The sequence below is a fragment of the Mucilaginibacter sp. genome (genome assembly GCF_028288185.1).
Classification (GTDB): Bacteria; Bacteroidota; Bacteroidia; order Sphingobacteriales; family Sphingobacteriaceae; genus Mucilaginibacter.
Genome location: NZ_JAQBOF010000013.1, coordinates 57,672 through 115,342, shown reverse-complemented (window position 1 = coordinate 115,342; position 57,671 = coordinate 57,672). Strand labels below are relative to the sequence as shown.

56 protein-coding genes (2 of these 56 cut by a window edge) are annotated in these 57,671 nt (G+C 39.8%); 35 read left to right on the top strand and 21 right to left on the bottom strand.

The features are described from left to right. A protein-coding gene (locus tag JWQ34_RS06745; protein WP_299355767.1) for a DUF2723 domain-containing protein crosses the window boundary here: on the top strand, positions 1-2,348 show its 3' portion. It extends 682 nt beyond the left edge of the window; 2,348 of the gene's 3,030 nt are visible here — the last part of the coding sequence; its start codon lies beyond the left edge, outside the window; its stop codon occupies positions 2,346-2,348. Between the two features lie 95 nt (positions 2,349-2,443). Here the strand turns inward: JWQ34_RS06745 and JWQ34_RS06740 are convergent, their stop codons facing one another. From JWQ34_RS06740 to kaiC, 4 genes are read right to left on the bottom strand one after another with little or no spacing between them, the layout of a single operon-like run. Next, entirely contained in the window at positions 2,444-4,099 is a 1,656-nt protein-coding gene (locus JWQ34_RS06740; RefSeq protein WP_299355765.1) for an ATP-binding protein, read from the bottom strand. A gap of 8 nt (positions 4,100-4,107) precedes the next feature. Beyond that, positions 4,108-4,413, bottom strand: a complete 306-nt coding sequence (locus tag JWQ34_RS06735; protein ID WP_299355763.1) for a circadian clock KaiB family protein — start codon at positions 4,411-4,413, stop codon at positions 4,108-4,110. A gap of 10 nt (positions 4,414-4,423) precedes the next feature. Next, complete coding sequence (locus JWQ34_RS06730) at positions 4,424-4,735, bottom strand: circadian clock KaiB family protein (RefSeq protein ID WP_299355761.1); 312 nt, start codon at positions 4,733-4,735, stop codon at positions 4,424-4,426. Then, positions 4,710-6,449 carry a circadian clock protein KaiC gene (gene kaiC, locus JWQ34_RS06725; RefSeq protein ID WP_299355759.1) on the bottom strand — a complete coding sequence of 580 codons (1,740 nt, stop codon included), beginning with the start codon at positions 6,447-6,449 and terminating at the stop codon, positions 4,710-4,712. The genes JWQ34_RS06730 and kaiC overlap by 26 nt, the downstream gene beginning before the upstream one ends. 387 nt (positions 6,450-6,836) lie before the next feature. On the opposite strand from kaiC, the gene JWQ34_RS06720 reads away from it, so the two are divergent. After that, on the top strand, positions 6,837-8,003 hold the full coding sequence (locus JWQ34_RS06720; RefSeq protein WP_299355757.1) for a Gfo/Idh/MocA family oxidoreductase: 1,167 nt from the start codon (positions 6,837-6,839) through the stop codon (positions 8,001-8,003). A gap of 52 nt (positions 8,004-8,055) precedes the next feature. On the opposite strand, the gene JWQ34_RS06715 is transcribed toward JWQ34_RS06720, so the two are convergent. Continuing rightward, entirely contained in the window at positions 8,056-8,622 is a 567-nt protein-coding gene (locus tag JWQ34_RS06715; protein ID WP_299355755.1) for an isochorismatase family protein, read from the bottom strand. Between the two features lie 129 nt (positions 8,623-8,751). Between JWQ34_RS06715 and trxA the strand changes: the two genes are divergently transcribed. Then, entirely contained in the window at positions 8,752-9,048 is a 297-nt protein-coding gene (trxA, locus tag JWQ34_RS06710; RefSeq protein ID WP_299355753.1) for a thioredoxin, read from the top strand. Positions 9,049-9,206: 158 nt separating this feature from the next. Then, positions 9,207-9,458 carry a hypothetical protein gene (locus JWQ34_RS06705; protein WP_299355751.1) on the top strand — a complete coding sequence of 84 codons (252 nt, stop codon included), beginning with the start codon at positions 9,207-9,209 and terminating at the stop codon, positions 9,456-9,458. Between the two features lie 3 nt (positions 9,459-9,461). On the opposite strand, the gene JWQ34_RS06700 is transcribed toward JWQ34_RS06705, so the two are convergent. The 3 genes from JWQ34_RS06700 to JWQ34_RS06690 form a co-directional block, all read right to left on the bottom strand. Then, positions 9,462-9,947 carry a hypothetical protein gene (locus JWQ34_RS06700; RefSeq protein ID WP_299355749.1) on the bottom strand — a complete coding sequence of 162 codons (486 nt, stop codon included), beginning with the start codon at positions 9,945-9,947 and terminating at the stop codon, positions 9,462-9,464. A gap of 59 nt (positions 9,948-10,006) precedes the next feature. Next, the gene (locus JWQ34_RS06695) at positions 10,007-11,080 is read right to left on the bottom strand and encodes a DUF3810 domain-containing protein (protein WP_299355747.1); all 1,074 of its coding nucleotides are present in this window, start codon (positions 11,078-11,080) and stop codon (positions 10,007-10,009) included. A gap of 87 nt (positions 11,081-11,167) precedes the next feature. Continuing rightward, entirely contained in the window at positions 11,168-11,701 is a 534-nt protein-coding gene (locus JWQ34_RS06690) for a DUF2911 domain-containing protein (RefSeq protein ID WP_299355745.1), read from the bottom strand. A gap of 277 nt (positions 11,702-11,978) precedes the next feature. Between JWQ34_RS06690 and JWQ34_RS06685 the strand changes: the two genes are divergently transcribed. Beyond that, the gene (locus tag JWQ34_RS06685; RefSeq protein WP_299355743.1) at positions 11,979-13,625 is read left to right on the top strand and encodes a glycosyltransferase family 39 protein; all 1,647 of its coding nucleotides are present in this window, start codon (positions 11,979-11,981) and stop codon (positions 13,623-13,625) included. Between the two features lie 46 nt (positions 13,626-13,671). On the opposite strand, the gene JWQ34_RS06680 is transcribed toward JWQ34_RS06685, so the two are convergent. After that, entirely contained in the window at positions 13,672-14,343 is a 672-nt protein-coding gene (locus JWQ34_RS06680; protein WP_299355741.1) for a cytochrome b/b6 domain-containing protein, read from the bottom strand. A gap of 143 nt (positions 14,344-14,486) precedes the next feature. On the opposite strand from JWQ34_RS06680, the gene JWQ34_RS06675 reads away from it, so the two are divergent. Continuing rightward, on the top strand, positions 14,487-15,248 hold the full coding sequence (locus JWQ34_RS06675; protein ID WP_299355739.1) for a hypothetical protein: 762 nt from the start codon (positions 14,487-14,489) through the stop codon (positions 15,246-15,248). A 3-nt stretch (positions 15,249-15,251) separates the two neighbouring features. Here JWQ34_RS06675 and JWQ34_RS06670 read toward each other — a convergent pair whose 3' ends face one another. From JWQ34_RS06670 to JWQ34_RS06635, 8 genes are all read right to left on the bottom strand, one after another. Then, positions 15,252-15,608, bottom strand: a complete 357-nt coding sequence (locus tag JWQ34_RS06670; RefSeq protein ID WP_299355737.1) for a helix-turn-helix domain-containing protein — start codon at positions 15,606-15,608, stop codon at positions 15,252-15,254. Positions 15,609-15,610: 2 nt separating this feature from the next. Then, positions 15,611-15,904 carry a type II toxin-antitoxin system HigB family toxin gene (locus JWQ34_RS06665; protein WP_299355735.1) on the bottom strand — a complete coding sequence of 98 codons (294 nt, stop codon included), beginning with the start codon at positions 15,902-15,904 and terminating at the stop codon, positions 15,611-15,613. Positions 15,905-15,959: 55 nt separating this feature from the next. Beyond that, entirely contained in the window at positions 15,960-16,148 is a 189-nt protein-coding gene (locus JWQ34_RS06660) for a hypothetical protein (protein WP_299355733.1), read from the bottom strand. Between the two features lie 31 nt (positions 16,149-16,179). Then, positions 16,180-17,367, bottom strand: coding sequence for an MFS transporter (locus JWQ34_RS06655; protein ID WP_299355731.1), 1,188 nt, complete (start codon positions 17,365-17,367; stop codon positions 16,180-16,182). Between the two features lie 45 nt (positions 17,368-17,412). Then, the gene (locus JWQ34_RS06650; RefSeq protein ID WP_299355729.1) at positions 17,413-18,030 is read right to left on the bottom strand and encodes a phosphatase PAP2 family protein; all 618 of its coding nucleotides are present in this window, start codon (positions 18,028-18,030) and stop codon (positions 17,413-17,415) included. 36 nt (positions 18,031-18,066) lie between these two features. Next, complete coding sequence (locus JWQ34_RS06645; RefSeq protein ID WP_299355727.1) at positions 18,067-18,492, bottom strand: PepSY-like domain-containing protein; 426 nt, start codon at positions 18,490-18,492, stop codon at positions 18,067-18,069. 92 nt (positions 18,493-18,584) lie between these two features. After that, positions 18,585-21,047, bottom strand: a complete 2,463-nt coding sequence (locus tag JWQ34_RS06640; protein WP_299355725.1) for an outer membrane beta-barrel family protein — start codon at positions 21,045-21,047, stop codon at positions 18,585-18,587. An 81-nt stretch (positions 21,048-21,128) separates the two neighbouring features. Further along, on the bottom strand, positions 21,129-21,542 hold the full coding sequence (locus JWQ34_RS06635) for an EamA family transporter (RefSeq protein WP_299355723.1): 414 nt from the start codon (positions 21,540-21,542) through the stop codon (positions 21,129-21,131). A 112-nt stretch (positions 21,543-21,654) separates the two neighbouring features. On the opposite strand from JWQ34_RS06635, the gene JWQ34_RS06630 reads away from it, so the two are divergent. The 12 genes from JWQ34_RS06630 to JWQ34_RS06575 all read left to right on the top strand — a co-directional run bounded on the left by JWQ34_RS06630 (position 21,655) and on the right by JWQ34_RS06575 (position 35,660). Then, complete coding sequence (locus tag JWQ34_RS06630) at positions 21,655-22,338, top strand: type II CAAX endopeptidase family protein (protein WP_299355722.1); 684 nt, start codon at positions 21,655-21,657, stop codon at positions 22,336-22,338. A gap of 130 nt (positions 22,339-22,468) precedes the next feature. Continuing rightward, on the top strand, positions 22,469-23,704 hold the full coding sequence (locus JWQ34_RS06625; protein WP_299355720.1) for a TolC family protein: 1,236 nt from the start codon (positions 22,469-22,471) through the stop codon (positions 23,702-23,704). 1 nt (position 23,705) lies between these two features. Continuing rightward, entirely contained in the window at positions 23,706-24,695 is a 990-nt protein-coding gene (locus JWQ34_RS06620) for an efflux RND transporter periplasmic adaptor subunit (protein WP_299355718.1), read from the top strand. Beyond that, positions 24,692-27,784: an efflux RND transporter permease subunit gene (locus tag JWQ34_RS06615; RefSeq protein ID WP_299355716.1), complete on the top strand. Its 3,093-nt coding sequence runs from the start codon at positions 24,692-24,694 to the stop codon at positions 27,782-27,784. Before JWQ34_RS06620 ends, JWQ34_RS06615 begins: the two co-directional genes overlap by 4 nt. 170 nt (positions 27,785-27,954) lie before the next feature. After that, a complete protein-coding gene (locus tag JWQ34_RS06610; protein WP_299355714.1) occupies positions 27,955-28,944 on the top strand; it encodes a YncE family protein in 990 nt (329 codons plus the stop codon). 105 nt (positions 28,945-29,049) lie between these two features. Continuing rightward, positions 29,050-30,048 (top strand): fatty acid desaturase, encoded by a 999-nt coding sequence (locus JWQ34_RS06605; protein WP_299355712.1) that lies wholly within the window; start codon positions 29,050-29,052, stop codon positions 30,046-30,048. A gap of 82 nt (positions 30,049-30,130) precedes the next feature. Then, the gene (locus JWQ34_RS06600; protein WP_299355710.1) at positions 30,131-31,033 is read left to right on the top strand and encodes a hypothetical protein; all 903 of its coding nucleotides are present in this window, start codon (positions 30,131-30,133) and stop codon (positions 31,031-31,033) included. Between the two features lie 61 nt (positions 31,034-31,094). Beyond that, the gene (locus tag JWQ34_RS06595) at positions 31,095-31,454 is read left to right on the top strand and encodes a hypothetical protein (RefSeq protein WP_299355708.1); all 360 of its coding nucleotides are present in this window, start codon (positions 31,095-31,097) and stop codon (positions 31,452-31,454) included. Between the two features lie 27 nt (positions 31,455-31,481). After that, positions 31,482-31,850, top strand: coding sequence for a hypothetical protein (locus JWQ34_RS06590; RefSeq protein ID WP_299355706.1), 369 nt, complete (start codon positions 31,482-31,484; stop codon positions 31,848-31,850). Between the two features lie 156 nt (positions 31,851-32,006). Then, a complete protein-coding gene (locus JWQ34_RS06585) occupies positions 32,007-32,378 on the top strand; it encodes a hypothetical protein (protein ID WP_299355704.1) in 372 nt (123 codons plus the stop codon). A gap of 123 nt (positions 32,379-32,501) precedes the next feature. Then, the gene (locus JWQ34_RS06580; RefSeq protein WP_299355702.1) at positions 32,502-34,829 is read left to right on the top strand and encodes a TonB-dependent receptor; all 2,328 of its coding nucleotides are present in this window, start codon (positions 32,502-32,504) and stop codon (positions 34,827-34,829) included. Positions 34,830-34,955: 126 nt separating this feature from the next. Further along, positions 34,956-35,660 (top strand): DsbA family oxidoreductase, encoded by a 705-nt coding sequence (locus tag JWQ34_RS06575; protein WP_299355700.1) that lies wholly within the window; start codon positions 34,956-34,958, stop codon positions 35,658-35,660. Positions 35,661-35,664: 4 nt separating this feature from the next. On the opposite strand, the gene JWQ34_RS06570 is transcribed toward JWQ34_RS06575, so the two are convergent. Further along, the gene (locus JWQ34_RS06570; protein WP_299355698.1) at positions 35,665-35,934 is read right to left on the bottom strand and encodes a hypothetical protein; all 270 of its coding nucleotides are present in this window, start codon (positions 35,932-35,934) and stop codon (positions 35,665-35,667) included. Positions 35,935-36,140: 206 nt separating this feature from the next. Here JWQ34_RS06570 and JWQ34_RS06565 point away from each other — a divergent pair, with 206 nt between their 5' ends. From JWQ34_RS06565 to JWQ34_RS06530, 8 genes are all read left to right on the top strand, one after another. Further along, complete coding sequence (locus JWQ34_RS06565) at positions 36,141-36,950, top strand: ABC transporter permease (RefSeq protein WP_299355696.1); 810 nt, start codon at positions 36,141-36,143, stop codon at positions 36,948-36,950. Between the two features lie 9 nt (positions 36,951-36,959). After that, complete coding sequence (locus tag JWQ34_RS06560; protein WP_299355694.1) at positions 36,960-37,733, top strand: ABC transporter ATP-binding protein; 774 nt, start codon at positions 36,960-36,962, stop codon at positions 37,731-37,733. 21 nt (positions 37,734-37,754) lie between these two features. After that, the gene (locus JWQ34_RS06555; protein WP_299355692.1) at positions 37,755-38,750 is read left to right on the top strand and encodes an MlaD family protein; all 996 of its coding nucleotides are present in this window, start codon (positions 37,755-37,757) and stop codon (positions 38,748-38,750) included. 188 nt (positions 38,751-38,938) lie between these two features. Beyond that, positions 38,939-39,094, top strand: coding sequence for a hypothetical protein (locus tag JWQ34_RS06550; RefSeq protein ID WP_299355690.1), 156 nt, complete (start codon positions 38,939-38,941; stop codon positions 39,092-39,094). A 31-nt stretch (positions 39,095-39,125) separates the two neighbouring features. Next, positions 39,126-39,521 carry a hypothetical protein gene (locus JWQ34_RS06545; protein ID WP_299355688.1) on the top strand — a complete coding sequence of 132 codons (396 nt, stop codon included), beginning with the start codon at positions 39,126-39,128 and terminating at the stop codon, positions 39,519-39,521. A gap of 83 nt (positions 39,522-39,604) precedes the next feature. After that, positions 39,605-40,141 carry a sigma-70 family RNA polymerase sigma factor gene (locus tag JWQ34_RS06540; protein ID WP_299355686.1) on the top strand — a complete coding sequence of 179 codons (537 nt, stop codon included), beginning with the start codon at positions 39,605-39,607 and terminating at the stop codon, positions 40,139-40,141. Next, positions 40,122-40,394 carry a hypothetical protein gene (locus JWQ34_RS06535; protein WP_299355685.1) on the top strand — a complete coding sequence of 91 codons (273 nt, stop codon included), beginning with the start codon at positions 40,122-40,124 and terminating at the stop codon, positions 40,392-40,394. The genes JWQ34_RS06540 and JWQ34_RS06535 overlap by 20 nt, the downstream gene beginning before the upstream one ends. 13 nt (positions 40,395-40,407) lie before the next feature. Next, the gene (locus tag JWQ34_RS06530) at positions 40,408-41,091 is read left to right on the top strand and encodes an ATP-dependent Clp protease proteolytic subunit (protein ID WP_299355683.1); all 684 of its coding nucleotides are present in this window, start codon (positions 40,408-40,410) and stop codon (positions 41,089-41,091) included. Positions 41,092-41,184: 93 nt separating this feature from the next. Here JWQ34_RS06530 and JWQ34_RS06525 read toward each other — a convergent pair whose 3' ends face one another. Then, positions 41,185-42,444, bottom strand: a complete 1,260-nt coding sequence (locus JWQ34_RS06525) for a multidrug effflux MFS transporter (protein WP_367278600.1) — start codon at positions 42,442-42,444, stop codon at positions 41,185-41,187. A 362-nt stretch (positions 42,445-42,806) separates the two neighbouring features. On the opposite strand from JWQ34_RS06525, the gene JWQ34_RS06520 reads away from it, so the two are divergent. From JWQ34_RS06520 to JWQ34_RS06500, 5 genes are all read left to right on the top strand, one after another. After that, positions 42,807-43,139: a glycine zipper domain-containing protein gene (locus JWQ34_RS06520; protein ID WP_299355678.1), complete on the top strand. Its 333-nt coding sequence runs from the start codon at positions 42,807-42,809 to the stop codon at positions 43,137-43,139. Between the two features lie 135 nt (positions 43,140-43,274). Next, a complete protein-coding gene (locus JWQ34_RS06515) occupies positions 43,275-44,450 on the top strand; it encodes a hypothetical protein (protein WP_299355676.1) in 1,176 nt (391 codons plus the stop codon). Positions 44,451-44,665: 215 nt separating this feature from the next. After that, positions 44,666-45,025 (top strand): response regulator, encoded by a 360-nt coding sequence (locus JWQ34_RS06510; protein WP_299355674.1) that lies wholly within the window; start codon positions 44,666-44,668, stop codon positions 45,023-45,025. Between the two features lie 156 nt (positions 45,026-45,181). Then, positions 45,182-45,658 carry an RNA-binding protein gene (locus JWQ34_RS06505; protein ID WP_299355672.1) on the top strand — a complete coding sequence of 159 codons (477 nt, stop codon included), beginning with the start codon at positions 45,182-45,184 and terminating at the stop codon, positions 45,656-45,658. Positions 45,659-45,746: 88 nt separating this feature from the next. Continuing rightward, positions 45,747-45,956 (top strand): hypothetical protein, encoded by a 210-nt coding sequence (locus JWQ34_RS06500; protein ID WP_299355670.1) that lies wholly within the window; start codon positions 45,747-45,749, stop codon positions 45,954-45,956. A gap of 354 nt (positions 45,957-46,310) precedes the next feature. On the opposite strand, the gene JWQ34_RS06495 is transcribed toward JWQ34_RS06500, so the two are convergent. Beyond that, on the bottom strand, positions 46,311-46,976 hold the full coding sequence (locus JWQ34_RS06495; RefSeq protein ID WP_299355668.1) for a porin family protein: 666 nt from the start codon (positions 46,974-46,976) through the stop codon (positions 46,311-46,313). 224 nt (positions 46,977-47,200) lie between these two features. Between JWQ34_RS06495 and JWQ34_RS06490 the strand changes: the two genes are divergently transcribed. Further along, entirely contained in the window at positions 47,201-50,134 is a 2,934-nt protein-coding gene (locus JWQ34_RS06490) for a pitrilysin family protein (RefSeq protein ID WP_299355666.1), read from the top strand. Between the two features lie 179 nt (positions 50,135-50,313). Further along, positions 50,314-50,679 (top strand): response regulator transcription factor, encoded by a 366-nt coding sequence (locus tag JWQ34_RS06485; RefSeq protein WP_299355664.1) that lies wholly within the window; start codon positions 50,314-50,316, stop codon positions 50,677-50,679. Between the two features lie 73 nt (positions 50,680-50,752). Here JWQ34_RS06485 and JWQ34_RS06480 read toward each other — a convergent pair whose 3' ends face one another. Continuing rightward, a complete protein-coding gene (locus JWQ34_RS06480; protein ID WP_299355662.1) occupies positions 50,753-53,173 on the bottom strand; it encodes an outer membrane beta-barrel family protein in 2,421 nt (806 codons plus the stop codon). Between the two features lie 275 nt (positions 53,174-53,448). On the opposite strand from JWQ34_RS06480, the gene JWQ34_RS06475 reads away from it, so the two are divergent. Further along, positions 53,449-56,553, top strand: coding sequence for a tetratricopeptide repeat protein (locus JWQ34_RS06475; protein WP_299355660.1), 3,105 nt, complete (start codon positions 53,449-53,451; stop codon positions 56,551-56,553). 14 nt (positions 56,554-56,567) lie between these two features. Then, positions 56,568-57,671, top strand: the 5' portion of a protein-coding gene (locus JWQ34_RS06470; RefSeq protein WP_299355657.1) for a hypothetical protein. 768 nt of this gene lie beyond the right edge of the window; only the first 1,104 of its 1,872 coding nucleotides appear in the window; the start codon lies at positions 56,568-56,570; its stop codon lies off the right edge, out of view.

Here is a 57,671-nt window from a genome sequence, read left to right as displayed (position 1 = left end):
TACTGGGTTTAGTACAATTTGGTATAAGGCAATGGACTATCCAATTATCAGCCTATTTCGATTTATTTTTTGTAAACACCCTGGGCCTTGGTTTCGGCACGGGTTCTATCTTCTTTTTCTTATTACTGATCGGTATATTGGTTGGCGGTATAGTTTACAGCATACGCAATGCCAAATCTGTTTTAAACCTGGCTTTTTTATGCGTGGCGTTTATATATTTTGGCTATAGCGCGTTTGTTTATATCCCTATCCGCGCAACCGCAAACACCAACCTGGATAACTCGCACCCGGATAACGCGTTTACTTTAAACGGCTACTTAAACCGTATACAGTATGGCGAAACCCCGTTAATTTCAGGCCCTTATTTTGATGCTAAAGTTACCGACCAGACTGATGGTGCCAATATGTATCGTAAGGGTGCGACTAAGTACGAGATATCGGGCAAAAAGCAAAATTATGTGTATGATCATACCACCATTTTCCCGCGTATGTATAGTACAGAGGGACAAGATCCACAGTTTTACAGGGACTGGCTGCGTTTGGGCGAGACTGATGTGCCTAATTTTGCCGATAACTTAAAATTCTTTTTTAGCTGGCAAACCTACCAAATGTACGTAAGGTACTTTATGTGGAATTTTGTAGGCCGTGTAAATGATATGGACGGCCAGCAGCAAACAGGCGGAATTAAAGGTTATGTTGATGGCGACTGGACCACCGGTATATTAGATGGTACCAAACATTTACCAAAATCTGTAACACATGGCCTTACTTATACACCGTTATTTGCGTTACCGCTAATATTAGGTTTAATAGGTATGTGGTACCACTTTCAGCGTAAAAAACGCGATGCGCTTATTGTGGCTTTATTATGGTTCTTTACCGGGATGGCTATTATAATTTACGTTAATCAACCATCGGTACAACCCCGCGAAAGAGATTACTCTTATGTAGGTTCGTTTTACGCCTTTGCTATATGGATAGGCCTGGGCGTAATTGCGCTGGCCGAGCTGCTAAGAAAAGCTATAAATGCTAAAACCGCCGCTTACGTAGCTACTTTAATTTGCTTATTGGCCGTACCGACAGTATTAGCTGCAGAAGAGTGGAAAGCGCATGACCGCTCGACCAAAATGGTAGCGCATGATATGGCTTACGATTACCTGATGTCGTGCCCGCCAAATGCTATTTTGTTTACTTATGGCGATAATGACACCTACTGCGTATGGTATGCCCAGGAGGTTGAAAATATACGCCCCGATGTGCGTTTGGTTAACCTAAGTTTATTTACCGGCGATTGGTACATACACCAGATGCAGCGTAAAATGAACGAAGCGGATGCATTACCTATAACTATGCCGTTTGATAAATACAAAGACGGCATACGCGATGTATTGTATTACCGCGATGCCAAAATACCGGGTTACACGGAAGTGAAAGACATTTTTGATTTTATATCAACAGACGATCAGCGTGTGATGACAACCTACCCAAGCGGTGAAACTGCTAATTATCTGCCTACTAAAAACTTTAAGATAACCATTAACCCGGCAGATATAGCTAAGTATAATGTGGTGCCTGATAGCATGAGGAGCCGTTTAACAGATACCATGAAGTGGAAATACACTTCTAACTACATTATGAAGGATAACCTGGCTATGCTGGATATATTGGCCCATAATAACTGGAAAAGACCTATATGCTTTGCTATTACAGTAGGCAATGAAAACTTAATAGGTATGCAGCCTTACTTGTATAAAGAAGGATTTGTATATCATTTAATGCCGCTTAAAGCTGATACCGCTTATAAAGATCCGTCTGCTAAGGTTAATACCATGGTAATGTACAATAATATGATGACCAAGTTTAAATTTGGCCAGTACAAAACTGCCAAATACCTGGATCATGAGTCGACAACTATGTTTTACCCTGTATTGATATCAACCTTCCTTGACCTGATACAAAACCTGATACACCAGGGCCATGAAGACCTGGCGCGAAACGTACTGCATAAATATGATGAAGTAATGCCTGATCTGAATGTTGATATGCGCGTTACCGGCAGCAAGTTTTATGTGGCGCAAACTGCTTACCAGTTGCATGATATCGCGTTAGCTACCAAATACGTAACTAGTATTAATAATTACATAACCGACCAATTGGATTATTGCTATGTACAGCTAAATAATAACTCTGGCGCGTTTAACCCGCACGATGTGCAGATGGGCATTCAGTTAATATACGCCATGTCTGATGAAGCCAGGAACAATCATCAAACCGAGCTATATAACAAATTAGATGCGGAAAGAAAAAGCTACGAAACTAAGTTTGCCGCTATTTTTAAGAATCAATAAGAAGTTATTCATAAAACAAAAGAGGCGATGCTAATAGCATCGCCTCTTTTGTTTACAAGTTTTCTGTCAAATTGCGAGCGCAGCCAAAAGCTTTGCTATATCGCCGGCAAATCAAAATAAAACGTAGAACCCTTACCTAATTCGCTGTCTACGCCGATCAGGCCGTGATGATTTTTGATGATCTCTTGCGATATATAAAGCCCCATACCCAAGCCGCTGGACATGTACTTCTTATCTTCAACACGGTAAAAGCGTTCAAATATTTTTCCTTTTTGCCCGGCTGATAGGCCTATACCGTTATCGGCTACAGAAACCCGGATATGGTCGTTGTGCTTTGCGGCATCAATAACTATGTTTTTATTAACCGGCGAGTACTTAACCGCATTGTTAATTAAATTCATGAGTACTTGCTCTAAACGCTCTTCATTACCATTAACAACAAGTCCGGCTTCCGCATGGTTTTCAAAATTGTAGCCTGGATAAACATGACGGACGTTTTCTGTACATCCCCTTACCAGTTCGGTTAAATTAACGGGATGCATTGCATATTCAAGCCGGCCGGCTTGTATCTTACTTACATCAAGCAAATCGTTTACCAGGCGTTGTAATTTATTTAATGAGCCTATTGATTTATCCAGGTATTGTTTAACGCCATTGGGCAAGCTTTCCTTTTTAAGACCGATGAGCTGCAGGTAACCTTTTAAACTGGTTAACGGTGTTTTTAGCTCATGGCTGGCAATGCCAATAAACTCATCTTTCTTTTCTATCTCTTTTTTCTGGTCTTCAATATCAGTAGCGGTTCCAACCCAAAAGAGTATTTTTCCTGCCTCATCCCGCAGAGGTACTGCCCTATTTAAATGCCACCGGTAAGTACCATCGGCTCTTTTATAACGGTTTTCTACTTCAAACACCTCGCCTGTTTGCAGTGCATGGTCAAACTTTTCGTTTGTTAACATCAGATCATCCGGATGTGTAACTAACTGCCAGCTGTTATTTATAGCGTGTAAATCAAGCCCGGTATAGTTGTACCATTGTGAGTTATAAAAATCCACCTGCCCATCCGGCTGGTTCGTCCATGTCATTTGGGGGATATTATTGGCCAGCAACTTAAAGTGTTCGCGGCTAATAACCAGGTCCACAGTCCTGTCGCGCACCGTATCTTCCAGCTCATCATTTAGTTTTTCTGTAGCGCTCTGGGCCTCTGCCAGTTGTTCATTTCTTAATTTTAACTGTTTCTCGGTATCTTTTTGGATGGTCAAATCAGTCAGTATCAAACTTAACGCCGTGCCTTCGTCCAACTCAAGCGTATTGCACGATAAAAGGCAATGTACGGGCCCATTATTTTTGCTTAGCAAATCAACTTCTTCCTTACATTCAGCCTGCCAGGCAGCCTTAATTAAAGCATCAAACTTTACTTTATGATCTGGCAGGATAAAAATGTTAAATGATAACCCTATCACCTTTTCCAATGGCATGTTCAACATCTCGGCAAAGCGCGAATTACTGTACAATATCAACCCCTCTTTATTAAGGGTAACCGCACCTTCGTTCATTTTTTCAATGAACATTCGGTAAGTTTGGTCGGCAGTTTTAAGGGTATATAACTGGTGCCCGCTATCGCCTTGGACAATTAAAGCGTCAACCTGACCGGTGCGTATGGCTTCAATGGTATCGGTAGCCTCTTCTAACTGGTACCGAAGTTCATCAGCTTCGTTCAGTAGTTCATCATATGTAAGTTTAGCGCGTTCCATTCCAAAAATTAACTTAAGCCTAACCCCCTTAGTACCTTTTCTCTGTCAGACATGTCTCCTATTAGCCGGCGCTCTGCACCGGGGCCTTTTTTAATCAGCATAGGCAGGGCAACTATTTGTTCTTGCTGTACCAGCAAAGGCTGCTGATGTACATCAATGATTTCCAGTTCATGCTTACCGTTTAAAAACTCGTTGCATATATTCTTTAAATTCAATATAGCACGAGTTGAGTTTGGCGATGCACCGGTTACAAACAAACGTAATTGGTACATTCCATTTGCATCATATTCGGGCACTTGTTGTAGCTCTGTCATTATAAGTTGCTTATGCAGGCCGTATGTTTAAACCCACCAATACTTTTTCTTCGTTTGATAGATCGCCAATAATTTTACGGATAGGTTCTGGCACTTTACGCACTAGCGTAGGGATAGCAAATATCTGGTCACCTTCGGCTAGTTGTGGTTGTATCAATAGGTCTATCACCTCAATTTTATATTGCCCTTTTAAATGCTCTTCGCAATATTTTTTAAGATTAGCCAGGGCCATTACAGACTTTGCCGTCTTACCAGCAATGTATAACCTTAACTCGTATTCTTTAACTTCTTTTTCTTTAGTCATTAATTTTCCCTTTCTCATCCCGGTATTCGCCGCGCCTGCGGCTGGTAATTTCCAACCTGGAATTTAGCGCTGCCTGTTTTATTAATTCTTCTTGCTGGTACATTTTATTCAACTCTTCTTCTGCCGACTCGAACTCCATTTGCAGGTTAGATATTTTAGCTTCCAGCACCTTGCGCTTACGTGTTAATTCGCGATCTTTGCTGCTTACTGCAAAGTCGCGCAGCACCTCGCCGGTTTGTTCATGCAATTTCTGTGCCTCGCGTGCAGATCCGGTTAAAACTCCTTCTGGGCCAAGGTAAACTTCAACCAGGTCCAGTCCTTTGTCGGTAATAATAAACTCGCGCACCTGGTTAGAATGTTTCATACCGCGCGATTTCATAATATACATACCTCGGTTACGCTCGCCGTTAAATTCAATATCTCTTACCAGTATCCAGGCATCAACCAGTGATGAAACCCCTTCGTCTGTTTGCTCATTAACAATGTTGTTTAAAGTTAAGGCGGTAAACATTACTGTAATTTGCTCTTCCTGTAAAAAATCTATCAGGCGTATAAGCATTGCTTTAACCTCGCTCACAGAACCTACAGTAATTAAGTTGGTTATAGGGTCAAGCACTACAACATCGGGCTTAAACTTTTTAATAACCTTGTACATGACCACCAGGTGCATCTCTAACCCATGTAAAGTTGGGCGCGACGCATGAAATTGTAAAAGCCCCTTATTAATATGTCTTTGCAAATCAACATCAATAGAATGCATGTTACGGATGATCTGTTTAGGAGATTCTTCAAACGCGAAATAGATACATTTATCGCCGCGTTTACAGGTTTCATTGGCAAAATAGGCGGCTATGCTAGTTTTGCCTGTACCTGCCGTGCCCGATACCAGGATGCTGCTGCCTTTAAAAAATCCGTGACCGCCCAGCATCTTATCCATTGCCGGTATGCCTGATGATATTCTTCCTGAGGATACTTCTTTTTCTAATTTTAAAGAGGTGATAGGCAATACAGATATTCCTTCCTCATCAATCAGAAACGGGTATTCGTTAGTTCCGTGTATCGATCCACGATATTTAATAACCCTTAACCGCCGGGTTGATATCTGGTTAATAACTCTATGGTCTAACAGTATCACACAGTCTGATACATACTCTTCCAGTCCTTGTCGGGTTAGCGCCGGGCCCTCGCCTTTCTCGCCGGTAATGATAGCTGTAACCCCCTTCTCTTTTAGCCATTGAAACAAGCGGCGCAGTTCGGCACGTAGTATAGTTTGATTGTTTAAACCCGAAAATAAGTTTTCCAATGTATCTAACACTACTCTTTTAGCTTTAATATGATCAATTGCATACCCCAACCGAATAAACAATCCTTCCAGGTTATACTCGCCGGTTTCTTCTATTTCGCTACGGTCTATATGAACGTAATCAAGCCTTATTTTCTTTTGCGCCTGCAGTTTATCCAGGTCAAAATCTAATGAAGCAACGTTCATTGTCAGTTCAGAGGCTTTTTCTTCAAAAGCCATAAAAACACCGGGTTCATTAAACTCGGTAGCGCCCCGAATTAAAAATTCAAGCGACATTAATGTTTTACCACAGCCAGCCTCGCCACAAATTAATGTGGGCCGTCCTTTCGGTAGTCCCCCATCAGTAATTTCATCAAGGCCAATAATACCCGTGGGTGTTTTTGGTAATGATGGGTGGTGAACTTGTGATTTTTTAGGTGATGTACTCATCTTCAATTAATTTTTATTCAGTGAGTTTTATAGCTCAAATCATTAGCACATATTAAATTGGTATGATAATATCAATCATATTTAAATTGTTTTAAAGAAATAAATTTGTATCAAAAAATTTATATTTTCAACTCAATACAGACGGTAAACTTTTTTTTGGGGGGGGGTATAGTAACTGGCAGGGGTACTATTTTAATGAACAATAAACACTAAGCGGGTAAAAAAGGCTTCTATGCCTTTTAAAAAGATTCGGTGCTTGAAAGTGTCTGGGGTTTTCTTCATGCCTTAAAGTTAACTGGTTTTATTATTACTGCCGGTTTGCATTTAGTTAGTTGAATTTAGTACCTTCAATTAATTAAAAACCTATGCAGCCCGCATAATAAAGAAATGAAAAACACAAGATCATCCAATCGCAGAAATTTTATTAAAGACACAGCCGCGGTAGCAGCAGGTATAGCTTTATTACCGGCATTCCCGTTGGCAGCGTCAGCCAAAGTAAGCTATGAACCTGTTGTTTATACCCCAGAAAAACCTGTTGAAACCAGGATCAAATTTTCTGTTATCGGCATAAACCATAGCCATATTTATGGCATGATAGGCGCGGTACAAAAAGGTGGCGGCGAACTGGTGTCTTATTATATCAAAGAGGCTGATCTGTTAGCTCAATTCGCAAAAAAATACCCAAAAGCAAAACAAGCCAAAAGCGAGAATGAAATATTAGAAGACCCAACCATACAACTGGTACTAAGCTCGGGTATACCTATTGATCGTGCGCCATTAGGCATACATGTAATGAAACATGGCAAAGATTACCTGGTTGATAAACCCGGCGTTATTACGCCGGAACAGTTTGCCGAAGTAAAACGCGTACAAAAAGAAACTAAGCGCATTTATTCGATTATGTTTAGCGAACGGTTTGAAAACCGTGCAACAGTTAGAGCCGGCGAGTTGGTCAAGGCCGGCGCCATTGGCAAGGTTATACAAACCGTTAACCTGGCACCCCATAAAATGACCCCCGAAACCAGGCCTGAATGGTATTTTGACACCAAATATTGCGGCCCTATTCTTACCGATATCGGTTCGCACCAATTTGATCAGTATTTGTTTTTTACCGGCAGTACCAAAGCCGAGGTTGTTGCATCACAAATGGGTAATGTTAATCATCCGCAATATCCAAAGCTATATGATTTTGGTGATGTTATGCTACGCGGTAATGGTGGCATGGGCTATATCAGGTTAGATTGGTTCACGCCTAATGGTGTAAGCACATTTGGCGATGGCCGCCTGACCATATTAGGGACAGAAGGTTATATTGAAGTACGCAAAACTATTGATCTGGCGGGTCGCCCCGGTGGCGATCATCTTTTCCTGGCTAATCAAAAAGAGATCAAATACTTTGATTGCAGTAAAGATCCGCTTCCATTTGGCGGGCAGTTGATTGATGATATAATTAACCGTACTGAAACCGCTATGCCGCAGGCGCATTGCTTTTTGGCAACAGAACTGGCATTGCTGGCAACTAAGAAAGCGCAGATAATTGATGTGCATTTGTAAAGTTTGCAGTTATAAGTAGGCAGTTGGCAGTAGCATCTAAAACTGGCAACTGCTAACCGGCAACTGCCAACTGTTCTATAACACTATCAGTCACTCCAACCTCTCCTATCCCCGGGAAAATATATTTTATACTATTGGCGTGAGCATCGGCAACCATATCGGTCATAGCATCAGTAGCAAAGGTTATGTTATAACCCAGCTCGCTGGCTTGGCGGGCGGTACCCTCAACTCCTCTACTGGTTGATACACCTCCTATCACAATACCGGTAACGTTTCTCTTTTTCAATTCATCATCTAAGGCAGTTTCAAAGAAAGCACCCCAGGTATGTTTGGTAATGAAAATATCGGTGGGTTCTGTTTTAATTTCGGGCGCAATATCGGCCCAATCGGCTGGCGGCGCAGGGCGTGGTGATGCAGGCTCTTTACGTGATTTTGTCCACGGGCCTGCTGGATTAACATTTACTATAACTATAGGCTGCCCCGCTTTACGGAAAGCGGCTACCAGTTTGGCCGCGTGCATCAAAATAGTTTCTATAGGATGTGCTACAGGATAAGTTACAACTCCCTTTTGCAGATCAATTAATACTAATGCTGTCCTTTTATCTAATGCGGTTATCATAGTTTTTGGTGTAGATGCAGAGCGAATTTACCTGTTTAATATTATTGGTTTTGTAAAATTAAGGTTAGATAAATTTAGCAAACACATTTGCAGCTGCATTGTTATATCATCAAATACAATTATAACATCATGGCAAATTTCCAAGAGATCATCGCATCAGAAAAACCTGTTTTGGTTGATTTTTCGGCAGAGTGGTGCGGCCCATGCCAGATGATGCCCCCAATTTTGCAACAACTTAAAAGCAACATGGGTGATAAAATAACTATTATAAAAATTGATATTGATAAAAACCCTTCCGCGGCAAATGTGTATAAAATACAAAGTGTCCCTACCTTAATGATATTTAAACAGGGGCAAACCAAATGGCGACAAAGCGGCGTGGTACAGGCCAACCAATTACAGCAAATTATAACACAGTATTTATAACTATAACTTAACACTGGCTTTACAGCCGGCTATTATATTTGGCTACAGACTTTTAAGGCAGAAATTACATTGAGATGTACTAATTGCCTTAAGCTAGCTGTTATATTAGTACTGTCTAAAAAAACTAAATTATAAATCTCTTAAAACCGGGGGTTACTATGTCACAGCAAGCACATTTTATACCGCAGCGCCAGTTCCACGTATTAGTGAAGGATGCTAATGAAGAGCATAACTTAACTGTTTTACCTGGCACACAAAACAATTTTAAAGTAATTAAGCAAGGCGAGGTTTTGGGCGAGGTTAGCTATACGCCGCAAAACAAAATTGTATGCTATAAGGGCAAACTAAAAAAAGCCTTGATGGACCAGCTGGAGAAGCACATCAGTAATTATTATTCGTACGCTTTTTAAGGCTTACTCAACAAATACCTGTTTTTGTGTAACATCAATTACGCCTTTGCTGTTATCAAGGCTTAGGCGCACTACCATGTGGTACAGAAAGTTTTCGTAAATGTATATATTATCCAACTTATCCGCTCCCTGGAAAAACATGGTTAGGCCGGATATTTTTGTTTGCTTTACCAGATTGATCACGTCCTGCGTATTAGGGGTAATGTAACTTACTGTATGTAATATAGATCCGCTTGAGGTTTTAGAACCGGCGCCGATAATAATAGTTTCCTTTTTATTGGTAAAGCCTGGTGTTTGGTAATGTTCTATTAAAAATCCGTTTACTTGTTCGCCATATTGCAGGCACCATGTTTTACCCGAAGTAAGGTTACTGCCTGCTTGTAAATTATTAAGACTGGTTAAATTTATTAAGTTAAACAAACTAATGGTTTGCCCATAAGAATGTACACAGCATAAATAAACCAACAAGGTTAACAGGTACTTTTTCATTCGTTTTAATTACAGGGGTAATAATGCTTAAAATTAACAAACTTTTATAAATAATGGCATCACCTGGTATACCAGGCCATCAACAATAATACCATTTGGTTATAGGTTTCCATACCATGCGGCTGATTATTGGCTTTTAAATAATCATCATAAAAGATACTACTTATTATACCTACCCTGCTGGCATAAGCCATCCAGTAGGCCCGTTGTGCCCGCAGGTCGGTACGTACAACTTTGGTTATATGTGTTTTTAATTCGTTATTGGCAACAGTGTCCCTGCGGCGCAGGGCACGCATACATTCGTTTAAAGCACACTGATAGGCCGAGTATCTCAATAACCTATCTTGCGAGCCGATACCCGCCAGGAAGCCCGCGAAATTTGCTTCATCCTCAGGCCCATACCCTATCTGGTGCGACATTTCATGGCAAGCCACAAATGGGCGTTCAAAATAAGGCATCTGGTAATTCATTTGCGCCTCGGTAGTAAACGGATTATAATAGCCCGATGTACCTAAATAGTTTATCAACGGCGTAAGCAACGATGGTTTTATATGGGGATGATAAGCACGAAAACTAACCGAGTCGGCAGATATTTTACTGATGGCATTTACCGCGGTTTGGTAAATCTGGCTGTTGGTTTGCAAAGTATCGTCATGCGTAATATGCGCACGGACGGCATTAGTACTATCAATAATAGTGCAGGTAACATCTTGCAAGTCGGCAGTGGTAAAGCTGGTATCGCGCAAGTTTAAACGCTTACCTGCAGATGGCCTGAAATAGTTTAATCCCCAAAACAAATAAAAAACCAGCATGGCGGTTTGTATACCTATAACCACGCCCAATGTTAAAATACAGGCACGTTTAAATTGCTTTTTAAAAAGCAGCCCTATTAATTTACCAGCCAGGTAAATTAACCAGATCACTACCGCAACATAAATAACATCGCCAACACTAAACGGGAACAGGTTGAGCACCGGATGTATGACCCGGCAAATAAAAACATATACCCCCTGCGAGTAATACCGCTCTACCGCTGCGGGATGATCCTCGAACACGCCGAGCAAAAAAAGCGCTATGGCCAGTATCACGATAGCAATTAATTGCTTTTGTATTTTATTTGGTTTAATAGGCATTTGCAATACAAATATAGGCTTAGTGCAAACAAAAATAGCGATGGGTATAAAACCATCGCTATTTTAAGCAAATTACTTTATGTACGCTTATTTTATAGATACGGGTATAGAAGTTGTATCCCATACCAATTCAAAGCCTTTTGATGTTATTACGTATTTTAAACGCTCGGTCATATCAACCGGTTTTGGCGTAACAGTTGCAACCACTACATCTTTTGCAGGATCTTCATTTGCAGCACCACCGCCTTTTATACCCCATTGGCCGGTTTGCGAGTTAAATGTAATTGTAAACTCTTTTTCGCCGGGCGTTACAAAGAACGAATATGAGCCTGCAGGTAATTTTTTACCTTCAACCATAATGTCTTTATCGGTAGTAAATTTAGTAGCCTCGTTTGCACCGGCTCTCCACATTTTACCGTATGGCTGTAAGCCCCCATAAATTTTACGACCCTTTACAGATGGCGACCCGTAATTAATGCTGATGTTAGCACCATGTACTTTACCACTCACGCTATCACGTGGGCTTGCAACCATTTTGCCTTTTTGCGCGCAGGCAACAGTCGAGATTAAAAGGGCAACTACAAACCCTGCAATTGCTTTTAATTGAAATACTTTTTTCATGTTTTGGTTAAATTGATTTACAATATAAAGATAGCTTGAATTTTGATTGTCACCACCTAATAAAAAGGTTTTTTTTCCACTAAAAGTTAAAACCAAGTTGAGTATAAGGTGTTATAACAAATGATTCGCATTGCAGTTAGGAATTGACTGAGGGTTTCATAGCCCAAGGTTAAACAATTGTTGTGAGTTGGCCCTTGCCCAAAAGGCAAGGGTTTTTTTGTGCTTTTATGCCGCATCACACACCTAAAAAACCTATTATTACACTTTATTTGCATGAATGAAGAATACAGATAAGCCCATTTATTTATTACTGTTTGTTTTGGCATTTGCGGTTAACGTAGCGGGCATAAATGTTAAATTCTTTACAGACGACCCCGGGCTGTACGCGTCTATAGCGAAAAACCTGATCTATAAACACGATATTTTACAGCTTTTTACCTACAATCAGGACTGGTTGGATAAGCCGCATTTCCCTTTTTGGATGGCCATGTTGAGCTTTAAGCTGTTTGGTATAAGTGTATGGGCCTACCGGTTACCTGCTTTGCTTTTCTTTTTAATAAGCGCTAGGTATACCTACCTGTTCGCCCGCAAGTATTATGATTGGGAGGCGGCGGCTGTAGCAGTATTGATTTTGATGACTTCGCAATATGTCATCATGTCTAACACAGACGTGCGCGCCGAGCCTTACCTGATGGGTTTGGTAATAGGGAGTATTTATCACATCACTAATTTAGAGGATAAGTTTACAGTAAAGGACTTGCTGCTGGCTGCCCTGCTTACTGCCTGCGCTATCATGACCAAGGGCATATTTGTAATCGTGGCTATTTATGGTGCTTTGTTAGGTCAGCTTATCTTTAAGAAAAAATTTACCAGCTTGTTCAGCTTAAAATTTATAGGGTTGTATTTGTTGACGCTGATATTTACCCTGCCCGAGTTTTATGCCCTATACCTGCAATTTGATATGCATCCCGAAAAGTTCGTTTTCGAGCGGCATAATGTATCGGGCATTAAATGGTTTTTATGGGATAGCCAGTTTGGCCGTTTTGTAAACAACGGCCCTATCAGCAGAGCAAAAAGCGGCGATATTTTCTTCTACTTGCACACCTTATTATGGGCATTTGCGCCCTGGTGCCTGTTGTTTTATTACGCGGTTTATAAACGCCTGCGCCAAATCTATTACAAAACACAATTGCCCGAATATTATACGCTATGTGGCGGCTTAATACTGCTGTTATTGTTCTCGTTATCAAAGTTCCAGCTACCGTTTTATGCCAATACGGTGTTCCCGCTGTTTGCTATAGTAACCGCGCCTTATTGCTATAAGCAACTATCTAAATTTGGCACTAAGTTCAGGCTCATTAACCAATGGATCTATATTGCTTTACTTACTTTGCTGGTATTTGTTATCAACTTCTTTTTAAAACCGGCCAGCTTTACGTTTTTTATTATTGACTGCGGGGCATTTTTCCTGCTGATAACATTAATAAGCAAACAAGTTAAGGATCTGCATAAAAAAGCATTTTTTATTAACTGCTGCGCGGCGCTATTTGCTAATTTTTATTTGGCAACGGTGCTGTATCCAACTATAGCAGGTTATAACGGGCAGGTTGCCGCGGCTAAATATATTAATCAGCCCCAATATGTTAAAAACCACATTTACGCTGCGCGGATGGAAAGTAATGTGTTCCAGTTTGAATGTAATAAGCCGGTTGATTATTTACCTATAGAACAATTTAAAAAAGCAGATTCGACCGCTGTTTTTTATGTTACCCAATACTTACTCAACCATTTGATAGCTAACCATATCCCCTATCACGTTTTGCAATCGTTTACAAACTACTCGCAAGAGCGGATATTGCCGCAGTTTGTAAACAGCGCTACGCGGGATAAAACCTTGGATAAAGTATATCTAATAACAAAGTAAACAAAGAAATAAATCCGAAATCAAAAATTCGAAATCCGAAATCATTTTACTCACCGCCGCCGTTGATCATGTCAGATACAATGCCTTTGCTGTCCTTACGCTCTGCTAAAAGCACGCCTACTATATGGATAACAATAAAGCCCAGTATTAGGTACATAGTAAAACCATGCACGTTTTTAACCGAATTGCGTATAGATTTATAGGGCTTAAAAAAGTCCTCGAAAGCCAAAAACAAACCCGTTACCGCCATAGTTATCAGCATTAAATAAAATACGGCATATATGGTTTTAACTACCAGCTCGTGTCGGGCTAGCTCTCTTTGTTTTTTGGTGATGAAGTAATTATGGTACGCGGTTTTTATAACACGTATCAATTTTTGATCTGCCAGTTGAAAAAACTCTAAAACAAGTCTAAAAACAAGCAATGTCACCAATGCATATCCAAAATACACGTGTATGCCCCATACGTTATCACTCATGGCATGAGCTACAGGTTGAATTTGTTTATCAGTAACCGCCGACCCCACCTTTTGTAACTCGTTTTTAATAAATGCACCATTTGATCTGTCATCCAACAGGGTTGAATTTATCAAGACAGTTAGCAACGACCCGGTTATTACAATAACATTTAACCAATGCCAAAGACGCAGTGAAAAGGAAAATTTTTTTATTTCTGTCGGATGATTAATATCCTGCTTAACGGGTTCTATCGCGCTCATATTAAATATTTATTTTAAGTACTAAACTGATGTTTTTATTTCAATTATCTATAACAATGTTGTTGCAATTTAGTAGTTGTGGCCTTGCTTCAAGATAGATACAGAATTTATTTGTACGTTTAGTTAACCTAAAAACAAACACAATGTTTAAAAAATTACTCCTTGGCGCTCTACTATTTGGATTTACAAAAGTTAGTGCGCAAGGAAATTACGAAATACAGGTGTACGGATCTGAAACGGTTGAGAAAGGCCGTACCATGCTGGAGTTGCATAGCAATTTTACTTTTGATGGCAGTAAAATCATTGAAGGTGGTGTGTTACCCACCAACCATGTATTCCACGAAACCATTGAGATAACTCATGGCTGGACACCCTGGTTTGAAACCGGATTTTACATATTTAATACTATTGGAAACGATGGACGTACTAATTATGTAGGCTCACACATACGCCCGCGTGTAGCAGCGCCCGATGCCTGGAAATGGCCGGTTGGCGTTAGCGTATCGTTTGAGTTTGGCTTTCAAAAAGCGGCTTATGATGCCAATACCACTACATTGGAAGTACGGCCTATTGTTGACAAAAAATGGGGAGGTTTGTACGTGGCGCTTAATCCCACAATTGATAAAAGTTTTGTTGGGCCTGAGTCAAACCAGGGGTTTATATTTTCGCCTAATGTAAAAGCCAGCTATGATGTTAGTAAGGTAGTTGCCCTTGGGTTAGAATATTACGGCAGTACCGGGCCCTTTTTTCATTATTACAGTGCAACCGATCAACAACATCAAATATTTGTCGCGACGGATCTAAGTTTCAACCCCGATTGGGAGTTTAACGCGGGATATGGCTGGGGTTTAACCAATAGTACCGACAAATCAATATTTAAAGTGATTTTGGGACGCAGATTTTAGTAATTAATATTCTTGTATAAGTACATCTGTAGAAATACTTAATCCTTCATGAAGTTTGCGAATCATGTCAATGGTTAGTTTTCGTTTTTTGCTTAATATTTCACTAACTCTACTTTTCAATCCAATAACATCTGCAAGGTCCTTTTGATTATAATTTAGTTGTTCCATCCTAAACTTAATAGCTTCAATTGGATCAGGAAAATCAATTGAAGCTTGTGTGTTTTCATAATTACCAATTAATACGCCTAACACTTCAAGTTCGTCGCCGTGGGCACTACCCGGTTGTGCATCAAATATAACTTCTAGTCTATTCAACGCATCTTGGTAATCATTCTCTGTCTTTATTGGCTTAATTTTCATATCTAAATCTTATTTGCGTCTATTTTATCATACTCAGAATGCGTACCTACAAAACGAATCCAAATCATTTGGTAAGCAAAATTTATTCGAATAATAAGTCGATAATTATTACCCTTTATATTAAAAACAATTCTATTGTCTTGTAAGATACTGGCACTAGGATATTCTGTTTTTATTTCGTTAGAATTTCTCCAGTTCGCTCTGCTTGCTTCCTGATACCATGATTTAAGTTGTTGCTCGCAATCTGAATGTTTCTCCCAAAACTCTCTAAGTGTGCTTTTTGCAATAACTCTCATCACACAAATATAACACAAAGTTCCCAAAATGGGAAGTTATATTTTAAGATTTTTTTTACTCCTTCTCCTCTTCCCAATAAATAGTATCTAAAAAAATTGCGTTTTTGGTAGCTACGTCTGCTTTAACTTTTTCCAGTTCTGCTTTTACGTCAGTTTCATTTAAGTCGCCTTTTAAGGTGTAATGATAAATTACGTAACCGGTTTTGCTGTTAATAAATTTATAATGTTTTTCGGCGACTTTCATACAAAGTTTCTTGTATAAAACTCAACGTTTTTTAGGCGGGATTGTTTGTAGGCTTGGTGTTATCTTCCTTAATCTTATAAACCAGTACAGCAACCAACGCGCCTAACAAGGATATTAAACCAAATGATACCCTTAAACCGGCTACCTGTGCTATAAAGCCAATAAACGGTGGTACAATTAAAAAGCCCAAATAACCAATGGACGATATGGCCGCCAAAGCTGTACCACTGCTCATAGTGGTTGATTTACCTGCCATCTGGAAAACCATAGGCACTATGCATGACACCCCCAACCCTACCAATATAAACCCTATGATAGCTGTTATTGTGTAAGGCATCAACACAGCTAATAATAATCCGCTGCAAATAAATATACCACTAAACCTAAGCAGGTTTTTTATACCGAAGCGGTTTACGCCTGCATCGCCGACAAAGCGGCCCAGGGTCATGGCTATCATATAAACTACAAAACCTTCGGTGGCGGTAGCTTTTGATACGTGGATCACTTTTTCAAAATAGATACCACTCCAATCGTACATGGTGTTTTCGCAGGCCATGGAGGCAAAACAAATGAGCGCGAAGTTGAGCAATGATTTATCGGGCAGGGTAAACAGCTTTTTCTTAACCTGCGGTACGGGGGCTTGGTAAATGGTACCCTTTATAAACCAAAGCGAAAACACGACAAGTAATATGCTTACACCCAATAAATGGTAATTGGTGCCGATGTTATAATACACCATAAAATAACCAACAGCAGCGCCTGCAAACCCGGCCAGGCTCCAGATACCATGAAAATTAGCCATGATAGACCGCTCATACAAGGCCTGTACCGCTACAGCCTGCGCGTTGGTAGATATATTGAACAAATTACGCGACACACCAAAACAGAATAGTACCAGCACCAATTGCCATACATTGGCGGCAAAACCTATGCAAGCCAAAACCACACTAAAAAACAATCCGCCGAAAAGCATGATGCGCCTGCTGCTGTACTTGCTTAACAGTTTACCGGTTAATGGCAGTGTAAGCAATAAACCTACCGGCATGGCAAATAAAATGCCGCCTAATTGTGCTTCGTTTAAATGTAACTGATGTTTTATGGTTGGTATGCGCGAGGCCCAGGATGAATACCCAAAACCAGACAGGAAGAAGAATACCGCATTTGCTAAACGCAATTGCTTTGGGGTGCGCGAGGGGGTTATTTTATCAGTAGCTATCAAGCTGCAAATTTAAGCACAATTACCGCTTTAGAATAAGGTTACTTTTTATTTTTTAGATAATAGCTGTTTCAAATATAAAACGCTTAAAATATATAAGCATATCAAGCCCAATAAAAACCCGGCAGTTACATCAGTAAACCAATGTGCGCCAAGGTAAACCCGCGAGTAGGGTATGCTAAAAATAAACAACAAGCTTATTACAGAAACCGGCAATTTGATGTATTTGGGGATAGTTTTAACTTCATACATCAGCAAGGTTAAAAAGCCAAAAAACATTACATAAAAAAGCACATGTCCGCTTGGGAAGCTTTGCTGTTGAGTTTTTACTATGATCCTTACCAAAGGTTCGGAAGGTCGGGGGCGATTGATCACTAATTTTATGGTGGAACTGATAACACCCGATAGCATCGTAAACACCACAAACAACGCCTCCTTTTTATATTTAAATATATAAAATATTAGTGCTGTACCTACAACTATAACCGGCGCGGCAGGCATATAGCCAACCCAGCTAATACCCTTCATTACCATATCTAAAAACTGATTATGGTGCTCTTGTACCTCTTCAGAAAATTCGCGGTCTACAAAAGAAATAGGGAAGAAAAAAACAAATGCTGTAAGTAACAGAAACCCTATTGCTAGGGCGCCTATTACAAACAGCATTATCCGTTTTCGCTTGTTAATTTGGAGCATTAAATTTTAATCCTTTTTAATGAAATTTCCTTTTTCATCAAATATTAAATCTCCGCCTTTTATTTCAGCTTCGTACATTGTTTTTCCGGCGGCATCAGTAACCTTGCCTGCTTCTTTAATTTTTGCGCCTTTGTAATGTGCGGCAACATAAGGAGCTATGGTGGCCGGTAATGTACTAATTGGTATGGACTTTACAATCTCAACAAATGTACCTACGGGAGTAAACACTACCGAGTTATCCTCGCCTGATTTACCGCCCCAGTTGGCTTCGTAATTTCCTTTTTCTTTTTCCCAGGCTACTTTAGCGGCCTGCGGATATTTACTCATTAACGCGGTTTTAACAACCTGCGGTACATCTTTGCTTTTTAAGTCCTGCGCCATTACGCCGCTTGCTGCAATTAGGGCAATGCCCATCAAAAACATTTTTCTCATGATTTCTATTTTTTTATACAAGTTATAATAACATTCTGTAGCAAACTTGTGTGGTTTTTGTAGTAAACTGTAGAAGTTAAATATAAATGTTATTAATTTTCGGGTATGGCTTGTTGCAAATTATTGCCGTTATCGTCTTTTTCTTTTTTAAATTCAAGTTTACCAAACTTATAACTCAGGCTTATACCAAACGACCTGTAAGGCACCTGCCGCACAGTACTTTGATTAAAGTTGGTACCAAATGATGTAGTGGTTTGGGTAACATACTGGCTAAAAGGATTTGCTGCAGTTAAGCCAAGGCTGGCTTTTTTATTCATGAACTGCTTGCGTACAGCTATGTTATAAAAACCAAACGCCGGCCTGGTGCCTTGCAGGTTTTTTTGCCTTGACTGGTAATTTCCAAAAACCTCACCGGTAAGGTCATGACCAAACTCATAAGTAGCATTTAAGTTAAGGCGGTACGCAAATGCTGTAACCGTAGGATTGCCGGGGTTACTATTGCTACGATCGCCGGCCTGTATATTACTGCGCAAATTTAATTTATTAGTAACCGGTATCGAGCCAAAAACATTTATACCAACCTGTGTTTGCGAGCCAATATTGGCACGCCTGCTTAAAGACACATCAGTGTAATTAGTACCGTTAATATTTAACACTTGGTAAAAAGTGGTGTAAGATTGCGCGTCATCCGTATTATGACGATAAACGGCAGCGGCATATATATTACCACCGCTTTCAAAGTTTTTGCTGTAGCCTAATTCATAATTGTGGCCTATTTCGGGTTTCAGGTTAGGGTTACCGGTGCTTATATTATGCGGATCGCTGATATTATAAAAAGGGTTCAGGTCGCCATAATCCGGGCGCTCAATACGGTAGCTATAGCTCAACTTAATAGACTGCCCTTTGCTAATAGTGTGCAGAAATACCAATGAAGGCGCAAAAATGTTATAACCCGGTATATTAGTTCCCGGAAAATCTACCGTTGTAATAGTACGTTCGTATCTTAATCCTGTTTTTATCTGCAAAAAGTGACTAAATAACTCGGCAGATACAGACATATAACCCGCATAAATATTACGATGATAATTGAAGCCGTAAGTTTGATTAGGGTTTACTACATAGTTGCCGTTATGCAGTAAAGTATCGGTAAAGGTATTGCTGTTTATAGTTTCAATAACCGTTTTAGCGCCGCCCTCTAAAGTAAAGTCTTCGGTTACTGGGTGGGTATAGTCTGCAGAGATATTGATCTCGCCCTCCTTACCCGGATTGCTGCTTCTTATACCGGTGGCAAAATTACCCCCTGTTAAATAATCTTGTCGCTGCAAAGCCTCGCCGCTGTTATGCCCAAGGCTTGAGTTGTACTGGATACTAAGCTCCTGCCCTTCTTTTTTAAATGTCTTTTTATATTCTAAACTCATATCAACCGCGTGGTTATGCGAGTTACTGGTTGAGTTACGCAGGCTAAGCAATTGTGACACCAAATTATTAGCCACATAAGTGCCCTGGTTTTGATTAGTTAAACCGTTATTTAAGTTGTTAGATTGGTCATAACTTATTGCAGCAGTTACCTCATCATGCTTGGTTATGGCCCAATTAAAGTTTATACCGGTTTGATAACCACTTCTTTTAAAGGCAGTGCTACCATCTTGTAGTAGCTGGGTTAGCGTATCGCGGGTATTATTATAAGCAGTACGTTGCGAACTGCTTTTTCCCAGCGTATTTAATTGCTGGTTTCCACTAAAAAAGGCATTTACACCTACATTCCCACTGCGGGCGTTTAAGTTAAGCGATGCGTTGTCTAACCGGGTACCTACAGATGCATTAACGCTGCCGTTAAAGCCTTGTACCTTATTGTCTTTTAATACGATGTTAATGATACCGCCTGTTCCCGCTGCATCATATTTAGCGCCGGGGATAGTAATAACTTCAATATTTTTGATCTGGCTGGCGGGTATTGATTGCAACGCATCGGCCAAGCTGGCACCGAAAATACTGGATGGCTTACCATTGATAAGAAAGCGGATGCTTGGGCTGCCCTGCAGCTCAACATTACCATCAATATCTACCGTCACCATCGGTACTTTCTTTAATACATCTAATGCAACGCCACCTTGCGAGGTAAGATCATTTGCTGCATTATATACCAGCTTATCAATTTTATTTTCAACAATCGGAGCTTTGCCTACCACGTTTACTGCTTGCAATTGTGTTTGAGACGATGGAAGCAAAATTGTACCTAATGATATGGATGAAGCCGTATTGCTGATAATAATTGACGGAGTATTATGCACTTTGTAGCCAATAAAATCAATCCTAATGCTGTACTCGCCTGCGGCAATATTATCGATAGTAAAATTTCCTTTCGCATCAGTTACCGACCCATTAAAAGGGCTTGCAGCTCCTTTTTTAAATAGGCTGATAGTGGCGTAATCAACAGGCTGTTTGGTTACAGAGTCAATGACTTTACCGGTGATCTTGCCATTCCCTTTATTATTTTGAGCCCTGATCGCTGTAAAAGAAATCAATAAAAACAGAATTGTATAAATATATTTCATAAAATAATTCGACTATTAAGCCATAAAAATGCAGACCAATGTTGAATTAAATCTGAACTACATGTAACAATACTATGATTTTTAAAAAATAAGCACCAATGTGCCACCTATAATTAAAGTTGCTGCAATGCCTGTTTTTAATGTAAGTGATTCGCCTAAAAAAACTGCTGCTAAAATTATAGCCAGTGCCACGCTCAGTTTATCTACCGGGGCTACTTGCGATACTTTGCCCAATTGCAGGGCCTTAAAATAGCATATCCATGACAAGCCTGTAGCGCATCCCGACAAGATCAGGAACGTCCAGTTTTGGCGGGTAAGGCTGCCAATGGTATTGTTACTGCCTTTTACAAATACAATTGCCCAGGCCAGTATAATAACAACTACCGTACGTATAGCGGTAGCCAGGTCGGTATCAACTCCTTTGATACCAATTTTTGCAAAAACAGCGGTAAGCGCCGCGAAGAGTGCCGATAGTAAAGCGTATATCCACCACATAGTTTTATTGTTTAATTTGTAAACATCCTTAACAAATCTGTATTAAACTTGTTGCCGTGCGTTTTTATTTATTTACTCAATTAATATTATCTTCAAAAAAAATAATTGCGTTGTGCAGGAGCAAAAATCCATAACCAAACCATCAAACATAGTATTTATAATAGGGATAGTTATAGCTATTGTTTTTCCATTGGCAGCATCTTTCTTGATCGGCAGTTTGCCGTTAAATATGTCTGATAAGGCTTTTTATTCTCGATTTATTTATTGGACCGAGGTGCTTTTTTTATGGTGGTATGCAAAGCAATGTGAAAACCAACCCTTATTGATCTGGAAGGAAAAGCAATTTGGCGCAAAATTTATTTTAAAATGGGCCATCCTGCTTTATTTATTGTCGTTGGTTGCCGCGGTTATATCATTAATTCCATCCTGGTTAGGCTTTCATGAAAATAAGGACATCATCCATCAAATTGCCCGGATGGTAAAAGGCCGCCCCTTATTTATTGTATTTATATCATTAACAGCCGGTGTTACCGAGGAAATAATTTTTAGGGGCTATATCCTTACCCGTTTATCATTAATGTTAAAAAATCAGTATATCCCAATCATTATTTCGGCTATACTTTTTGCAGGATTGCATTATAAATATCATAGCCCTCGCGAATATATTTTTGCTTTCCTTATCGGGATATTGATGGGCCTGCATTATAAGAAGTACGGCAATATTAAGCCGTTGATCATCACACATTTCCTGGTAGATCTGATAGGTTTAGCGATTATGCAGCACGTTATTAAATAATATATACCTATTACTATACCTATATCAAACATTGAAGGACAACTTGTTGTTAAGTGTACAAATTTAATACAGAATTATATCTTTATTTTGGCTCCATAAACATTACTATAGTTATTATAATTATTATAAAATGAAATGGTTTCTTAGCCTGATATTATTTATTACCGCCTATACGGCTGCGCTGGCGCAAACTTATTCGTTAGATCGTTATTTAGATGTTGCCAAAAAAAACAGCCCGCTATTAAATGATATGCGCAACCAGGTTGGCATGAGCAAACTGGACAGCTTACGGTTAAAGGCAAGCAATAATTTCCAGGTAAACGCATCAAGCGCCGGTTTATACGCGCCGGTTATAGGTGGACATGGTTATTCTGGTGCCATTACCAACGTACACACCTTTAATGCTTTAATGGGGGTAAGCAAAACAATAGTCGGCCATGGCTATTTAAACAGTCAATATGCGGCTATACAATTACAACGCGATTCGCTAATAGCCGCAACGCGCATTTCCGAGCAGGATCTGCGTAAATCCATCATAACACAATACATTACCGCTTACGGCAGCTCGCAACAACTAAAGTTTAACCAGGAAACTATTGACCTGCTTAATCAAGAAGAAGAACTTTTAAAAAAATTAACCCGCGCCAATGTATACAGGCAAACAGATTACCTGGCCTTTTTAGTTACCCTAAAACAGCAACAGCTGCAACTGTTACAGGCAACATTACAGTATAAAAATGACTATGCCACACTCAACTATTTATCAGGCATAGCAGATACAGCTATGGCTCAATTGAGCGAACCATCAATTGAGAAAACATACACCCCACCCATAACTACGAGTATATATTATCAAAAATTCAAACTTGATAGTTTAAAATTAACCAACAGCCACCGGTTAATTGATTATGCTTACAAACCCAAAGTAAATGTATTTGGCGATGCGGGCTATAGTTCGGATTTTACCGGGCAGGAAGATAAAAACTTTGGCACAAGCGTTGGCTTTAACATTATTGTACCCATATATGATGGGGGCCAACGCAAATTGCAACACAGGCGTGTGGAATTTGAAGAAAATTCAAGACAGGCCTATAAAACTTTTTTTGATGTACAATACCGGCAACAAATTGCACAATTAAACCAGCAGATAAACGAAAGCGATAAAATATTGAGTAAGGTAAATGAGCAGATAAAGTATACCGAAAATTTAATAAAAGTAGATACCCAGCTTTTACAAACCGGCGACCTTAAAATTGCCGACCTGATATTGGCTGTAAACAATTACCTTACTGCAAAAAACCTGCTTACGCAAACTACTATCAGCAGGCTGCAACTCATTAATCAGTTAAATTACTGGAACAAATAGCATGAAAAAATTTAATATAGAACTTATAAAACAAATAGGGTGTTCCGCTCACTCCAAATGTAACACCAGCAATATTAAGCAAATGTGCTTGTTATTGGCTATAGTAATAGCATTGGCATCCTGCAAAGGCACCCCAGCCACTGCAGATGTAGCTGCTACGCCCGAGGTACAAACGCCGGTAAGTGTAACCACCGTAAATGATAGTACCATGGTAAATTATACAACTTTAAATGCCACATCAACATTTCAAAAAAGAAGTGTTATTAAAGCAAATGCCAATGGCTATTTACAAACTGTAAAAGCACAAATAGGGCAATATGTAAATAAGGGCGCAGTAATATTCTCTATTAAAACCAAAGAGGCGCAAAGCATCGGCAACACCATAAATATTTTGGATACTTCTTTTAATTTTTCGGGTGTGAACCGCATTAAGGCTGCAGACCATGGTTATATTACCCAGTTAAACCACCAAACCGGCGATTATGTGCAGGATGGTGAACAATTAGCAGTAATAAGTGATCGGTCAAGCTTTGTATTTATTATGCAGTTACCTTACGAGATGCGCCAGGTTGTAAAGACCAACCAGAGTGTGCAGCTTACTTTACCTGATGGGCGCCAGATAAATGGCAATGTAGCCTCATTTATGCCCGCGGTTGATACCGCATCGCAAACACAAGGTGTAGTTATCAAAGTTAATGCGGATAATACCATCCCCGAAAGTTTGGTGGCTAAAGCCCGCATAGTTAAATTATTAAAACAAAACACGCAATCATTACCCAAAACCGCAGTATTAGCTAATGAAACCCAGACAGAATTTTGGGTGATGAAATTAATTAACGCTACAACCGCGGTTAAAGTCCCCATAAAAAAAGGAATGGAAAGCGGCGACCAGATAGAAGTGCTATCGCCTAAATTCTCACCGCAAGATAAGATCATTGTTACTGGCAATTACGGTTTAGCAGATACCGCTAAAGTTAAAATTATAAAATGACACCTGAAAAAAAAGAAACAAGGGTAAGCAAAGCCGAAAACATATTTGTTTTTTACCGTAAACCGCTATTGCTGGTTCTATCGCTTATTTTAATAGGTGGCACTTTTGCTTATACCAAACTGCAAACTTCGCTTTTCCCCGAAATTACGTTCCCTAAAATAAAGATCATTGCCGATGCAGGGTTACAACCTGTAAACAAAATGATGATCACCATTACCAAACCTTTAGAGAATGCCATCAAACAAATACCCAACCTGCAAATGGTTAGGAGCACTACCAGCCGCGGCAGTTGTGAAATATCTGCCTATATGGATTGGAGTGCTGATATAGACCTAAGCAAACAACAGATTGAAGCGCAAATAAGTAAAATACAAAACACCCTGCCACCCGATGTTAATATATCGGTAGAGAAAATGAATCCCTCTATTTTGCCGGTAAGTGGTTATACGTTAGAGAGCCATGAACGGTCGCCAATAGAGTTAAAGCAGTTGGCTACTTTTACAGTAAAACCCTTTTTATCACAGGTAGCAGGCATATCAGAAATACGCATAATTGGTGGCAAAACAAAAGAATACTGGCTGGTACTTAACCGCGAAAAAATGACATCGCTGGGTTTAACGCCTGATATAATAAGTACCGCACTTAGCCAAACCAATTTTATAAAATCAGAAGGTTATTTGTCTGATTATAAAATGCTGTATCTAACTGTAACAGATGCTACTGTAACAGGCAAGGACCAGTTAGAGAACATGGTGATAAGTAATGACAGCAAACGCGTCATCCAGCTTAAAGACATTGCATCGGTACAAATAAGTGAAGGTATAGAATACACAAAAATTAATGCCAATGGCCATGATGGGGTACTGGTTGCAGTAATTAAACAACCCAACGCCAATTTAATTTCGCTATCAACAGATATGGCGCAAAAGGTTGTCGCCTTACAAAAAATGCTGCCTAAGGATGTAACCATAAAACCCTATTATATACAGGCCGATTTTGTAAATCAGTCTGTTAAAAGTGTAACGGATAGTGTTTGGATAGGTTTGCTGTTAGCCATAATAGTTGCCATAATTTTCTTGCGCTCATTTAAAGCCAGTGCCACCATTTTAATTACCATCCCGATTACGCTATGCCTTACTTTACTTGTGCTATACATTATTGGATACACCTTTAACATCATGACCCTGGGCGCTATAGCAGCGGCCATAGGTCTTATAATTGATGATGCCATTGTAGTAGTTGAGCAAATACACCGCACACATGAGGAACACCCCGAAGAGCCTACACGCAAATTATTAAAGAAAGCTATTGATTATTTGTTCCCGGCAATGTTGGGATCATCAATAAGTACCATTGTAATTTTTGTTCCTTTTTTACTGATGACCGGGGTTGCAGGAGCTTATTTTAAAGTAATGACCAATACCATGATCATTACGTTGGTTTGCTCGTTTTTTGTAACCTGGATAGGTTTACCTGTTATATATTTATTATTAACCAGAAATAAGCCAAAAGCTGTAAACGTCAAAGAAGAAACACACGAAGTAAAAAGGCAGCGCTGGGTATCCTTTTTTATCCTGCGGCCGGTAATGAGTATTATTATTATACTGGTATTGGTAGCTGTAATTATATTCATTCCCGGAAGATTACAAACAGGCTTTTTGCCAGATATGGACGAAGGCAGTATTGTGATGGATTATAGCTCGCCTCCGGGAACATCATTAACAGAAACCGACAGGATGTTAAGGGAAGTGGAGAAGCTTATTACCCAACAGCCGGATGTAGCGGCCTACTCTCGCAGAACCGGCACACAAATGGGCTTTTTTATCACCGAACCAAATACCGGCGACTATTTGATACAACTTAAAAAAGATCGTACAAAAACTACCGAAGAAGTTACCAGCGATATACGCAGCGCGATAGAAAAAACACAACCAGCGTTAAGGGTTGATTTTGGACAGGTAATTGGCGATATGCTGGGCGATCTGATGAGCTCTACCCAGCCTATAGAGATAAAAATTTTTGGTGATGACCAGCACATTTTACAAGATCTATCTAAAAAAATTGCAGAACAAGTTACAGCCGTTAAAGGTACTGCCGATGTTTTTGACGGTATTGTTATAGCCGGCCCCTCGGTAAGCATTTTGCCTAATTATGCAAAGCTGGCGCAGTACCGCATTACTCCTGCCAGCTTGCAATTCCAGGCCCAAACAGCTCTTGATGGCAATGTGGTCGGCAATTTGTATGAAACGCAACAACTGTCGCCTATCCGTATGGTTTACCCGGGTAACCGTTACCTAAATATATCAGCTATAAAAAACCTTAATGTATTTTTAGGTAATGGTAAACTTATACCTATCAACCAGTTGGCTGATGTATCTATACAAGCCGGGGAGGCGGAGATAAGCAGGCAAGACCTGCAATCAATGGGGGTAATTACGGCACGGCTTGAAAACAGCGATTTGGGCACCGTAATTCCGGCCATCCAAAAAAACATTAGTGAAAAAGTTAATCTACCACCAGGCTATCACGTTGAATATGGCGGTGCTTATGCAGAACAGCAACAATCATTTAAAGAATTGCTCATCATATTAATAACATCAAGCTTACTGGTATTTGGCGTAATACTTTTCTTATTTAAACAATTCAGGATAGCGCTTTTAATATTAGTTATCGCAGTTTTAGGCATCTCGGGCAGTTTCTTAGCGCTGTTTATTACCAATACACCGCTAAATGTAGGCAGCTATACCGGGTTGATAATGATAGTAGGTATTATTGGCGAAAATGCCATTTTTACCTTCCTACAATTTAAAGAAAGCGCGCTCGAGAAAAACGTTGATGAAGCCATAATCTATTCTATCTCCACACGCCTTCGCCCTAAATTAATGACAGCCTTAGGCGCTATTATAGCGTTAATGCCTTTGGCATTAGGCATTGGTGCAGGCGCACAGTTGCACCAGCCATTAGCTATAGCGGTTATTGGGGGCTTTTTGGTGGCGCTGCCTTTATTACTTATTGTATTGCCAAGCATGCTGCGTATTATATATCGCAAGGGCGATGTAAATCCTCACCCCGAAAATCAAAATATTTAATACAAACTTTATACAGAATTGCAGCCGATCTTTAAATCAAAAAATAAAAATGTCATCTCGAACGAAACGAGGAGAAATCTGTACACGGGCATGGGCCAACTTTACAATGTATAGATTTCTCGCTAAGGCTCGAAATGACAAGTTAACTTAATCAATCAAAAAAAAATCAAATGAAAAAGTCGCTTTTAACTATTGCCGCATTACTTATTGGTGGTGCAACCTTTGCACAAACCTATGTTTTAGATAAAACCATCCCCCTAACCGGAGAAGGTGGCTATGATTACCTGTCTATCGACAAGGTAAACAACCGTTTATATGTATCGCATGGTACAATGGTTAACGTTGTTGACCTGGCTACCGAAAAACAGGTTGGCGTAATAGAAAATCTGAAAGGTATTCATGGTATAGCTATTGATAATAAAGCAAATTTGGGTTTTATAAGCGATGGCCGTGCAAATCAGGTGGTTGCATTTGATCTGAAGACTTTGAAAACAGTTGGATCTGTTCCGCTTGATTCTAAAGGCGCGGATGCTATTATGTACGATTCATTCTCAGACCGGGTTTATACCTTTAATGGCGATAGCAATAACTCATCAGTAGTAAATCCAAATACACTTAAACAAGTTGGCACCATTGCCTTAGGTGGCGCACCCGAATTTGCCGTGAGCGATGGCAAAGGGAAAATATATAATAACCTGGAGGATAAAAACAGCCTTAACGTTATTGATACCAAAACTTTAAAGGTGATCAAAAATTATCCGCTGGCACCAAAGGGCGCACCAACCGGCATTGCTTTAGATGAAAAAAACAAACGCACATTTTCTGTATCGCGCGAAAACAACAGCATGGTTGTAATAGATATTACTACCGGTAAAGTAGTGGCAACCGTACCTATTGGTGCAGGGGTTGATGCTGTTGCTTATGATGCTGAAACCAAACTGATATTCTGTTCAAACGGTGACGGAACAACTACCATTATCAAACAGGAGTCTGCCGATAAATATAGTGTTATACAAACCTTAGCTACTCAAAACCGCGCAAAAACATTAGCCTTAGATAGCAAAACGCATAAAATTTATTTAAGCGTAGTTAATTTTGAGCCGGGTACACGTAAGGCATTACCTAACTCTTTCAAGGTATTGGTTTATAAACAACAATAACAGTTTTATAACTAATATTTAAATTTTTATAATTATTTTTGAAGAATTGAGTTATATAATCATCCCCCCTTATCTAACTTAAATTAAAGATTTTTTATAAATTTTATGACTAAAAGAACGGATTTTGTTTATTCGGAGGTTTCAGAACCTCATCGTGTACGTACCAAAAAAATTTTAAAGGAGTTTCCTAATTTACGGAATCTTATAGGCAAAAACCCGAATACCATATTTGCTATAATTGGCCTGGTGGCATTTCAGTTAGTTTTGGCCTGGTTTCTTCGTGATCAGTCATGGTGGTTAATATTTGGTGCTGCTTATTTACTAGGTGCCTTTGCAGACCACGCGTTGTTTGTAATGATACATGAGTGCGCACACCAACTGCTTTTCAAAAACCGTTCGGCTAACCGTTGGGCAGGTATGTTGGCTAATATGCCGCAAATTTTTCCAAGCTCTATATCGTTCGAGCGTTACCATATAAAGCACCACTCTTTTCAGGGTGTTCATGAGCTGGATGCCGACCTGCCTAATAAATGGGAAGCAAAGCTGATTAACAATTCATTTTTGGGTAAAGCCTTGTGGTTGTTATTTTATCCGCTTTTCCAGGTTTTCCGTTTATCAAGATTAAGAGAGATCCAAACATTTGATATCTGGATAGTGGCTAACCTATTAGTACAGGTAGTTTTTACAGGCGCTATTTATTATTTTCTGGGCTGGCATTCGTTAGCGTTTTTATTGTTGAGTTTCTCATTCTCGGTTGGTTTACACCCACTGGGCGCACGTTGGGTGCAAGAGCATTACTTAACCCATAGTGTTGAGCAAGAAACTTATAGCTATTACGGTGGCTTAAACCTGGTGGCTTTTAACGTAGGCTTCCATAATGAGCACCATGATTTCCCTTCTATCCCATGGAACAAATTGCCCGAGATAAAGAAAACCGCTCCTGCGTATTATGATACCTTGTTCTACCATAAATCATGGACCAAACTGTTTTTTAGGTTCTTGTTTGATAAAGAGATATCATTATTTAACCGCATACTAAGAAAAGAAAGGGGTAAAGTAGCCTTGACAGATGTTTCGAAACCAGATGTGGAATTGACCGCGTAGATATTAAAAAGGGCTCTCAAAAAAGGGCTCTTTTTTTGTTACAATACAATTTAAGTAAATTTGCCCACGTTTTAATACCTTAATGAGTACCACTAAGAAATTAAATATCCTTTTGCCTATTGTGTTCCTTTTGTTTTTAGGGGCCTATGCCAGGCATAGATTCATCAGCACTGAAATTGTTTTAACCGGCCATTTGCAGGATAAGATGATGGACGAAATATCGGGTATTGCCGCATCGGGTATTAACAAGGATGTTTACTATGTACATAATGATAGCGGCGACAGCAGTCGCTTTTTTGCTATAAATCCGGAAGGGAAATTATTAAGCACCATAGATTTTACAGGCGACCCTACCATTAAAGGCGGTGCTTTAGATTGCGAAGATATAGCAGTCGGCCCGGGCCCTGACAGCAAAAAAACTTACGTTTACATGGGTGATATTGGCGATAATCCAGCCAACCGTAAATACATCACCATTTATCGCATGGCAGAGCAGGCTTCATGGATAAATAGTGTAACATCAAAAGCAGACGCTGTTCCACTGCACTTGAAATACCCTGACGGCCCTAAAGACTCGGAAGCTTTAATGGTCGATCCCATACAAAAACTGATCTACATTGTATCAAAAAGATCTGATACGGTTAGTATTTATACTACTCCCCTGGCTTTTAAAGCTAATGATACGGTGACTATGACCCGTCGCGGCAAATTATTTTTTAAAGGTTTTAAACCCTTTAAATGGATAACCGCCGGTGATATATCAAAAGACGGCACACAAGTATTGTTAAAGAGCTACGAAAAAATTTATTACTGGAAACGCAACGGCAAAGAACCTATTTGGCAAACCATGTTGGGAAAACCTGAAGAACCAAACTATCAACAGGAAAAACAGGGCGAAGCTATTGGCTTTACAGCTGATGGCAAAGGGTACTATACCACCAGCGAGGGCGTATATGCGCCTATCTACTACTACCAAACTCCTTAAATATTGCGGTTGCATTTATTAAAATAAAAGTTTTACTTTTAGGAGAATATAAACCCCAATTATGAAAAGAAAATTTTTAGCAACTATTGTGTTGTTATGTAGCGTGCTTATTTGTTTTGCAGCTATTGCCGAATTAAGCGGCAAATGGAAAGGCGTTTTAAAGATGAGCGATGGTAACGAATTGCCGCTTACCTACGTCTTTAAAGTTGATGGCGAGAAGCTATCCGGCTCTGTGATATCAGAACGTGGCGAGATACCTTTAACCGAAGGCAAAGTAAAAGGCAGTGATTTTACATTCAACATCACTATAAATGATAATGTAATACCTAATACCGGCAAATATTATGGCGACTCGACCGTTATAAACAGCGATTTTAATGGCCGCAAAATGCACCTGAAATTAATCAGATCTGACAAATAATTATTTACAATAAAACATATTAACATCATGAAAAGAAATATCCTGACTGCTGCCTTATTGTTATGCAGCGTACTAATTTGCTTTGCTGCCGCTATTACTGATTTAACCGGAAAATGGAAAGGCAGTGTAAAAATGGCTGACGGTAATGAATTCCCGCTTACTTATAATTTTAAGGTTGATGGCCAAAAAATAACAGGCTCTGTTTTATCACCACAAGGCGAGCTGCCTATTTATGATGGCAAGATCAGCAGCGATAAAGATTTTACTTTTAAGGTTGATGTAAACGACAATCCGGTGCCAAACGTTGGTAAATTTTATGGTGATTCTGTCACAGTAGTTGCCGATCTTGATGGCCAAAAATTGCACGCTACACTTAAAAGAGTAGTTGTTAAATAAACCACGCTAAAACAGGGGTGTCACCCTGCGGCCCTCGAAGGGTGAGCATAAAGGCTCGCCCGCATGCTTCGACGGGGCTCAGCATGACACCCTCTTTTATTTTTAAACCACACCCTCCTTGCTTTTCCCCCACCCAGCAACTACCTTTGGGGCAGCATGCTCAAAAGGTTTACCGCCATATTATTATTGGTTGCGTTGGTTTCGACAAATTTCTCGCGATACTTTGTTTACGCGGGATTTGAGCTAAACAAAAACTATATCGCCACCAAACTTTGCGAAAACATAAATAAGCCCTGGCTGCATTGTAATGGCCATTGCTACTTCATGAAAAAGATAAAAGCCGCGCAGGAATCTGAAAAGAACGACTCGCGCCAATCGCAAAAAAATCTTTTCCAGGAAGTATTTTTCTTATCATCTACTACCATAAAGTTCCACACGCGTTTACTGCGTACTATTTCAACGCCTTATCATAGCCCTGCTAACCTGGCTTTTACCGGCGCTGTATTTCGCCCTCCGCAAATAGGTTAAGTTTCCACAGGTTTTATTGCTCATCTATCGTCAAATAACATAGATGTGGTGCTTTTATATATTGGCGCCTGCTACCCACTGTTTTCTTAACCCGGAAGGCAACTTTCCACCTTATATACTTACATGAAAAAATATTATATATATTTTTTGCTGAACTTATTTGCAACAACCGCATTTAGCCAAACTATAACCGGCACCGTAACCGATGCCATCACGCATGAGCCACTGGCTAATGTATCTATCAATCAGGCGAATCATCGCCTAACCCAAACCAATGCAAGCGGCCAATTCAGCATCGCCGCAGGCATACAAACAATTAGCGTTGTGATGATGGGTTATACCACCAAAACTATCAACCTTAGCAATGCTGATAAACTGAATATCGAATTAGATCCTTCGTCCGTTGATCTGCAGCCGGTAGTAGTGTCGGCCAATCGCGAGGGCCAGGCAAGGCAGGATGCGCCTATTGCTATCAGCAAGATCAATTCGACCCAAATAAAAGATACAAAAGCCACCGCCCTGTACCAGCTATTAAATAAGGTTGCAGGCGTTTACATGGTTAACTTAGGTAACGAGCAGCATACTATGGCTATACGCCAGCCTATAACTTACAACGCGCTGTATTTATATATGGAAGACGGCGTGCCCATACGCCCTACCGGCATTTTTAATCATAACTCGTTATATGAGATCAATATGAGTGGCGTGAAGGATATTGAGGTTATTAAAGGCCCGGCGTCATCGCTTTATGGCAGTAACGCTATTGGCGGGGCTATTAACTTTATCACACAAGGCCCGCCTGCCGGGTATGCCGGTAATTTGTCTATACAAGGCGATAACTATAATTATCGCCGGGTTGATGCTGATGGTGGTTTTACATCGGGCAAGTTTGGTTTATACGCAGGGGGGTACATCGCCCACCAAAAAAATAGCTGGCAGGATTATTCTGATTTTGATAAATATTCTGTCAACTTTAAAACAGCTTATGCAATGGATGATCGCACCAAATTAACCGCTACCGCTGCCTATAACTATTTAAACACCCAAACGCCGGGCAGTTTAGATAGCACGCATTTCTATAATAAAAGTTACGGCAGCAACCAGCGCTTTACCTATCGTAAAGTAGAAGCATTTAGAGCCTGTGTTAAAGTAGAGCATAACTGGAACGACAAGAACAGCACCTTTTTTACCGCATTTTTCAGGGATAACTCGACTGCGCAATTACCCAGTTATTTTATTGCTGATGTTAGAAGCAGCACAGGCATTTACCAAAGCAGTAGTGGACAGGTTAACGACCAAAAATTTACCAGCTATGGGCTTTTAGCGCAGCATCGGGCCAATTTTACTTTTTTAAAATCGCGTTTAATAGCGGGTATTTATTTGGATGATAGTCCTAGCTCTTACTATGCGCAGTTTTTAAATATCACTAAAGATGTGGCTGATAACTATTATACATCGTTTACCAATACAGGTACTTATATTGATAACTATCGCATCAAACTATTTAATACCGCCGCTTATACCCAATATGAAATAAATCCAGTTGAGCCTTTGCGCGTTGTGATGGGCTTGCGTTATGACCATGTACATTATAACTTTACCAACGCCCTAACAAGCGGCACCAAATACAAACAACAGGAAACTAATGATTTTAACATCATCGCCCCCAAACTGGGTTTAACTTATTATTTGGGTGGGAACAAAGGCTTTTACGCCAACTATAGCGTAGGCTTTCAACCACCCGAAACCGGCGATCTGTATAGTTCAAGGCAATTAACTCCGCTTAAACAAGCCACGTTTAATAATTACGAGGTTGGCGGCTGGTTATCGGCATTTGACAAAAAGATGTATGTAGAAGTAAGTCTGTATGATATGGAGGGCCATAATGAGATCATCAACCAGTTACAGCCTGACAATACCACTCAAAACCAAAACGCGGGTGCTACCCGCCACCGTGGTATTGAATATGCAATAACCTATGCCCCGGTTAGCGATTTAAGTTTTAGGTTTAACGGCACCAATGCCAAACATACGTATGTTGATTACAGCGAGGTGGCTACCAACTATGTTACCAATACCAGCTATAGTATTAGCTATAACAGCAAACGCATGAATAATGCTCCTGCCTGGATCGCGGGCTCTGAGTTAACTTACAAGCCAACCTATTTCCCCGGTTTTAGGGTGGGGGGAGAATGGCAGCATATTGACCAATATTTTACCAACCCGGCCAATACCAAAACTTATTCGGGTTATAATATTTACAATCTGCGTTTAGGTTATGATTTTAAAAGCGATGTGATAAAAGGAGCGGGTATTTGGTTCAACGTGTTAAACTTAACCAATAAGTTATACGCCACTACTGTAACCAGCAATCAATACGGTGATACGTATGATGCCGGGCCGCCGCGCACTATTACTTTGGGAATTAGTTATTCATTTGCAAAGCAATAATAATGTGCCAAGTGGTCCAGGTATGTCCATGTGGCCCTGGGCCGCTTACTATGATACAACGAATACCATTCACCAATTTTACTTTGCGCTTACGCTGGTCTTATATTGGTGTGGTAACTTTGCAATATGAAAATACAAATTTGGAGTGACGTTATGTGCCCGTTTTGCTACATTGGCAAACGCAGGTTTGAGCAGGCTTTAGATCAGTTTGACCATAAGGCTGATGTGGAGATAGAATGGAAAAGCTTCCAGCTTAATCCTAACCTGGTAACCGATACTTCAATAAATATTAACCAGTACCTTGCTGATATAAAAGGTATAACCATAGATCATGCTAAACAGTTAAACAACCAGGTAACAGAAATGGCCGCCGAAGTTGGTTTAACCTATGATTTTGATAAAGCCATTGTAGCTAACAGTTTCGATGCGCACCGTTTTGCACATTTAGCCAAACAAAATGGCCTGGGCGATGAAGCCGAAGAAGCCCTGTTTAACGCCTACTTTACCAAAGGCAAGAACATTGCCGACCATGATACCCTGGCCGAACTAGGAGAAAGTATTGGCTTAGACAAAGCCGAAGTTCATCATACTTTAGCGGGTAATAAATTTGCCATTAACGTACAACAGGACATTGCACAGGCACAGCAATTGGGCGTACGCGGCGTTCCGTTTTTTGTGATGGATAATAAATATGGCGTGTCAGGCGCACAGGCAGTACCCACCTTTTTACAGACATTAGAAAAATCATACAGCGAATGGGCAACAACCAATAAACAAACCACACTTGATGTTATAGAAGGTGATAGTTGTGAGGTTGGCGGGGATTGCTAGTTAGTCATCCTTCATTCAAATCGTCATCATTAGGGTTTAAAATATACTCGAAGTCTTCATACCCATTATGGAAATGAAACTTCAGGCGCGATCTGGGCACTTTAATATCTAATGACATTGTGCCCAGGGTTTCGGGCAGGTTATCTCTTATCAGTTTAAGGTCTGTTACGTGAGGCATTTCTATATAAATACCATCATCTAAAGCTTTTATTTCCCAGCCTGGCAGGTTAGCATGTTGTAGTATATCCAACCATTTTTGTTGATACAAGTTCATAGCAGTTGTTCTTATCCTTTAAAAGGAATAAATACACCAATGGTTTTAAGGGCTTCATCATTTTTTGACTTTCCCGTAACATAAACTACTGTACATTTGTCTTATTAATCATTTGATTAATATTTAGCTACAATAAACAGGTTTATTAACTTTTTGTATAAAATAGTCAGGAAATATCTTGCATAAGTAATACCTTTGCCACATTAATGGATACTAAAAACAGCACTGCTCTTCAACTTAAAAAAAAGGCCACAAAGCCCAAAGGCAAGATCAATACTTTTTTTGTAAGTCTTTATGATATACACAAGTTCATTCTCCGGTTTTTTAAGGAGGCGTTTATGCCACCTTTCGAGTTTAAAGAAATTGTGAGGCAATGTTATGAGGTCGGTGTGCGCTCATTTACCTTAATATCATTAACCGGGTTTATAGTAGGCTTAATATTTACCAAGCAGTCACGCCCGTCATTGGGTCAGTTTGGTGCGACATCGTGGTTACCATCATTGGTATCTATAGCTATAATGCGTGCGCTGGCACCTTTGGTAACAGCGCTTATAGCGGCCGGCAAGGTAGGTTCAAGCATTGGTGCCGAACTAGGCTCCATGCGTGTAACCGAACAAATTGATGCCATGGAAGTATCGGGTACCAAACCATTTAAATTTTTGGTATGTACCCGCGTTTTGGCTACCACCCTTACCGTACCCATTTTAGCTACCTATACCGGTTTTATAGCCATATTGGGCGGTTATGTAAACGTTGCTACTAACGAGGGCACCAGCTTCAGCACTTACATGCAGCAGGTGTTTGACCCGTTAACTTTTACAGATTTCACATCATCGCTTATTAAATCCATCGTGTTTGGATTTACTATAGGTATTGTGGGTAGTTACCAGGGGTATAATTCAACAAAAGGTACAGAGGGTGTGGGTAAAGCGGCTAACGGCGCGGTGGTAACGGCCATGTTTTTAATATTTATTGAAGAAATTGTTATAGTGCAGATAACCAGCTGGTTTCGCTAATTATAAATTATGGATAAGCCAAAGGCACCAATTGATTACAATAACGCGGTTATAACCATTAAAGGATTAGAAAAATCTTTCGATGATTATGATGTATTGCGCGGTATTGATCTGGAGCTTTACCAGGGCGAAAACCTGGTGGTGCTTGGCCGTTCTGGTACTGGTAAATCTGTATTGATAAAAATTATTTCGGGCTTATTACATTCTGATAAAGGGGTAATTACGGTATTTGGTCAGGATATCAATAAAATATCCGACAGGGAAATGCAGGAATTACGCATACGTATTGGCTTCTCGTTCCAGAACAGTGCCTTGTACGATAGTATGACCGTGCGCCAAAATCTGGAGTTTCCGTTGGTGCGTAACCGCAAAGATATAACACGAGCGGAAATTAATGACGCTGTTGAAAGCGTACTGGATGCAGTGGGTTTAAGCCAAACTATTAATCAAATGCCGTCCGAACTGTCGGGGGGGCAGCGTAAACGTATTGGTATTGCCCGTACATTGATATTGAACCCCGAGATTATGTTGTATGATGAACCTACAGCCGGCCTTGACCCTATTACCTGTATTGAGATAAATGAGCTGATCAACGAAGTTCAGCAAAAATATAAAACATCGTCCATCATTATTACACATGATTTGACTTGTGCCAAACAAACCGGCGACAGGATAGCCATGCTGTTAGACGGCCAATTTCAACGCCAGGGTACTTTTGACGAGGTTTTTGATACGATGGACGAACGGGTAAAACCGTTTTTTGATTACAATTTTATACGATAGATTTACACAGCATTAATTACAATGGATAAAGCAGAAAATAAACGCGCAATAATAGTAGGGCTATTTTTAGCCATCGGCTTAATTGTATTTATTGTTGGCGTTTTCACGTTGGGAAGCCAGTCAAAAAGCTTTTCAAAAAGCATACATATCAGCGCGGTATTTGATGACGTATCGGGATTAAAAACAGGTAACAGTGTTTGGTTCTCGGGCGTTAAGGTGGGCAGTATCAGCAAAATACATTTTATTGGCCCCGGCCAGGTTGATGTACGTATGAGTATTGATGAAGCCACCCAGCAATTTGTGCATCGTAACGCGGGTGTCCATATCGGGTCTGACGGGTTAATTGGTAATAAAATTATAGTGATTGATGGTGGCAGTCCGCAGGCACCTATTGTGCAGGATGGCGATGTTTTACAAACCGAAAAACTAACATCTACAGATGATATGTTAAAGGTGTTACAGCAAAACAATCAAAATTTACTATCAATAACCGGCGACTTTAAATTACTGAGCCGTAAAATATTACAGGGTAAAGGTACCGTAGGTACTTTAATGGCCGATAGCACAGTTGGTGTACAGTTTAGAAACGCCATGAGCAATTTCGAAAAAGCCAGTGCCAATGCTGCACAGTTATCTTCACAGTTAGAAAAGTTTAGTGGTAAGATGAACACCAAAGGCGGTTTGGCTGATAAATTATTGACTGATACCGCAACATTTGCCAGTATAAAAGCAGCCGCCAATCAGCTTAAACAAGCAGCAGCCAATACTACGGATGCTACAGATAACCTGAAAAGAGCCAGCGATAAATTTAATCGTACAGATAACGCCGTTGGTGTTTTATTGAACGACCCAAAAGCTGCGGCGCAAATACAAAGCACTATACAGAATTTACAACAGGGGTCTATCAAGTTAAATGAGGATCTGGAAGCTGCGCAACATAACTTTTTCTTGAAGGGCTTTTTTAAGGACAGAGCTAAGGCTAAGGCGGATAGCTTGAAGAAGGCAGGTAAGCAATAGGCCTTTCTGTCATTTCGAGCAATAGCGAGAAATCTATACACGCGCAAAGCAAACTATTTATGTATAGATCTCTCGCTATATTACTGATATTATTGGATCGAGTAAATCATCTTCATTCAAACACTTTCCACTTTCATAAGTTTAATTAATGCAGACTACTCAAATCTGCAACATTAAATCAACAGCTCATGAAAACCGCGAAACCAACAACTACTAATTCCGGCACTAAAAAAACATCATCCAAGGCCCACGAGGAAATCAAAACCGATTTCCCTTTAAGCGAGAAGGATGAAGTTAAGCAGGCTGAAAAGAATTTAAAGGAAGGACAAAAAAAGCGCGGGTAACTTTATAATTTAGTGGAATCAATTATTCAATATGAAAAGATTCCTTTTACCAACGTTATTAATCATTCTATCGTTCGCTGCCTGCAAACCTGCGGTATCGCCCGAAAGTCTTTACGGTAAATGGAAATACATAAAGGTTCGACATCCTAACTCCGACTCGCGTGATAGCGTTAGCACCACTACCCTACAGCTGGAAAAACCGTATATTGAATTTACCAATACAGATAGTCTCATTATTAATTGGGATGGCTGGGTCTTATCGCATGGCACTTTTAAAATCGATGGCCGCAATATCCAATACAAAGAGATCTTAGCGGATGGCAAGACAAGAGAATTTCCGTTTTATATAGAGGATTTGCAGGATAAGCAATTAATATTCTCGACAAAAGGTACTGATGGATCGGAAGTAACAGCGGCTAAGCAGTAGGCTGTTTTAGTTGGCAGTGGTTAATTTTTAAAATAAGGTGATACTTACCCCATAATCAGCACATATCTATAAAAAGACATATTATGCCCGGTATCAATAATCAAAACAGATCAGCACAGCGGCAAGAGCTTTTTATTGCTTTGTATAAAAAAGCCTTCCCGGTGGTTGCTAAATACATCAGCCGCATGGGTGGCAGCTTTGATGAAGCTAAAGATGTTTTCCAGGATGCGCTGGTTATTTATTATGAGAAGAGTTTAGCGACCTCATCAACCTTAAATAATGATACCGCTTACCTGGTTGGTACGGCCAAACATTTATGGATAAAAAGATATCGTGAAAGCAACCAAAACATCCCGCTGAATAATATTGATGTGGCGTTTGATGAGGAACAGGGAACTCCATCAAACAGCCGCCTGATGCGCTTTTTAGAAACCGCAGGCAAAAAGTGTATGGAGTTGTTAAAAGGATTTTATTATGATCAGCTATCCTTGGCCGAAATAGCCGATGAATTTGGCTACTCGGGTGTCCGATCAGCCACCGTGCAGAAGTATAAATGTTTGGAAAAAGTAAGAGAAACCATTAAACAAAAAGCATTGGTGTATGACGACTTCATGGAATGAAACTAAACAGATAGAAGCTCATTTATTGGGCACCGCCAACACCGGCGATGCTTTGGTATTTGAGGCAAAGCTTATGCTGGATAACGACCTTACCAATAAAGTAATATGGCAGCAAAAAACTTATGGTATCATACAGCAATTTGGCCGTCGTCAATTAAAAAAAGAAATAGAAATCATTCATCATACACTGTTTACACAGCCAGAGTATATCAGTTTCGCTCGAAGAATAAGGCTGCTTTTTAGTAAACAATAAACCACTAAACATTATGAATATCGACAAAAAAGAGTTCCGCAAATTTGCGGTGGGGCATTGCCATGTCCAAAGCGACCGGGTAGATAATTATATTTCGAGTATTGAAAGGGGCAGCATTCCCGTTGCCATGACGCCTTACATTACCGAGGAACGCGAAATGCGGGTATCGCAAATGGATGTATTCTCCAGGCTGATGATGGACCGTATTATATTTATGGGCGCACCCGTTGAAGCTAATATCGCCAACATTGTGCAGGCGCAATTGCTGTTCCTGCAATCAACCGATGCTAAGAAAGACATCCACATGTACATCAACTCGCCGGGTGGTGAGGTGTATGCCGGGTTTGGCATTTATGATACCATGCAACTGATAAGCCCGGACGTGGCGACTATTTGTACGGGCATGGCGCTATCCTTCGGTGCGGTATTATTATGCGGCGGGGCGGCGGGTAAGCGGAGTGCACTGGCACATTCGCGGGTAATGCTGCACCAGCCATTAGGCGGAGTGCAAGGCCAGGCATCTGATATTGAAATAACAGCCATCCAGGTACTAAAAGTAAAAAAAGAATTGACCGACATCATTGCCAAACACAGCGGGCAGGATTACCAGAAAGTACATGAGGTATGCGACCGCGACCACTGGATGATAGCCAGCGAAGCTAAAGAGTTTGGGGTAATTGATGAGGTGTTGACGTAAAATAGTCTGAATCACAGATTAAACAGATTAGATTAATTTAGCAAATACGCCGAATAATCGTTTAATCAGCTTATCTTTTTAATCTGTGATTCATTAATGCGCCATCCCGGCCGAAGCAGTACTACTCACATCCACCTTATTCTTTATCCGCGAAGCGCCAATTAATAATATCAGCAGGCCAATAACGGCTGTCGATTCCATAATACCTGCCATTGGAATGGCAGACTGGCTGTTAAATACACTCACTCCAAAAGTAGCCAGCGCGCCTAAACCTAACTGCAAAGCGCCTAGTAAAGCCGAAGCAGTGCCGGCGTTTTTCTCGAACGGTGCCAATGATAATGCTGAAGCGTTGGGACTGGTAATACCTACACAACACAAAAGGACGAATATCATACCTATAGTTCCGCCTAAGCCAAACCAACCATATATGCTGCCTATTAAAAACACTAACGCGGTAATAACTTGTATGCTTAACGATACCCTGATGATCTGCTCGCTTTTAAACTTTTTTAACAGCAGGTTATTAACCTGGCTCGAGCCAATAAAACCTACAGACAATGTGGCAAAGATCCATCCGTAAGTTTTTGCGCTTACTTTAAAAACCTCCATAAATACTATCGGCGATGCCGAAACATATACAAACAAGCCGGCAAAAGCAAAAGCACCTGCAAAGGCGTAAGTGTAAAATTGCGGCTCTTTAATTACCTGTAAAAAACTGTTAATAATAGGCTTGGGTTTTAGCGAGTAAGACGGATCGGCCTTATAACTTTCGGGCAAAAAGAATATTACGGTAAGTAATATCAACAGCGCCATTATTCCTAATATCACAAATATTAAATGCCAGCCAAATGCCACGGTAACATAGCCGCCAACCGTAGGTGCTATCATAGGCGATGCACCGAGGATCAATATCAGCAAAGCAAATATCTTAGCATTTTCTTCCAGCGGGAAAATATCGCGCACCATAGCCATGGAAGCTACACCCGCCGCACAGGCGCCTATAGCCTGTATAAAGCGCAGTATAATTAAGGTTTCAATACTAGTAGCAAAATAACAACCTGCCGATGCTATGATGTATAATACCAAACCAACATATAATGGTTTTTTGCGTCCAAACCTATCTAATAAAGGTCCGTACAGTAACTGCCCTGCTGCCAATCCCACAAAAAAACTGGATAAGGATATAGAGACTTGCGCCGTAGTAGTATGTAAAGATTTAGCAATAGCCGGGAAACCGGGCAAATACATGTCAATTGAAAATGGCCCTAAAGCAGTAAGCGAACCTAGTATAAGTACAGTAAAGAAATAACGTTGTTTAGTCATAAAAATAAAAAGGGATTGATACCCCGTAATTCGGCAAAGATCGCTTTTCTATATTAAGCGCATGTATAACCCGGGTAATATTTTAGTAATTATTTACCTAAATGACTATTAAAATATACAGTATGCTCCGTAGACGCTATCTGTTTGTAGTAGGTTAAAAAAAAATAAATTGCTCCGCAGGTGCAACCCTAATATTTGCCTCAACTGTTTAAAGGTAGCCTCTACGAGGAAAAAACTCAATTCTAACTGTTTTCTACAAACAGATAGCTCCTACGGCGCATTAAGCAGATTTATTTTATGTAGAAAGTGCAATAATTATTTTAACAAATATGCTTTTTGGCTTACTATTTGACTTACACCAAACAACTAAATTTATTTACAAATACAACATCATGAAAAAGTTATTATTATACACCGGTATATTTACTGCGGTTTTATTGTCAACCGGGAATTTTGCACATGCGCAAGAACATAAAGGCATAAGCGATCAGGGCAAAGGCGCTATAATTGGAGGAGCAGGTGGTGCCATAGTTGGTGGTATTATTGGCCATAATGTTGGGGGTGCCTTAATAGGCGGCGCGGTTGGTGCAGGTGGTGGTTACATTATTGGTAACGAAACACGCAAACATAAAGAGAAAAAAAGGTTAGCAGCTTATAGAGCAGCTTATTATCAAAGACATGGTCATTACCCAAATGCGTACGTGTATCAAAAAAGAAAATACTAACTTTTGTTTTTTTTGTTGAGGGCCTGTAACTTACTGTTACGGGCCTTCTGTTTTTTTAGTATATTGAAAACTCTTTAAGCACATTATCGTTTGATGGTAAAAGGTTTACTTGCAGTTTATTTTTGTCTCTTACCCGTGTTGCTATTAGCCCAGAACGATAGCAGTTCTGTAAAATACCGCCCTATTGATACGCTAGAAAAAAGAGACTTGATAGATATTGCCGGATCAATTTTTCATTTTAAATCGCGCCCGATATCGGCCAGCGAAAAAAAGAAGATTTATTTTTCTTTCCTGCCTATATCTACAAATGGGGTAGGGGCAGGCAGAGCGCTTATTACATCAACTACAGCCGGTTTTTATTTAGGCGATAAACGTACCACCTATTTATCCTCCATAAATTTTACGCCCTATTTTAATTTCAAAGGGCGGTATGGATTACCCATAAGTTCAAGCTTTTGGTTAAAAGATAATTCCTATAACATCAAAGGCGATACCCGTGTATTGGTATATCCGCAATACACCTGGGGTTTAGGTGGCGGGCAGCAATCGGATAATAAATTTTTGGTTGATTATGTTTATGTACGCTTTTACCAAAGCGCGCTTAAACGTATAACATCTTATTTTTTTGCTGGTATTGGCTATAATTTAGACTACTATATTGGTGTTGAAAGCGATGGCACCCAAAAAACATTGAGCCAGTTTACCAACTATAAATTTGGTACCAAGGCTAATCAAAACTCATTTTCATCGGGCCCTAGTATTAATTTATTGTATGATACCCGTAACAACTCCATCAACCCATTGCCCGGGTGGTATGGCAATGTTATTTATAGGTATAGTGCTGCTGCTTTGGGCAGTAATGATAACTGGCAATCATTATATGTTGATGTCAGAAAATATCTGTCGCTATCTCAATCCGGACCAAAAAACATGCTGGCTTTCTGGACGTATTACTGGACCTCGCTTTCATCAGGCACGCCATATTTTAACCTGCCATCAATTGGTATGGATCCTTATCAACGCTCGGGCCGTGGTATTGAACAGAGCCGTTACCGTGGCGAAAGTTTAATTTATTTAGAAACCGAGTACCGGTGCGACATTACCGACAACGGTTTGTTTGGCTTTGTCGCTTTTGCCAATATCAACTCGGCCAGTCAGCAAACGTCAAGGCGGTTTACGTACTGGAACCCTGCCACCGGGGTAGGCCTGCGTATTAAATTCAACAAGAAATCAGACACTAATATTGGTATTGACTATGCATTGAGTAAAAATTATTCGGCTTTTTTGTTAAATCTGGGCGAAACATTTTAATAAAAAAGTGCCCTGTAATCACTACAGGGCAATAAATTACTCTTTTAATAAAATTATTGTCATTTTGTTACCGTTTACCATATAAAAATAAAATATATAAACTATATTTGATTTATAACAACCGAGACTAGTTTTAGCCCATATATCACCCTACGCTTATTAAGCTTACACACTTAAACGACTTTTTAAGTTTTCGGAGTTATTTACCACTACACATGTCAAAACGTATTTTAATATTAGACGACAATCAGGACATCCTGGAAATTGTTCATGAAACACTTTCTTATGAAAAGTTTGATGTAAAAAGTACATCAAACGGCGAAGACGTTATGCCTATGCTTCAGGATTTTTTTCCGGACCTGGTTATATTAGATTACCGTGTGGCAGGTATAAATGGCGGTGAGTTATGCAGGCAAATAAAATGCCATCCGCAGTTTAAAGACACACCGGTAATTATATTCTCTGCCTATATTAACCATGATGATGAGCTTTTTGACTATGGCTGCGATGCCATTATTAACAAACCTTTTGACCTTACTGAACTGGTTGAAAAGGTTAATAGCCTAATATCATAACTTCCCCCTCCCCTCCTGCCAGTAATTATAAAATAGTTTAAACAATAAAAACATCGTTGTGTTGTCTTTTAAAAAGACATGGTGAGTGCTGCGCTTTTTATAATTTATAATGCTTACTATTGTTATAACTAACTCAACCCATTAACTAATTATTAGATGAAAATTTTTATCGCCAAGCTGCCTTATCAATTCCAGGAAGCTGACCTAACCGAACTTTTTGCCCCTTATGGCGAAGTAAGCTCTGCCAATGTAATTATGGACCGCGAAACCGGTCGTAGTAAATGTTATGCCTTTGTTGAAATGCCAAATGAAGATGAGGCGCAAAACGCTATTGACAATTTGAATGAAAAAGAAATCCTGGACAAAACAATTGCGGTAAGCCAGGCTAAAGAAAAAGAAAGAAGCGAAAGACCTAGCGGTGGCGGTGGTTATGGCGGCGGCGGATACCGTGGCGGTAATAGCGGCGGCGGTGGCGGCTATAACAAAGACCGTGGCAACAGTGGTGGTGGCGGCGGCTACAATAAAGACAGAGGCAATGGCGGTGGTGGTGGCTATAACAAAGACCGTGGCAACGGTGGTGGTGGCGGCAGCTATCGCGATAGAGGAAATAACAAAGGAAACTCGGATTATTAATCTGTAGAAATTATAAGAAGAGCCGCTTTAATAAGCGGCTTTTCTGTTTGTAATGAATTATGTATTTTTGTGTATCAATAGCAATAATATGGTAACAATAGATTCGACTTTAGAAGAAATAATGCAGCTTGATTTTAATTCGAGAGAGATGTTGTTGGAGATATTGCAAAAACGACAAATAGAAGCACGTCGTAACCAAATAGCTAAAACTGCTAAGCAAACTCTTAAGGATTATCATTCAGGTAAAATACAGCCACAAAGTGCTGAAGATGTGATTAAAAAACTAAACACACTATAATTGCCTATGCCTTTTGAAAGAAAACTAGTGTTATCAAAAGCTTTTGAAAAATCGCATAAAAAATTCACTGGTAAGAATCAGGCACTAAAAACGTCCATTAACAAAGCACTGTTAAAACTACAGTAAGATGCTTTCGATCCCATGTTAAGAACTCATAAATTAAGCGGAAAGCTTGCCGCTTACCTTGCTTGTTCTTGTGTATATGATTGTCGAATCATTTTCATTATTGAAAAGGACACATCGAATAGCGGCGGCGAAGTTATTTTATTATTAGATATAGGTACTCATAATGATGTATATTAAAAAAGACTTAAGAAATCTCCTAAGCCTTTTTTATGTTTTATAATAATAAGATTAATTCAGCCTAAACCCTATACCAAACTGCCAAACCTGGTTACGATAGTTAGGCACATAAGTACTGCCTTGCGAATCGGTTTGCTGCAAGTCAAGCGTATATCTTGCATGCAAGTCTACAGACCTGTTAATATCAAAGCTGATCCCCAACACACCATCTAAAAATGATTTATGGCCATTATTGTTTTCGTAATATTGCTCTCTTGATACGATGAAGCCATTATCATAAGTAGTAGTGGTTGATAGCAAATAAGATAATTGCGGACCAATATAAAAGTTAAAGGCCGGGCCTACCTTAAATTTTGCCAGCAATGGTACATCAATAAAATGGGTACGTTCGGTATATATCCCATCGATAGTAGTGGCCTCATATCCTTTTTGCGAATACAGCACTTCCGGCGCGAAGGATAGCGGGTAAATTATAGGCAGATCAAAAGTAATACCTGTGTTAAGGCCAACCAGGCTACCGGTACTGTAATTGGAGTTTGATGAACTGATCTGGTTAGAAACATTGGCCCCTATTTCCAAACCAATCTTTGGGCTGTAAAAATCGCCGTTATCACTGTTACGATTATCACCGCCACGTTGCGAATGGTAATATCTGCGTTGTGCATTTACCGAACCCGCAATCAACAGGCAAATAGCTAAAAAGAGAATTTTTTTCATGATAGATAGTCTTTAGTAAACAATGGTTTTTAGAGCGATGTGTTTTGTAAAGGTTTATTTATAAAAATGCTTTTTTTTATATTTTTAGTGAAGTAGCTCTGTAACAAGTAATAAACAAACTTGTCAAATACATTGTTTGGCATACTGCCAAACAAAATATTCTTTGAGAGTGCCCCCTATTTTTATAGATTTTTTTAAATACATTTATTGTTTAATCAAGTAATATGAAACAAAAATTATTTCTGATTGGCTTTGTATTAGCCGCTTTTCTATCAAACCTGCAAGCACAAAGCGTTATTGCCTGGAAACAAGCAACATCCGGGGGTTATACCTATAAATTTGTAACCGGCGATCCTACCCACTCTCGCTTTTACGTTTTAAAGAACGGCTTAACTGTAATACTAAGCCCAACAAATAAACAACCTCGCATACAGGCTTTCATAGCTGTTAAAGCCGGTAGCAATACAGACCCGGCCAACCATACCGGCCTGGCGCATTACCTGGAACATTTGATGTTTAAGGGTACCGATAAATTTGGTACGACTGATTACACCAAAGAAAAACCATACCTGGATAAAATAGATGCGCTTTATGAACAATACAACTCAACCACCGATGATGCAAAGCGTAAAGAAATTTACAAAGAGATAGACAAAACATCCGGCGATGCCGCCAAAATATCTATTGCTAATGAGTATGATAAAATGATGGCATCAATGGGCGGTCAAAATAGTAATGCAAGTACCTCGTTTGAGCGTACTGCTTATACAGAAGATATCCCAAGCTCATCTATCGATAAGTTTTTAACCTTGCAGGCCGAGCGTTTCCGTAACCCGATATTACGTATTTTCCATACGGAGTTAGAAGCTGTTTACGAAGAAAAGAACCGTACACTTGATGATGATAGCCGCAAGGTTAATGAGGCTATGTTTGCATCTTTGTTTCCTAATAATAACTATGGCAAGCAAACTACTATAGGTACTATAGAGCATTTAAAAAATCCTTCATTAAATGCCATACGTAATTATTATTATACTTACTATGTGCCTAACAATATGGCCATGGTATTATCCGGCGATTTTAACCCGGATGTAATGATAAAAAAGGTTGATACACACTTTAGCTACATGAAAGCCAAGGCTATCCCGCCGTATAAATTCGACCCGGAAACACCTATAACCAGCCCGGTAAAACGCGACATTTATGGCCCAAACCCCGAGAGCCTGACCATAGCTTTCCGTTTCCCGGGTGCCGCTACCCGCGATGCGCGCCTGCTTGACCTGATGGGTTCTATATTAACAAACGGTAAGGCTGGTTTATTTGATCTTGACCTGGTAAAAAAACAAAAAATGCTTAGCGCCGCCGCCGGCGATTATGCTTTAAAAGATTATAGCGTGTTATTATTGCGTGGCAATCCAATAAAGGGCCAATCATTAGATGAAGTGAAAGACCTTATGCTTGCCGAAATGGCCAAATTAAGAAGCGGCGATTTCTCTGATGATCTGATCACTTCGATAGTAAACAATACTAAAAAAGAAAAAATAGTTGATAACGAAAGCTATGTAAACAGGGCCAGTAACCTGATGAACGATTTTGTTACCAATGTCGATTGGAAGACTGATGTGGCTACCGTTAATGAGCTTTCAAAAATAACCAAGGCCCAAATAGTTGCATTTGCTAATAAATATCTAAATGATAACGACTATGTAATAGTATACAAACACCAGGGCGAAGACAAAAATATCCAGAAAGTTGAAAAACCAACCATTACTCCTGTCGAGGTAAATGCAGGCTCACAATCGGCATTTTTAAAACAGGTAAATGCAATGCCGGATGCTTCGGTAAAACCGGTGTTTCTTGATTATCAAAAAGATATTCAAAGAGCCAAAGCCGGCAACACCGAGCTGCTTTCTGTACAGAATAAAGACAACAGTATATTCAGATTATATTACAGGTATGATATGGGTAGCTGGAACAACAAATTGCTGCCTATTGCTACGCAATACATTCAGTTTTTGGGTACCAAAACAAAAACTGCCGAAGATTTTAGCAAGGCGTTTTACAAGCTGGCATCAGCTTACAACATTTCTGCCGGTACAGAAATTTCAACAGTTAGCTTTAACGGCTTACAGGAAAATTTCTCGGCAACCGTAAAGTTATATGAGGATCTGCTGGCTAACTGCCAACCCGATGAAAAGGCCCTTACAGGTTTAAAAGTGCGTTTAAAGAAAGCCCGCGAAAATGCAAAGCTAAACAAAACAGCTCTTGCACAGGGCCTGGTATCATACGCGCAATATGGTTCATCTAACCCTTTTAACTACACACTAAGTGATGAAGATTTGGATAACATAAAAGCTGAAGACCTGGTTAACATACTGCATAATTTAAACAGCTATAAACACACTATTTTATATTATGGCCCGCAAACTGCCGCGCAGGCTGCTTTAGCGATAAGTAAATTACATAAAACACCTGCTGCCTTTACCGCCTATCCGGCCAAAAAACAGTTTGTAAAACTTGACGTTGATCAAAACAAGGTATTGTTTGCTAACTATGATATGGTACAGGCCGAAATTTACTGGGTACGAAACGAAGGTGCCTACAGCCCCGAGCAAACACCAAAAGTAGATTTGTTTAACAATTACTTTGGTGGCGGCATGAGCACAGTCGTGTTCCAGCAGATTCGCGAATCAAAAGCATTAGCTTATAGTACCTATGCTTACTATATATCTCCAAGCAAAAAAAATGATCAAAATTACTTTTTAGGATATATAGGCACACAAGCTGATAAGCTGAACGAATCGATAAAAAGCATGAACGAATTACTTACCGTTATGCCCGAATCTGAAAAAGGTTTAATAGATGCTAAAGACAACATGCGTAAATCAATAGAAACAGAGCGCATTACCCAGGAAGATATTTTATTTAATTACCTGGCAGCACAACGCCTTGGCTTAAATTATGATGCCCGTAAAACTACATTTAACGCGCTTGGTCAGCTGGATTTTAATTCGATAAAAGATTTTCACGACAAGCAATTAAAAGGTAAAGCTTATACTTATTGTATTGTAGCGTCTGATAAACGCGTGAGCGACAGCGATCTTAAAAAGTATGGTGAGCTAATAAAGCCTACTATGAAACAACTTTTTGGCTATTAATAACTAATTACTGTGCTGTAAAACAAGCACCAACTAAAAATATTTACATAAAAGTTAATTATTTTTAGTTACGCTACAGTCAATAATTAAATAACAACCGCTTAAAATAGATTTGGTATAGGAATTGCTATTATATAACAGCCTCCTATATCTTTAGAAGGCTTAATACAGATAATAAAATGCAACGGATATTGGCGGTTGATGATGATAAAGATCTTTTAGAAGTCTTACAGTTGATACTGGAAGATTCAGGTTACGAAGTAGAGACATTGGTTGACGGAAAATTCCTATTTGAAAGAATAAAAGAAAACCACCCCGACCTTATTTTGCTGGATATTATGTTAGGAGATCTGGATGGTCGTGATCTTTGCCGAAGTGTTAAAGCAAGGAAAGAAACACATGATATACCCGTTATACTATTATCGGCAAGCCACTCTATCACAGATAGCTTTAAACAAAATGGCAACCCCGATGATTTTATTTCCAAACCATTTGATATTGATGTGTTGCTTAACAGTGTAGAAAAACAATTGGCGGCGGCTTAGTATCCATTAATTATCATAAAGCAAGCGGCTGTCTCGAAAGGGATAGCCGCTTCTTATTTTATGGAGATTTTTATTAATTACCCGTTGATATAGCATCGTCATTATTTATACCATGTTTATTCTTTTTAATGTTAGCGTTAAGCCCGCCAAACTTATAACTCACGCTAAAATTAAAATTGCGAAATACCAGGTCTGCATCGTTGATCTGGTAAAATTGATTTGTTTTGGTGTAGGTGGTGAAAGAATAATGACTAGCATAAAGATTATTGCCTGATGCGGTCAATACAAAATTCTTTAGCGTTTTGGTAATGCTCAAAGTAGAATATTTATAATCGTTTGAGCCTCCCTGTAGGTTAACATAACGCCTGTTGTAGCCTCCGCTAACGGCCACAACCCAATCATTATTTAACTTATAGCTGGTGTTAAGAAAAGTGTTGGTGCGCGGCCCCTGGTTGCTATAATATTGACCGTTGTATACGCCCGATATCCATACATAAAAAATGCCGGTGTTAAAGTTAAGGCTCCAGTTATTGTTCAGCATATAATTACCGTTAACAGCCGTACGTAATATTTTATTCTGCCCCACATTTTCATAAGAGTTAATGGTCAGCGTATCGCCGACAACTTTACTAACCGGGATAATGCTGTTGTTAGTGTATAGGTAACTTAAACGCAGGTTCAATGATCCTTTTGTAGATATTTTATTATAACTCAGTTCAAATAAATGACTGATAACCGGTGTAAGAAAAGGATTTCCTGTATTGATGATCTGTGGATTGGTTTTATCTATATAGGGATTTAACTGTGACATACCAGGACGCTGTAACCTGTTGGTAATACCAAAAGTCAAGCTGTTGTTTCCTTTTAAATTTAATTGAACCGATAAGGAAGGAACAACATTGGTATAGTTAGTATTTAACAGCGAGCCATTTGATGAAAAGTTTGCATTTACTCTTGTATGCTCGGCTCGTACGCCTCCCTGGAATGTCCATTTAGTTATTTTTAACATATATGAATTATACAAACCGTAAACATCCTGCTTATAATTGAAATTGTTTATAAGTGTTGGATCATTAACAAAGCCTGTTGCAGTAGCTATTTGCCCGCCAGAGTTACTGAAATTATCTCTGAGTATAGCTTTTGCTCCGGCTTCTATGGTTAAATTTTTATGCGGGTGAACATAATCTACTTGTACGGTATGTTCCCATGACGAAGCATCATTTTGCTGATTATTATCAGGGTCATTATAGTTGAAACGGTTAACAGCCGAAACATTGCTATATTGCCCTAATAGGTAATAATTATATCGGTAAGAAAAAGTTACCAGCTCACCTTTATGGTGTTTAAATCCAATTTCATAATTCAACCCGGCATCAGTACCTAAAAAGTTATAGCCACCATTAGTAAGCAAATTGTACGACTCCAATATATTTCCACCGGGAACAGAGTAAACCGAAAATGGATTGTAATAACGGGTGTATTTCCCTGCAAAATAATCAAATACACCTGTTAACAAGTGGAGGGTATCAACCTCGTACGTTAATTGAACACTGCTATTAACCGAGTTGCCGTGAGCTGCATTTTCACCCTGCTGCGATAAAATAGTTGGTGTACTGCCAACCGTTTCCCTGAAATTACTTGGATGGTTAGGTGCAGCGGGTTGCTGGCCGATGCCAACAAAACCGCTTATGCCTAATTTATCTTTTTTAGCGGTGGCAGAAAGATTAAGGTTTGGCCCGAATACGTTGTTGTATCGCGCACCTGCTACAGCATTATAACTATTGTTGTTTGTTTTTTTAGTGGTAATGATATTAATAATACCCGCAAGGCCCTCGCTATCATATTTTGCAGGCGGGGTTGTAATTACTTCAATGCGAACAATTACATCGGCGGGCATAGAACGCAAAACGTTACTCGGGTTATTATCTATTAAAGGTGACGGCTTGCCATTAATAAAAATTTTGTAGCTGCCGCTTCCCTGCAACTGTATATTGTCATTGCCATCAACAGTAACCAATGGGGTACGGCGCAATACGTCCAGCGCATTTTGTCCTTTAGTTTGCGGATCGGCTTGTACATCATAGCTTAAACGATCAATCTCCTGCTTTATCAATGGCTTTGATGCCGTTATCGCGACAGCTTTTAACTGGCTGCTATTTGTTGATAACAAAATGTCGCCCAAATCATTAACCGGCTTATCCAATTTTATTGATATAGTTTTAGCTTTATAACCAATATAGGTTAGCGTTAATTTATAGTCATTGATACCGGTAATGGGAATAGTTAGTTGAAACTTACCGCTATCGGCAGTTTGTACGCTTTTTACAGCTAGGCTTTTAGCATTTTCTTTCAGGGTTACGTTTACGTAGGCAAGGGGTTGATGGTCAGCGGAATCAATTATCTTGCCCGTTATTTTTAATGGTTTTTTGGTTTGGGCAAATAATAAAAGGGTAGATAATAACAGAAATAAAACAGTAAGTAACCAATTTTTCATAAACAGAGTTTAGTCACAAGGCACGACAAAAAAGTAAGTGTTGCATTGAGGCAATATCTTTTTTTTGCTTTTTTTTCAAAAATTTGGATTTGCAGTTTTAAAATCAATACTTGTAATTTATGTAAGATAGCTTTTACTCACATCGTTAAAGTTTTCCACACCTATACCTCAATTTTCTTATCTGCGTTAAAAAAGTGTTATCCACAGTTGTTAATTACTAATGTGGATTGCATTTTTGTGTTTAGCTAATTTAGCGTCACCATTTACACGCACTTATGATAAGGATCAAATACAGCATACTCCCTATATTAATATTTTTTGCGCTTAATTTACGTGCCCAGCAAAGCCCATCGTTCCGGGTTTATCATACCTACCATGCCGCCGGCGAGCTTTTAGAGAAAGGTATGTATGTTGCCGCATCGCAGCAATACCGCCTGGTAATGGACTCGAAGCTAAAAACTACCAATCAGCCGCAGTTTGAGAGTGAATTATCGCTAATAAAAGAAAACTCGCAATACTATGTAGCCTTATGCGCGTTGGAGTTAGGTAATGATGACGCCGAAAGCCTTTTCCTGAAATTTATCAATGAGCATCCGGAAAACCCATTGGCTAAACTGGCTATTTACCAGATAGGCCGGTCGTACTCTAAAAAAGGACTGTATAAAGAGACCCTGCAATGGTTTGATAAAATAACCGCCGGCCAGTTAACCGGCAGCGAAAACACCGAATATAAATTCCGCAAGGGTTATGCTTATTTTGCTTTAAAAGACTATACCAACGCGCAATTACAATTTAGCGAGGTAAAAACCAGGCGCTCGCCATTTACGGATGATGCCACTTATTATTTTGCTTATATAGCATATTTAAATCAGGATTATCATTTAGCGTTGGTGAATTTTGAGAAGTTAAAAAACTCGAAAAAATACATTAACAGCTACCCTTATTATATTACTGCCGTTTACTTTTTAGATAAACGTTATGATGATGTCCTAAGCTATGCGGTACCTATAGTAAACAATACCAAACAGCAAAACGAAACCGAAATGCTGCGCATTATTGCCGCCTCATACTTTGCAAAGGTTAACTATGATAGCGCTGTAAAATATTACGACCGCTTTGAAGCCCGCGACCAGGGCAAAACCCAAAGCACACAGGATAGCTACCAAATGGGTTATGCTTACTATAAAGTTGGCAACTACGCCAAATCGGCAAATGAGTTGGAGCGCTTGATTGAACAAAAAGATGCCTACAGCCAAAGCGGCAGCTACACTTTAGGCGAGGTTTTCCTGAAAATGAGTAACAAGCAAAGCGCGCGTAACGCTTTCTTAAACGCATCAAAACTTAGTTTTGATAAACAATTACAGGAAGATGGTTTGTATCAATACGCCAAATTATCTTACGAGCTTGACTTTAATACCCAGGCATTAGAGGCTACACGCTTATACTTAAAAAATTACATCAACTCGCCGCGTACTACCGAGATGAAGGTTTTGCTGGGTGAGGAACTATTAAACTCGCGCAATTACAAAGAGGCGGTTGAGATCCTGGAGCCTATCCCCAATAAAACACAAAGCGCTAAAATCGCTTATCAAAAAGTTACCTATTATCGTGGCTTAGAGTTTTACAATGAACGCGCGTTCGAGAATGCTATCGGCATCTTCCTTCGCTCATTAAAAACACCTGTTGATAGCAAAATTAAAGCCTTAACTACCTACTGGATGGCCGAGTCAATGTACGAAGTGCGTAAGTACACCGAGTCGGTATCAACCTTCCAGGACTTTTTGGATCTGCCCGAGGCACGCGAAACCAACGTATATAATTATGCTAACTACGCATTGGCTTACGCGGCTTTTTACGGCGAGAAATATCGCACCGCAGCCACTTACTTCCAGAAGTTCTTAGATGGAGAGGAAAAAGACCGCAACACCATTAATGATGCCATAACCCGTATCGGCGATAGCTATTTTGTATTGAAAAGCTATGAAAAAGCATTAGAGTATTATAACCGTATAATTAACCAGCATATAAAAGGCGAGGATTACGCCCTATTTCAGCGTGGTATGATACAAGGTCTGCAAGGCGCGCCTGATACTAAGATCACCACGCTTAAAGATCTGTTAACCAAGTTCCCAAATTCTGATTACGCGGACGATGCCGATTTTGAAATAGCCTACACATACTTTATTAAAAACGATGGCCCGACAGCTAAAACAGCATTGCAGGCCATGATACAAAAATATCCGCGCAGCAGTTATATACCCCGCGCGTTGATCACTATTGGTTTAATCGACTATAACGCAGGCAGTGATGATGTAGCGGTTGAATCATTTAAACAGGTAATAAAAGACTACGCCTCGACAGATGAAGCTAAACAGGCGTTAAAACAAATAGAGAAAATATATACTGATAAAGGCGATGCGCAAACTTTCATTGCGTATGCTACTACCACCCCTATTGGTAATTACACCACTGCCGAGCAGGAAAGCATTATGTATACCGCTGCCAATAACCTTTACTTACGCGGCGATTGGACCGGTGTTGTAGCTGCGGTTGGTGGTTACTTCGAGAAATTCCCTACCAAGCCTATTTATGAGAAACAGGCCCGCTTTATCCGTGCGCAGGCATTGGTTAATTTGAAACGGGATGACGATGCCATAATTGATTACAACGTAATATTGAACGACTGGACCAGCACGTCAACCGAGCAATCATTGATAAGCATGGCTAAGTTGTATATCAATAAGAAAAAATATAATGACGCGGTAGTATTCTTGAAAAAGCTGGAGATCTCATCAGAGTACAAGGCTGATTATAGCTTCGCGATAAACAACCTGTTGTTATGCTACGCGCAAATGCACGCTGCTGATGATGCGCTAAACTATGTTAAGCTGATTAGGGCCAACGAAAAATCTGCACAGGAAGACAAGTTCAGGACAGGTTTATATGCCGGCTTAGCCTACCTGCAAAAAGGCGATACTACTGCTGCCGTAAATGAGTTTGACTATACTATAAGCAATACCAAAACCATAGCGGCTGCCGAGGCTAAGTATAACATCGCTTACATACAATACTTAAAGCACCAGTACAAAACATCGCAAAAAACCTGTTTTGAGATTGCCAAGGAAATGCCTAACTACGATTACTGGATAGCCAAAACCTTTATTTTATTGGCTGATGATTACGTGGCCCTGAAAGACAATTTCCAGGCTAAAGCTACCCTGCAAAGCATATTGGACAACTACAAAGGCAATGATGAAATTTTAGCAACGGCTCAACAAAAGCTGGATAAAATATCGCCGTCAAAACCTGCCAAATCACAACAAGGCACGGACGACATGAAACAAGACTCGACACAAAACAAACCGGTTAATAAAGGATAAAAGAAGACAAGCACATGAAATTAAAATACACCTACACGCTGTTTACTTTGATCATGGTATTATACTTTGTTCCGGCAAACGCGCAAAAAAGTACCAAGTCTAAAAAAGCCGCTGCTACTAAAACAGTAAAGAAAGCACCGGCCAAGGCTCCGGCCAAACCAACGGCAGCTAAAAAACAAACCGATGCGAAAGCATTGGGCGATGCAGCTTCAAAAGTGACCGGTAAAGATACCGTTGGCAAAGGCGGCGCCGCAAATACTCCACCACCAAACGGCGGCAGTTTATCCGAAGAAATTGTGGTAACAACAGCCTACAAACCGGTATTAGCCGATGCGGTAAAAATACGCCGCAACCCCGACCTGGAAGATAAAACGCCCTATAAAGCGCCGTTAACCTATGCCCCGCTGGATAAACGCTTAGAGCAAAACTCTGAGATAAAACAGCTGGATGCCATGAAGATACCGGCACAAGTAGATACTTTGCCTTATAACAATCTAATAAAGGGAGCCGTTGGGAATTTAAAAACTACTTTCTTTGAAGGTTATTTTGGCAATGGCAAGGATGAAGCGTTACAGGTTGGCGGTTATGTTAAACACATAAGCCATAGCGGTACCACCTATAATAAACAAAATACAAGCAATGACCAGGTTGGTGTATTTGGCAAAAGCATTGGCGCTGTGAATACGCTATCTGGCCGAATAGACTATACCAATAGCAGCAATTATTTTTATGGTTATGATAAAGTTAACCCGCCTGCTAAACTGGATGTTGCTCATCAATATTTTAACACATTAGCCGGCGAAGGCGAAATTGCCAAGAACTATAAAGACGTTGAGAAGGATTTTACCTATGCCTTAAAATTAAAAGGTTATGTATTTGGCGACCGATTTAAAGCAAGAGAGAACAACCTGGTATTGGCAGGTTTTTTAAACCAGACTATCAACCAGTTCTATACCGGTTTAACCGCATCGCTTGATCTGAGTACACAAAAAGATTCGTTATACTCTTTCAACAACAGCATAGTAAGGGTTAACCCGTATATCAAGTTCCAGGGCGAGGCTTATAAAATTGACGCAGGCGTAAACATAGTTGATGAGTTTGGCTTTGCCAGCCGCTTC

Excerpts from the sequence above, each read along its gene's own strand:
- JWQ34_RS06740 (WP_299355765.1), bottom strand. The coding sequence starts at position 4,099 with ATGGAACGCGCTAAACTTACATATGATGAACTACTGAACGAAGCTGAT.
- JWQ34_RS06735 (WP_299355763.1), bottom strand. The coding sequence starts at position 4,413 with ATGACAGAGCTACAACAAGTGCCCGAATATGATGCAAATGGAATGTAC.
- JWQ34_RS06730 (WP_299355761.1), bottom strand. The coding sequence starts at position 4,735 with ATGAGAAAGGGAAAATTAATGACTAAAGAAAAAGAAGTTAAAGAATAC.
- kaiC (WP_299355759.1), bottom strand. The coding sequence starts at position 6,449 with ATGAGTACATCACCTAAAAAATCACAAGTTCACCACCCATCATTACCA.
- JWQ34_RS06720 (WP_299355757.1), top strand. The coding sequence starts at position 6,837 with ATGAAAAACACAAGATCATCCAATCGCAGAAATTTTATTAAAGACACA.
- JWQ34_RS06715 (WP_299355755.1), bottom strand. The coding sequence starts at position 8,622 with ATGATAACCGCATTAGATAAAAGGACAGCATTAGTATTAATTGATCTG.
- trxA (WP_299355753.1), top strand. The coding sequence starts at position 8,752 with ATGGCAAATTTCCAAGAGATCATCGCATCAGAAAAACCTGTTTTGGTT.
- JWQ34_RS06705 (WP_299355751.1), top strand. The coding sequence starts at position 9,207 with ATGTCACAGCAAGCACATTTTATACCGCAGCGCCAGTTCCACGTATTA.
- JWQ34_RS06700 (WP_299355749.1), bottom strand. The coding sequence starts at position 9,947 with ATGAAAAAGTACCTGTTAACCTTGTTGGTTTATTTATGCTGTGTACAT.
- JWQ34_RS06695 (WP_299355747.1), bottom strand. The coding sequence starts at position 11,080 with ATGCCTATTAAACCAAATAAAATACAAAAGCAATTAATTGCTATCGTG.
- JWQ34_RS06690 (WP_299355745.1), bottom strand. The coding sequence starts at position 11,701 with ATGAAAAAAGTATTTCAATTAAAAGCAATTGCAGGGTTTGTAGTTGCC.
- JWQ34_RS06685 (WP_299355743.1), top strand. The coding sequence starts at position 11,979 with ATGAAGAATACAGATAAGCCCATTTATTTATTACTGTTTGTTTTGGCA.
- JWQ34_RS06680 (WP_299355741.1), bottom strand. The coding sequence starts at position 14,343 with ATGAGCGCGATAGAACCCGTTAAGCAGGATATTAATCATCCGACAGAA.
- JWQ34_RS06675 (WP_299355739.1), top strand. The coding sequence starts at position 14,487 with ATGTTTAAAAAATTACTCCTTGGCGCTCTACTATTTGGATTTACAAAA.
- JWQ34_RS06670 (WP_299355737.1), bottom strand. The coding sequence starts at position 15,608 with ATGAAAATTAAGCCAATAAAGACAGAGAATGATTACCAAGATGCGTTG.
- JWQ34_RS06665 (WP_299355735.1), bottom strand. The coding sequence starts at position 15,904 with ATGAGAGTTATTGCAAAAAGCACACTTAGAGAGTTTTGGGAGAAACAT.
- JWQ34_RS06660 (WP_299355733.1), bottom strand. The coding sequence starts at position 16,148 with ATGAAAGTCGCCGAAAAACATTATAAATTTATTAACAGCAAAACCGGT.
- JWQ34_RS06650 (WP_299355729.1), bottom strand. The coding sequence starts at position 18,030 with ATGCTGTTTGTAATAGGCGCCCTAGCAATAGGGTTTCTGTTACTTACA.
- JWQ34_RS06645 (WP_299355727.1), bottom strand. The coding sequence starts at position 18,492 with ATGAGAAAAATGTTTTTGATGGGCATTGCCCTAATTGCAGCAAGCGGC.
- JWQ34_RS06640 (WP_299355725.1), bottom strand. The coding sequence starts at position 21,047 with ATGAAATATATTTATACAATTCTGTTTTTATTGATTTCTTTTACAGCG.
- JWQ34_RS06635 (WP_299355723.1), bottom strand. The coding sequence starts at position 21,542 with ATGTGGTGGATATACGCTTTACTATCGGCACTCTTCGCGGCGCTTACC.
- JWQ34_RS06625 (WP_299355720.1), top strand. The coding sequence starts at position 22,469 with ATGAAATGGTTTCTTAGCCTGATATTATTTATTACCGCCTATACGGCT.
- JWQ34_RS06620 (WP_299355718.1), top strand. The coding sequence starts at position 23,706 with ATGAAAAAATTTAATATAGAACTTATAAAACAAATAGGGTGTTCCGCT.
- JWQ34_RS06615 (WP_299355716.1), top strand. The coding sequence starts at position 24,692 with ATGACACCTGAAAAAAAAGAAACAAGGGTAAGCAAAGCCGAAAACATA.
- JWQ34_RS06610 (WP_299355714.1), top strand. The coding sequence starts at position 27,955 with ATGAAAAAGTCGCTTTTAACTATTGCCGCATTACTTATTGGTGGTGCA.
- JWQ34_RS06605 (WP_299355712.1), top strand. The coding sequence starts at position 29,050 with ATGACTAAAAGAACGGATTTTGTTTATTCGGAGGTTTCAGAACCTCAT.
- JWQ34_RS06600 (WP_299355710.1), top strand. The coding sequence starts at position 30,131 with ATGAGTACCACTAAGAAATTAAATATCCTTTTGCCTATTGTGTTCCTT.
- JWQ34_RS06595 (WP_299355708.1), top strand. The coding sequence starts at position 31,095 with ATGAAAAGAAAATTTTTAGCAACTATTGTGTTGTTATGTAGCGTGCTT.
- JWQ34_RS06590 (WP_299355706.1), top strand. The coding sequence starts at position 31,482 with ATGAAAAGAAATATCCTGACTGCTGCCTTATTGTTATGCAGCGTACTA.
- JWQ34_RS06585 (WP_299355704.1), top strand. The coding sequence starts at position 32,007 with ATGCTCAAAAGGTTTACCGCCATATTATTATTGGTTGCGTTGGTTTCG.
- JWQ34_RS06580 (WP_299355702.1), top strand. The coding sequence starts at position 32,502 with ATGAAAAAATATTATATATATTTTTTGCTGAACTTATTTGCAACAACC.
- JWQ34_RS06575 (WP_299355700.1), top strand. The coding sequence starts at position 34,956 with ATGAAAATACAAATTTGGAGTGACGTTATGTGCCCGTTTTGCTACATT.
- JWQ34_RS06570 (WP_299355698.1), bottom strand. The coding sequence starts at position 35,934 with ATGAACTTGTATCAACAAAAATGGTTGGATATACTACAACATGCTAAC.
- JWQ34_RS06565 (WP_299355696.1), top strand. The coding sequence starts at position 36,141 with ATGGATACTAAAAACAGCACTGCTCTTCAACTTAAAAAAAAGGCCACA.
- JWQ34_RS06560 (WP_299355694.1), top strand. The coding sequence starts at position 36,960 with ATGGATAAGCCAAAGGCACCAATTGATTACAATAACGCGGTTATAACC.
- JWQ34_RS06555 (WP_299355692.1), top strand. The coding sequence starts at position 37,755 with ATGGATAAAGCAGAAAATAAACGCGCAATAATAGTAGGGCTATTTTTA.
- JWQ34_RS06550 (WP_299355690.1), top strand. The coding sequence starts at position 38,939 with ATGAAAACCGCGAAACCAACAACTACTAATTCCGGCACTAAAAAAACA.
- JWQ34_RS06545 (WP_299355688.1), top strand. The coding sequence starts at position 39,126 with ATGAAAAGATTCCTTTTACCAACGTTATTAATCATTCTATCGTTCGCT.
- JWQ34_RS06540 (WP_299355686.1), top strand. The coding sequence starts at position 39,605 with ATGCCCGGTATCAATAATCAAAACAGATCAGCACAGCGGCAAGAGCTT.
- JWQ34_RS06535 (WP_299355685.1), top strand. The coding sequence starts at position 40,122 with ATGACGACTTCATGGAATGAAACTAAACAGATAGAAGCTCATTTATTG.
- JWQ34_RS06530 (WP_299355683.1), top strand. The coding sequence starts at position 40,408 with ATGAATATCGACAAAAAAGAGTTCCGCAAATTTGCGGTGGGGCATTGC.
- JWQ34_RS06520 (WP_299355678.1), top strand. The coding sequence starts at position 42,807 with ATGAAAAAGTTATTATTATACACCGGTATATTTACTGCGGTTTTATTG.
- JWQ34_RS06510 (WP_299355674.1), top strand. The coding sequence starts at position 44,666 with ATGTCAAAACGTATTTTAATATTAGACGACAATCAGGACATCCTGGAA.
- JWQ34_RS06505 (WP_299355672.1), top strand. The coding sequence starts at position 45,182 with ATGAAAATTTTTATCGCCAAGCTGCCTTATCAATTCCAGGAAGCTGAC.
- JWQ34_RS06500 (WP_299355670.1), top strand. The coding sequence starts at position 45,747 with ATGGTAACAATAGATTCGACTTTAGAAGAAATAATGCAGCTTGATTTT.
- JWQ34_RS06495 (WP_299355668.1), bottom strand. The coding sequence starts at position 46,976 with ATGAAAAAAATTCTCTTTTTAGCTATTTGCCTGTTGATTGCGGGTTCG.
- JWQ34_RS06490 (WP_299355666.1), top strand. The coding sequence starts at position 47,201 with ATGAAACAAAAATTATTTCTGATTGGCTTTGTATTAGCCGCTTTTCTA.
- JWQ34_RS06485 (WP_299355664.1), top strand. The coding sequence starts at position 50,314 with ATGCAACGGATATTGGCGGTTGATGATGATAAAGATCTTTTAGAAGTC.
- JWQ34_RS06480 (WP_299355662.1), bottom strand. The coding sequence starts at position 53,173 with ATGAAAAATTGGTTACTTACTGTTTTATTTCTGTTATTATCTACCCTT.
- JWQ34_RS06475 (WP_299355660.1), top strand. The coding sequence starts at position 53,449 with ATGATAAGGATCAAATACAGCATACTCCCTATATTAATATTTTTTGCG.